Origin of the sequence: Aliirhizobium cellulosilyticum, assembly GCF_014198105.1 — a bacterium.
Taxonomy (GTDB): domain Bacteria; phylum Pseudomonadota; class Alphaproteobacteria; order Rhizobiales; family Rhizobiaceae; genus Neorhizobium; species Neorhizobium cellulosilyticum.
The window spans coordinates 1763171-1817170 of sequence record NZ_JACIGW010000001.1 but is presented as its reverse complement, the minus strand read 5'-3'; the positions used below and the strand labels follow the sequence as shown (position 1 = coordinate 1817170).

60 protein-coding genes, 3 tRNA genes and 1 pseudogene (1 of these 64 running past the window's edge) are annotated in these 54000 nt (G+C 57.7%); 21 read left to right on the top strand and 43 right to left on the bottom strand.

Going from position 1 to position 54000, the window contains the following annotated elements; genetic code table 11:
- Positions 1-621: the 3' portion of a glycerol dehydrogenase gene (locus GGE33_RS08810; protein WP_183822187.1), read on the top strand. The gene continues 471 nt to the left of window position 1, outside the view; 621 of the gene's 1092 nt are visible here — the last part of the coding sequence; its start codon lies off the left edge, out of view; its stop codon occupies positions 619-621.
- Positions 622-710: 89 nt separating this feature from the next.
- On the opposite strand, the gene GGE33_RS08805 is transcribed toward GGE33_RS08810, so the two are convergent.
- From GGE33_RS08805 to GGE33_RS08775, 7 genes are all read right to left on the bottom strand, one after another.
- Complete coding sequence (locus tag GGE33_RS08805) at positions 711-989, bottom strand: helix-turn-helix domain-containing protein (protein ID WP_183822469.1); 279 nt, start codon at positions 987-989, stop codon at positions 711-713.
- A 37-nt stretch (positions 990-1026) separates the two neighbouring features.
- Positions 1027-1302 carry a BrnT family toxin gene (locus tag GGE33_RS08800; RefSeq protein ID WP_183822185.1) on the bottom strand — a complete coding sequence of 92 codons (276 nt, stop codon included), beginning with the start codon at positions 1300-1302 and terminating at the stop codon, positions 1027-1029.
- Between the two features lie 51 nt (positions 1303-1353).
- Positions 1354-1932: a Swt1 family HEPN domain-containing protein gene (locus GGE33_RS08795; RefSeq protein ID WP_183822184.1), complete on the bottom strand. Its 579-nt coding sequence runs from the start codon at positions 1930-1932 to the stop codon at positions 1354-1356.
- Complete coding sequence (locus GGE33_RS08790; protein WP_183822182.1) at positions 1922-2539, bottom strand: DUF5343 domain-containing protein; 618 nt, start codon at positions 2537-2539, stop codon at positions 1922-1924. The genes GGE33_RS08795 and GGE33_RS08790 overlap by 11 nt, the downstream gene beginning before the upstream one ends.
- 113 nt (positions 2540-2652) lie before the next feature.
- On the bottom strand, positions 2653-6465 hold the full coding sequence (locus GGE33_RS08785) for a vitamin B12-dependent ribonucleotide reductase (protein ID WP_183822180.1): 3813 nt from the start codon (positions 6463-6465) through the stop codon (positions 2653-2655).
- Between the two features lie 749 nt (positions 6466-7214).
- Positions 7215-7712 carry a xanthine phosphoribosyltransferase gene (gpt, locus tag GGE33_RS08780; RefSeq protein ID WP_148146364.1) on the bottom strand — a complete coding sequence of 166 codons (498 nt, stop codon included), beginning with the start codon at positions 7710-7712 and terminating at the stop codon, positions 7215-7217.
- A gap of 113 nt (positions 7713-7825) precedes the next feature.
- Positions 7826-9067 (bottom strand): MFS transporter, encoded by a 1242-nt coding sequence (locus tag GGE33_RS08775; RefSeq protein WP_183822177.1) that lies wholly within the window; start codon positions 9065-9067, stop codon positions 7826-7828.
- 88 nt (positions 9068-9155) lie between these two features.
- Here GGE33_RS08775 and GGE33_RS08770 point away from each other — a divergent pair, with 88 nt between their 5' ends.
- Complete coding sequence (locus GGE33_RS08770; RefSeq protein ID WP_148146366.1) at positions 9156-10079, top strand: LysR family transcriptional regulator; 924 nt, start codon at positions 9156-9158, stop codon at positions 10077-10079.
- Between the two features lie 100 nt (positions 10080-10179).
- Positions 10180-10773 (top strand): sugar O-acetyltransferase, encoded by a 594-nt coding sequence (locus tag GGE33_RS08765; protein ID WP_183822175.1) that lies wholly within the window; start codon positions 10180-10182, stop codon positions 10771-10773.
- Positions 10774-10827: 54 nt separating this feature from the next.
- On the opposite strand, the gene GGE33_RS08760 is transcribed toward GGE33_RS08765, so the two are convergent.
- Both GGE33_RS08760 and GGE33_RS08755 read right to left on the bottom strand, forming a co-directional pair.
- The gene (locus tag GGE33_RS08760; protein WP_183822173.1) at positions 10828-11667 is read right to left on the bottom strand and encodes a universal stress protein; all 840 of its coding nucleotides are present in this window, start codon (positions 11665-11667) and stop codon (positions 10828-10830) included.
- 89 nt (positions 11668-11756) lie between these two features.
- Positions 11757-12542 (bottom strand): competence/damage-inducible protein A, encoded by a 786-nt coding sequence (locus GGE33_RS08755; RefSeq protein WP_183822171.1) that lies wholly within the window; start codon positions 12540-12542, stop codon positions 11757-11759.
- 296 nt (positions 12543-12838) lie between these two features.
- Here GGE33_RS08755 and wrbA point away from each other — a divergent pair, with 296 nt between their 5' ends.
- The gene (wrbA, locus tag GGE33_RS08750; RefSeq protein ID WP_148146370.1) at positions 12839-13438 is read left to right on the top strand and encodes an NAD(P)H:quinone oxidoreductase type IV; all 600 of its coding nucleotides are present in this window, start codon (positions 12839-12841) and stop codon (positions 13436-13438) included.
- Positions 13439-13616: 178 nt separating this feature from the next.
- On the opposite strand, the gene GGE33_RS08745 is transcribed toward wrbA, so the two are convergent.
- Positions 13617-13701: transfer RNA gene (locus GGE33_RS08745), tRNA-Leu, on the bottom strand.
- Positions 13702-13893: 192 nt separating this feature from the next.
- The gene (locus GGE33_RS08740) at positions 13894-14316 is read right to left on the bottom strand and encodes a DUF3597 domain-containing protein (protein WP_183822169.1); all 423 of its coding nucleotides are present in this window, start codon (positions 14314-14316) and stop codon (positions 13894-13896) included.
- 182 nt (positions 14317-14498) lie between these two features.
- Here GGE33_RS08740 and GGE33_RS08735 point away from each other — a divergent pair, with 182 nt between their 5' ends.
- From GGE33_RS08735 to GGE33_RS08710, 5 genes and pseudogenes are all read left to right on the top strand, one after another.
- The gene (locus tag GGE33_RS08735) at positions 14499-15398 is read left to right on the top strand and encodes an alpha/beta hydrolase (protein ID WP_183822167.1); all 900 of its coding nucleotides are present in this window, start codon (positions 14499-14501) and stop codon (positions 15396-15398) included.
- Positions 15399-15541: 143 nt separating this feature from the next.
- The gene (ilvA, locus tag GGE33_RS08730) at positions 15542-16789 is read left to right on the top strand and encodes a threonine ammonia-lyase (protein WP_246435761.1); all 1248 of its coding nucleotides are present in this window, start codon (positions 15542-15544) and stop codon (positions 16787-16789) included.
- Between the two features lie 81 nt (positions 16790-16870).
- Positions 16871-17191: an HlyU family transcriptional regulator gene (locus GGE33_RS08725; RefSeq protein ID WP_183822163.1), complete on the top strand. Its 321-nt coding sequence runs from the start codon at positions 16871-16873 to the stop codon at positions 17189-17191.
- A 96-nt stretch (positions 17192-17287) separates the two neighbouring features.
- Positions 17288-17600, top strand: a pseudogene (locus GGE33_RS27945) (diguanylate cyclase domain-containing protein).
- A 233-nt stretch (positions 17601-17833) separates the two neighbouring features.
- Entirely contained in the window at positions 17834-19090 is a 1257-nt protein-coding gene (locus GGE33_RS08710) for a GGDEF domain-containing protein (RefSeq protein WP_148146375.1), read from the top strand.
- Positions 19091-19104: 14 nt separating this feature from the next.
- Here the strand turns inward: GGE33_RS08710 and GGE33_RS08705 are convergent, their stop codons facing one another.
- On the bottom strand, positions 19105-19722 hold the full coding sequence (locus GGE33_RS08705; RefSeq protein ID WP_148146376.1) for an FMN-dependent NADH-azoreductase: 618 nt from the start codon (positions 19720-19722) through the stop codon (positions 19105-19107).
- Positions 19723-19876: 154 nt separating this feature from the next.
- Between GGE33_RS08705 and GGE33_RS08700 the strand changes: the two genes are divergently transcribed.
- Positions 19877-20860: a LysR family transcriptional regulator gene (locus tag GGE33_RS08700; protein ID WP_183822159.1), complete on the top strand. Its 984-nt coding sequence runs from the start codon at positions 19877-19879 to the stop codon at positions 20858-20860.
- Between the two features lie 202 nt (positions 20861-21062).
- Positions 21063-21671: a DUF2087 domain-containing protein gene (locus tag GGE33_RS08695; protein ID WP_183822157.1), complete on the top strand. Its 609-nt coding sequence runs from the start codon at positions 21063-21065 to the stop codon at positions 21669-21671.
- 3 nt (positions 21672-21674) lie between these two features.
- Here the strand turns inward: GGE33_RS08695 and GGE33_RS08690 are convergent, their stop codons facing one another.
- The 3 genes from GGE33_RS08690 to GGE33_RS08680 all read right to left on the bottom strand — a co-directional run bounded on the left by GGE33_RS08690 (position 21675) and on the right by GGE33_RS08680 (position 25022).
- Positions 21675-22511 carry a PhzF family phenazine biosynthesis protein gene (locus tag GGE33_RS08690; RefSeq protein ID WP_183822155.1) on the bottom strand — a complete coding sequence of 279 codons (837 nt, stop codon included), beginning with the start codon at positions 22509-22511 and terminating at the stop codon, positions 21675-21677.
- A gap of 88 nt (positions 22512-22599) precedes the next feature.
- Complete coding sequence (locus GGE33_RS08685; RefSeq protein ID WP_183822153.1) at positions 22600-24588, bottom strand: bifunctional 2',3'-cyclic-nucleotide 2'-phosphodiesterase/3'-nucleotidase; 1989 nt, start codon at positions 24586-24588, stop codon at positions 22600-22602.
- A gap of 95 nt (positions 24589-24683) precedes the next feature.
- Positions 24684-25022, bottom strand: coding sequence for a PilZ domain-containing protein (locus tag GGE33_RS08680; RefSeq protein WP_148146381.1), 339 nt, complete (start codon positions 25020-25022; stop codon positions 24684-24686).
- 220 nt (positions 25023-25242) lie between these two features.
- Here GGE33_RS08680 and GGE33_RS08675 point away from each other — a divergent pair, with 220 nt between their 5' ends.
- Positions 25243-26076 carry a DMT family transporter gene (locus GGE33_RS08675; RefSeq protein ID WP_183822150.1) on the top strand — a complete coding sequence of 278 codons (834 nt, stop codon included), beginning with the start codon at positions 25243-25245 and terminating at the stop codon, positions 26074-26076.
- Between the two features lie 15 nt (positions 26077-26091).
- Here GGE33_RS08675 and GGE33_RS08670 read toward each other — a convergent pair whose 3' ends face one another.
- Both GGE33_RS08670 and GGE33_RS08665 read right to left on the bottom strand, forming a co-directional pair.
- Complete coding sequence (locus GGE33_RS08670) at positions 26092-26844, bottom strand: pYEATS domain-containing protein (protein WP_183822148.1); 753 nt, start codon at positions 26842-26844, stop codon at positions 26092-26094.
- Positions 26845-26908: 64 nt separating this feature from the next.
- A complete protein-coding gene (locus GGE33_RS08665; RefSeq protein ID WP_148146384.1) occupies positions 26909-27370 on the bottom strand; it encodes an Lrp/AsnC family transcriptional regulator in 462 nt (153 codons plus the stop codon).
- A gap of 157 nt (positions 27371-27527) precedes the next feature.
- On the opposite strand from GGE33_RS08665, the gene ald reads away from it, so the two are divergent.
- Positions 27528-28646, top strand: coding sequence for an alanine dehydrogenase (gene ald, locus GGE33_RS08660; RefSeq protein WP_183822146.1), 1119 nt, complete (start codon positions 27528-27530; stop codon positions 28644-28646).
- Positions 28647-28807: 161 nt separating this feature from the next.
- Positions 28808-29518: a PadR family transcriptional regulator gene (locus GGE33_RS08655; protein WP_183822144.1), complete on the top strand. Its 711-nt coding sequence runs from the start codon at positions 28808-28810 to the stop codon at positions 29516-29518.
- Between the two features lie 87 nt (positions 29519-29605).
- On the opposite strand, the gene GGE33_RS08650 is transcribed toward GGE33_RS08655, so the two are convergent.
- The 5 genes from GGE33_RS08650 to GGE33_RS08630 form a co-directional block, all read right to left on the bottom strand.
- The gene (locus GGE33_RS08650; RefSeq protein WP_183822142.1) at positions 29606-30076 is read right to left on the bottom strand and encodes a DUF1203 domain-containing protein; all 471 of its coding nucleotides are present in this window, start codon (positions 30074-30076) and stop codon (positions 29606-29608) included.
- 81 nt (positions 30077-30157) lie between these two features.
- The gene (locus tag GGE33_RS08645) at positions 30158-30715 is read right to left on the bottom strand and encodes a GNAT family N-acetyltransferase (RefSeq protein WP_183822139.1); all 558 of its coding nucleotides are present in this window, start codon (positions 30713-30715) and stop codon (positions 30158-30160) included.
- Between the two features lie 15 nt (positions 30716-30730).
- Entirely contained in the window at positions 30731-31606 is an 876-nt protein-coding gene (sseA, locus tag GGE33_RS08640) for a 3-mercaptopyruvate sulfurtransferase (RefSeq protein ID WP_183822137.1), read from the bottom strand.
- Positions 31607-31627: 21 nt separating this feature from the next.
- The gene (locus GGE33_RS08635; RefSeq protein ID WP_183822135.1) at positions 31628-32365 is read right to left on the bottom strand and encodes an alanyl-tRNA editing protein; all 738 of its coding nucleotides are present in this window, start codon (positions 32363-32365) and stop codon (positions 31628-31630) included.
- Between the two features lie 22 nt (positions 32366-32387).
- Positions 32388-33425, bottom strand: coding sequence for a cysteine synthase A (locus tag GGE33_RS08630; RefSeq protein ID WP_183822133.1), 1038 nt, complete (start codon positions 33423-33425; stop codon positions 32388-32390).
- Between the two features lie 235 nt (positions 33426-33660).
- Here GGE33_RS08630 and GGE33_RS08625 point away from each other — a divergent pair, with 235 nt between their 5' ends.
- Positions 33661-34305 (top strand): ChrR family anti-sigma-E factor, encoded by a 645-nt coding sequence (locus GGE33_RS08625; protein WP_148146392.1) that lies wholly within the window; start codon positions 33661-33663, stop codon positions 34303-34305.
- An 88-nt stretch (positions 34306-34393) separates the two neighbouring features.
- Here the strand turns inward: GGE33_RS08625 and GGE33_RS08620 are convergent, their stop codons facing one another.
- Both GGE33_RS08620 and GGE33_RS08615 read right to left on the bottom strand, forming a co-directional pair.
- Positions 34394-34636 carry a DUF982 domain-containing protein gene (locus GGE33_RS08620; protein WP_183822132.1) on the bottom strand — a complete coding sequence of 81 codons (243 nt, stop codon included), beginning with the start codon at positions 34634-34636 and terminating at the stop codon, positions 34394-34396.
- Between the two features lie 172 nt (positions 34637-34808).
- Positions 34809-35132 carry a hypothetical protein gene (locus GGE33_RS08615; RefSeq protein WP_183822457.1) on the bottom strand — a complete coding sequence of 108 codons (324 nt, stop codon included), beginning with the start codon at positions 35130-35132 and terminating at the stop codon, positions 34809-34811.
- Positions 35133-35285: 153 nt separating this feature from the next.
- On the opposite strand from GGE33_RS08615, the gene GGE33_RS08610 reads away from it, so the two are divergent.
- Positions 35286-35360: transfer RNA gene (locus GGE33_RS08610), tRNA-Asn, on the top strand.
- Positions 35361-35507: 147 nt separating this feature from the next.
- Here GGE33_RS08610 and GGE33_RS08605 read toward each other — a convergent pair.
- From GGE33_RS08605 to GGE33_RS08595, 3 genes are all read right to left on the bottom strand, one after another.
- Positions 35508-35584 (bottom strand) — tRNA-Arg (locus GGE33_RS08605).
- Complete coding sequence (locus tag GGE33_RS08600) at positions 35575-35772, bottom strand: hypothetical protein (protein WP_183822130.1); 198 nt, start codon at positions 35770-35772, stop codon at positions 35575-35577. The genes GGE33_RS08605 and GGE33_RS08600 overlap by 10 nt, the downstream gene beginning before the upstream one ends.
- Positions 35769-36179 (bottom strand): hypothetical protein, encoded by a 411-nt coding sequence (locus GGE33_RS08595; RefSeq protein ID WP_183822128.1) that lies wholly within the window; start codon positions 36177-36179, stop codon positions 35769-35771. Before GGE33_RS08595 ends, GGE33_RS08600 begins: the two co-directional genes overlap by 4 nt.
- A gap of 69 nt (positions 36180-36248) precedes the next feature.
- Between GGE33_RS08595 and GGE33_RS08590 the strand changes: the two genes are divergently transcribed.
- From GGE33_RS08590 to GGE33_RS27470, 3 genes are read left to right on the top strand one after another with little or no spacing between them, the layout of a single operon-like run.
- On the top strand, positions 36249-36512 hold the full coding sequence (locus tag GGE33_RS08590) for a helix-turn-helix domain-containing protein (RefSeq protein WP_183822126.1): 264 nt from the start codon (positions 36249-36251) through the stop codon (positions 36510-36512).
- Positions 36509-37045, top strand: coding sequence for a hypothetical protein (locus GGE33_RS08585; protein WP_183822124.1), 537 nt, complete (start codon positions 36509-36511; stop codon positions 37043-37045). The genes GGE33_RS08590 and GGE33_RS08585 overlap by 4 nt, the downstream gene beginning before the upstream one ends.
- A complete protein-coding gene (locus GGE33_RS27470; RefSeq protein ID WP_246435759.1) occupies positions 37042-37596 on the top strand; it encodes a helix-turn-helix transcriptional regulator in 555 nt (184 codons plus the stop codon). Before GGE33_RS08585 ends, GGE33_RS27470 begins: the two co-directional genes overlap by 4 nt.
- A 19-nt stretch (positions 37597-37615) precedes the next feature.
- On the opposite strand, the gene GGE33_RS08575 is transcribed toward GGE33_RS27470, so the two are convergent.
- The 11 genes from GGE33_RS08575 to GGE33_RS08525 all read right to left on the bottom strand — a co-directional run bounded on the left by GGE33_RS08575 (position 37616) and on the right by GGE33_RS08525 (position 47244).
- Positions 37616-38344 carry a DUF6236 family protein gene (locus GGE33_RS08575; RefSeq protein WP_183822122.1) on the bottom strand — a complete coding sequence of 243 codons (729 nt, stop codon included), beginning with the start codon at positions 38342-38344 and terminating at the stop codon, positions 37616-37618.
- A 321-nt stretch (positions 38345-38665) separates the two neighbouring features.
- Positions 38666-38869: a hypothetical protein gene (locus GGE33_RS08570; protein ID WP_183822120.1), complete on the bottom strand. Its 204-nt coding sequence runs from the start codon at positions 38867-38869 to the stop codon at positions 38666-38668.
- A 16-nt stretch (positions 38870-38885) separates the two neighbouring features.
- On the bottom strand, positions 38886-41321 hold the full coding sequence (locus tag GGE33_RS08565) for a hypothetical protein (protein WP_183822118.1): 2436 nt from the start codon (positions 41319-41321) through the stop codon (positions 38886-38888).
- 69 nt (positions 41322-41390) lie between these two features.
- Entirely contained in the window at positions 41391-41924 is a 534-nt protein-coding gene (locus GGE33_RS08560; protein WP_183822116.1) for a hypothetical protein, read from the bottom strand.
- A complete protein-coding gene (locus GGE33_RS08555; protein WP_183822114.1) occupies positions 41921-42130 on the bottom strand; it encodes a hypothetical protein in 210 nt (69 codons plus the stop codon). The genes GGE33_RS08560 and GGE33_RS08555 overlap by 4 nt, the downstream gene beginning before the upstream one ends.
- Positions 42127-42906, bottom strand: coding sequence for a hypothetical protein (locus GGE33_RS08550; protein ID WP_183822112.1), 780 nt, complete (start codon positions 42904-42906; stop codon positions 42127-42129). The genes GGE33_RS08555 and GGE33_RS08550 overlap by 4 nt, the downstream gene beginning before the upstream one ends.
- A complete protein-coding gene (locus GGE33_RS08545; RefSeq protein ID WP_183822110.1) occupies positions 42903-44849 on the bottom strand; it encodes a phage tail length tape measure family protein in 1947 nt (648 codons plus the stop codon). The genes GGE33_RS08550 and GGE33_RS08545 overlap by 4 nt, the downstream gene beginning before the upstream one ends.
- 343 nt (positions 44850-45192) lie before the next feature.
- On the bottom strand, positions 45193-45687 hold the full coding sequence (locus tag GGE33_RS08540; RefSeq protein WP_183822108.1) for an HK97 family phage prohead protease: 495 nt from the start codon (positions 45685-45687) through the stop codon (positions 45193-45195).
- Between the two features lie 164 nt (positions 45688-45851).
- A complete protein-coding gene (locus tag GGE33_RS08535; protein WP_183822106.1) occupies positions 45852-46415 on the bottom strand; it encodes a hypothetical protein in 564 nt (187 codons plus the stop codon).
- On the bottom strand, positions 46412-46936 hold the full coding sequence (locus tag GGE33_RS08530; RefSeq protein WP_183822104.1) for a hypothetical protein: 525 nt from the start codon (positions 46934-46936) through the stop codon (positions 46412-46414). Before GGE33_RS08530 ends, GGE33_RS08535 begins: the two co-directional genes overlap by 4 nt.
- Complete coding sequence (locus GGE33_RS08525) at positions 46933-47244, bottom strand: hypothetical protein (protein WP_183822102.1); 312 nt, start codon at positions 47242-47244, stop codon at positions 46933-46935. The genes GGE33_RS08530 and GGE33_RS08525 overlap by 4 nt, the downstream gene beginning before the upstream one ends.
- A 1187-nt stretch (positions 47245-48431) precedes the next feature.
- Here GGE33_RS08525 and GGE33_RS08520 point away from each other — a divergent pair.
- Entirely contained in the window at positions 48432-48974 is a 543-nt protein-coding gene (locus GGE33_RS08520; RefSeq protein WP_183822100.1) for a hypothetical protein, read from the top strand.
- 156 nt (positions 48975-49130) lie between these two features.
- Here GGE33_RS08520 and GGE33_RS08515 read toward each other — a convergent pair whose 3' ends face one another.
- From GGE33_RS08515 to GGE33_RS08500, 4 genes are all read right to left on the bottom strand, one after another.
- A complete protein-coding gene (locus GGE33_RS08515; RefSeq protein WP_183822097.1) occupies positions 49131-50711 on the bottom strand; it encodes an AAA family ATPase in 1581 nt (526 codons plus the stop codon).
- Positions 50689-50955, bottom strand: coding sequence for a hypothetical protein (locus tag GGE33_RS08510; protein ID WP_183822096.1), 267 nt, complete (start codon positions 50953-50955; stop codon positions 50689-50691). The genes GGE33_RS08515 and GGE33_RS08510 overlap by 23 nt, the downstream gene beginning before the upstream one ends.
- 74 nt (positions 50956-51029) lie before the next feature.
- Complete coding sequence (locus GGE33_RS08505) at positions 51030-51236, bottom strand: helix-turn-helix transcriptional regulator (protein WP_183822094.1); 207 nt, start codon at positions 51234-51236, stop codon at positions 51030-51032.
- A gap of 161 nt (positions 51237-51397) precedes the next feature.
- Complete coding sequence (locus tag GGE33_RS08500; RefSeq protein ID WP_183822092.1) at positions 51398-52621, bottom strand: tyrosine-type recombinase/integrase; 1224 nt, start codon at positions 52619-52621, stop codon at positions 51398-51400.
- A 425-nt stretch (positions 52622-53046) separates the two neighbouring features.
- Here GGE33_RS08500 and GGE33_RS08495 point away from each other — a divergent pair, with 425 nt between their 5' ends.
- Positions 53047-53220, top strand: a complete 174-nt coding sequence (locus GGE33_RS08495; protein WP_183822090.1) for a hypothetical protein — start codon at positions 53047-53049, stop codon at positions 53218-53220.
- A gap of 67 nt (positions 53221-53287) precedes the next feature.
- Here the strand turns inward: GGE33_RS08495 and GGE33_RS08490 are convergent, their stop codons facing one another.
- A complete protein-coding gene (locus GGE33_RS08490) occupies positions 53288-53929 on the bottom strand; it encodes an exopolysaccharide biosynthesis protein (RefSeq protein WP_148146394.1) in 642 nt (213 codons plus the stop codon).
- Positions 53930-54000: the final 71 nt, after the last annotated feature.

Here is a 54000-nt window from a genome sequence, read left to right as displayed (position 1 = left end):
GCCCAGGCGCCGGTTCGCCTCTTCGCATCGGGCATCGCCGATGGTCTCGCAACCTACGTCGAGGCGCTCGCCGTCCAGCGCTCCAATTCCAAAACCATGGTCGGCGGTTCCGCCACCATCGCCGGCATGGCAATTGCCGAAGCCTGCGAAAAGACGCTGCTGACCTACGGCCTCAGCGCCTATCAGGCGGTGGAAAAGAAGCTGGTAACGCCGGCCGTCGAAGCGGTCGTCGAAGCCTCAACGCTTCTCTCCGGCCTTGGTTTCGAGAATGGCGGTCTGGCTGCCGCCCACGCCATCCATAACGGCTTTACGGCGCTCAATGGTGATATTCATCACCTCACCCACGGCGAAAAGGTCGCCTACGGCACGCTCGCCCACATGATCCTCGAACAACGCCCCGACGACGAGATCGCCGGCTATATCGACTTCTACCGCTCGATAAAAATGCCGGTGACGCTGGCCGAACTGCACCTGGAAGGCGTGTCCCGCGAAGACCTGATCAAGGTCGGCCAGCTTGCCAACAGCAAGGACGACACGCTGCAGAACCTGCGTGCCGACTTCACGGCTGAGGAAGTGGCGGATGCGATCTTTGCGGTGGACGCGCTGGCGAAGGTTGTTTGATAGATAAATGCGTCGGGCATCTTCTGGTGCCCGGCTTCTCCTGCCGCAGCGCGACCTGCTGGCGCTTTCGTGAACGGGCGGATGGACGACTAAGCCACCAGCGCCTTGGCCGTCCCTTCAGGATCGACGGCGATCACCTTGAGATAGGCGCGCGCCGGCTGATCCGGCTCCGAACGCCCCTGTTCCCAATCCAGCAATGTGCCGAGCGGGATCCTGTAGCGCGCCGAAAACTCTTCCTGCGTCAGACCAAGCGCCCGACGAATGACCTTCACCCGCGGCATGCGGGGAGCCGTGCGAAGCTGCTCCTCGGTCATCGGCGGATTGTCGGCATCGGCCAACGCATTGTCTTCCGCTTCCTCGTCGGTCATGGCGTCGAGGTGAGACCAGTCGGTTTTGTTGTCTCTCTCAGTGGGCATTGTCGTATTCCCGTCGTTCGGCGCGGGTCGATTTTCGCGCGGAGATAAGGCGAATTGCCTCTTCGCGCTCGGTATAGATCACTGTCAGAAACCGGCCGTTGCCAAGCCCGACAATACGTCGCCGGATTTCACCGTAATCCATTGATCGTTCCTCTAGGTCGAGGGCGAATGGATCGTTGAAAACGGCCGAAGCATCAGCAAAGGTGATTCCGTGCTTCGCGAAGTTGGTCGCAGCCTTTAGTTCATCCCATTCGAAATTTATCATGGGTGACTACGGGGTTCCAGTAGGTTGTGTGTTGAAGCTATCGGTTGCTAATCATAGTCCTACAACTCGGTTCCAATCCCCGATATACATATACAATCTTTGAAACTCGCTGGGCAGAAGCATTCGGTTGTGAGCTATGAAGTTTTGCACTTTTTCCATCTCATCCATTCTTTGTTTAAGCCAGTGTTGAGATGGAAGGATGGGGAAATATTCCCATTTGTTGATGATAATTTGCGCGAGATGACCAAAATCTACAAAGCCCAGCAGATCTGTATTCTCTCCTTCAAGCCAAGAGTCTTGGATGGCTGTCTCACACCGAGATTCTGCATGGGATTTTATCTTAGGCGGTAGTTTCTCGATCCGGTCTAAACCGTCTTTCTCTGAAAGAGTATCGCGAATGAAATCCCGCACCGAATTTTCGAAGCAAAACAAAACGGCATAAAGTCTCGCCATTTCGAGCGCTTGATTTCGGAGAGAAACATTAAATGGCGATAGAGCGGCCGCGAGCAATTTCTCTTCAACGTCGCTCTGATCTGCTCCAACTTGAATCCCTGCTGACTGGAAATTAGAAGCCTCCGCTTCAAACATTAGCCCTCGGAAGAGAAAATCTCTTAGTTCTTTAGTGGTCATAGAGATGCTCTCTCAATGACTTGAAAATGGCGTTGTAAACTTCGACGTCCTTTGTTGCCGGTAAGTGAATCTGGATGTTGTAGTGAAGGCCAGGTGGGGCTTTGGGGCTTCCATGGTGAATCGGGGGCGTCGTTCGATCTTCCGTAACCGCAACTGGTTGCGGAGCCGCTTCGCGTTTGTCGATCGTGCCATCTTTGAAATCAGCTAGCTCACATAAGGCCAAGAAAGTCTTTGTCATCAAGCTGGCGACGTTGTCTGTTGTATTGTGATAGCTTTTAAATTTTCCGAGAATAGCGCCCCTGTCTGCAGCGGACGGAATTTCTTTTATAAGGAAGATATCCGCGTATGCCTCTCTAAGAGCTTCTGCCATCACCTTCTTGGATCGAGAATGATCCCGATAACTGTGATAACGAGAAGTTGGTTTTCCATCAGGGGAGAGGAAGCCGAGAGCTTTTAACAACGGTATGTATGCTCGGTCATTCGATGAGCTGAACCCCCAGTCTTTAAGAAGTTGCGTCGTAAACTGTTCAGGTGCCTGACCACCTTTTAATTTGTCAAAGAAATCTTGAACTCGCCCTGACCCTACAAGGTACGTATTAGTGAGCATAACAACATGACCTTTTAAGCGTTAATCCCGGCGGCGAACTCAATCACCGCGGGGATCAGCTTATCTAAACTTGGGTTGCCGGAAAGTGGCGACGCCACTTATCCCTGCAATTATCAAGAGCAACCGCTCGTAGCACCACACGTGTCGCACTTCTCACACGTGCCGTTGCGCACCATCGTGAAGTTCTGGCACTCGGAGCACATGTTGCCGGTATAACCCTGCATGATCGACTTCATGCGGCGGTCGGCTTCGACCTTTTTGGCTTCGGTCTTGGCAGCGGCTGCGTCGGCTTCGGCCTTGTCGGAGAAGAGCGCTGTTGCGACCTGCTTTTCTTCCGATACGACCTCTGCGTTCACCTCTTCCGCGATCTCTTCGGCCAGTTCCTTGGCGCGCTCCTCATAATCGCGCTTGAAGGAAACGACTTCCGAGGTCGAGATGGCCATTGCTGGCTCGAGCTTGCGGGCCGTGTTGCCGGCGATCGAGGTGACGCTGGCCGAAGCGCGGGCAGGGGCGGCGGTGGCTGCACCCTTGGCTTCGGAGCCACCCATTGCACCACCCTGGATCAGGGTCGGCTTGTAGCCGCGGGTCCAGCCGGTCGAGACGAGCTGCGTCTTGCCTTCCTGAATTCCCTTGCCGAGTGCCGTGTTGGAAAAGTCCGACGTATCGACATGCGCAAGGTCATGACGGCCGAGATAGGAAACGGCAAGTTCGCGGAACACGTAGTCGAGGATCGACGTGGCGTTCTTGATCGCGTCGTTGCCCGTGACGATGCCGGCCGGCTCGAACTTGGTGAAGGTGAAGGCCTCCACATATTCTTCCAGCGGCACGCCGTACTGCAGACCCAGCGAGATGGCGATGGCAAAGTTGTTCATCATCGCACGGAAGGCAGCACCTTCCTTGTGCATGTCGATGAAGATCTCGCCGATCCGGCCGTCACCGAATTCGCCGGTGCGCAGATAGACCTTGTGTCCGCCGACATTGGCCTTCTGGGTGTAACCCTGACGACGGTTCGGCAGCTTTTCGCGCTCGCGGGTGACGCGCTCGATGACGCGTTCCACGATCTTTTCGGTGATCTGAACGGCCTGGGCAGCAATCGGCTGCTGCATCAGCTCTTCGACAGCCTCTTCCGCATCGTCCTCGTCGATCAGCGACGCATTGAGCGGCTGGCTGAGCTTGGAGCCGTCGCGATAGAGAGCGTTGGCCTTGAGCGCCAGCTTCCAGGACAGCATGTAGGCTGCGCCGCAATCCTCGACGGTCGCATCGTTCGGCATGTTGATCGTCTTGGAGATCGCACCCGAGATGAACGGCTGGGCAGCCGCCATCATGCGGATATGGCTTTCGACCGAGAGATAACGCTTGCCGATCTTGCCGCAGGGGTTGGCGCAATCGAAGACGGCCAGATGCTCGTCCTTGAGGAACGGCGCACCTTCCAGCGTCATCGCACCGCAGACGTGGATATTGGCAGCTTCGATGTCCTTCTTCGAGAAGCCGATATGCTCGAGCAGGTTGAAGCTCATGTCAGCGAGCTGCTCGTCGGTAACTTTCAGCGTGTTCTTGAGGAAGTCGGTGCCGAGCGTCCACTGGTTGAAGACGAACTTGATGTCGAAGGCAGCCTTGGTGGCGCCGTTGATCGCTTCGATCTTCTCGTCCGAAAAGCCCTTGGCCTTCAGTGTGCCGGGGTTGATGCCTGGAGCCTGGTTCAGATTGCCGTGACCGATCGCATAGGCTTCGATTTCGGCGATCTGGCTTTCGGTGTAACCGAGCGTGCGCAGGGCTTCCGGAACCGCACCGTTGATGATCTTGAAGTAACCGCCGCCGGCGAGCTTCTTGAACTTCACGAGCGCAAAGTCGGGCTCGATGCCGGTCGTGTCGCAGTCCATCACGAGGCCGATCGTGCCGGTCGGCGCGATAACGGTCGTCTGGGCGTTGCGGTAACCGTGCTTTTCACCAAGTTCCAGCGCCTTGTCCCAGGCGGCCTTGGCGTGAGCCGACAGCGTCTGGTCCGGGTTTTCCGAATGGTAGAGCGGAACCGGATCGACGGAGAGCTGCTCGTAGCCGGTCGTCTCGCCGTAGGCTGCGCGGCGATGGTTGCGGATGACCCGCAGCATGCTTTCGCGGTTCGGCGCGAAATTCGGGAACGGGCCAAGCTCGCCGGCCATTTCTGCCGAGGTCGCATAGGAAATACCGGTCATGATCGCGGTCAGCGAACCTGCGATCGCACGGCCTTCCTTCGAGTCGTACGGAATGCCCGACGACATCAGGAAGCCACCGATATTTGCATAGCCGAGGCCGAGCGTGCGGTACTGGTAGGAGAGTTCGGCGATTTCCTTCGACGGGAACTGCGCCATCATGACGGACACTTCGAGCACGACGGTCCACAGGCGAACCGCATGTTCGTAGTCTGCGATCGCGATGTTCTTCGTTGCCTTATCCTTGAACTGGAGAAGGTTGAGCGAAGCAAGGTTGCAGGCCGTGTCGTCGAGGAACATGTATTCCGAGCACGGGTTGGAGCCGCGGATCGGGCCGCCGGCCGGCGAAGTGTGCCAGTCGTTCATCGTCGTGTTGAAGTGGATGCCCGGATCGGCAGATGCCCATGCGGCATAGGAAATCTGTTCCCACAGATCCTTGGCCTTCAAGGTCTTCATGACCTTGCCGTCCTTGCGGGCGGTCAGGTTCCACTCGCCATCGTTTTCGACAGCCTTGAGGAAGTCGTCCTTCAGGGAGACGGAGTTGTTCGAGTTCTGGCCCGACACAGTAAGGTAGGCTTCCGAATCCCAGTCCGTGTCATAGGTCTTGAACTGCAGATCCTTGTAACCCTGCTGGGCGAACTGGATGACACGCTTGACGTAGTTTTCCGGAACCAGGTCCTTCTTGGCAGCGCGGATTTCGCGCTTCAGGGCCGGGTTCTTCAGCGGATCGTAGCAATCGTCGTCACTGCCTTCGCAGTTGACGCAGGCCTTCATGATCGCCTTCAGGTGCTTGGCGACGATCTTCGAACCGGTGACAAGGGCAGCAACCTTCTGCTCTTCCTTGACCTTCCAGTTGATGTATTCCTCGATATCCGGATGGTCGATATCGACGACGACCATCTTGGCCGCGCGACGGGTCGTACCGCCGGACTTGATCGCGCCGGCTGCCCGGTCACCGATCTTCAGGAAGCTCATCAGGCCGGAAGAACGGCCGCCGCCGGAAAGTTTTTCGCCTTCGCCGCGCAGATGGGAGAAGTTGGAGCCGGTGCCGGAACCATACTTGAACAGACGCGCTTCGCGAACCCACAGGTCCATGATGCCGCCTTCGTTGACCAGGTCGTCGCCGACGGACTGGATGAAGCAGGCATGCGGCTGCGGATGCTCATAGGACGACTTTGACTTCGTCAGCTTGCCGGTGAAGGGGTCGACATAGAAATGGCCCTGGCCGGGGCCATCTATGCCATAGGCCCAATGCAGGCCGGTGTTGAACCACTGGGGGGAGTTCGGGGCAACGCGCTGGGTGGCGAGCATGTAAGCAAGCTCGTCCATGAAGGCGGCCGCATCGTCTTCGGACGAGAAATAACCGCCCTTCCAGCCCCAATAGGTCCAGGTGCCGGCAAGACGCGAAAAGACCTGGCGGGCATCGGTTTCAGAACCGTAGCGCTCGCCTTCGGGAATGTCCTTCATCGCCTTCTCATCGGCAACCGAACGCCACAGGAAGGACGGGACGTCGTTTTCTTCAACGCGCTTCAGGATCTTCGGAACGCCGGCCTTGCGGAAATATTTCTGCGCCAAAACGTCGGTCGCGACCTGGGAGAACTGCGACGGCACGTCGATATCGGCAAGACGGAAGACGATGGAACCGTCCGGATTGCGGATCTCGCTGGTCGCCTTGCGGAACTCGATAGTTCCGTAGGCGCCTGTCTCAGGCTTCGTGAAACGACGTTCGATGCGCATTGCCTCTAGTCCCTCATCCTTTGTCGCCATATAGGCGCACGGGTTCGATGCGGCTGCTCTCCATCATGGGCAGCCGGCTGAAATTTCATCCAGACTCATTGGATGTCTATCTGTATATTGTGCTGGATAATGGCTGCCAACACTAAATATAGTATTAACAACATGTTTATGCCAGCCCAATCGCCGTCTTGGCGATGATTTTCAAAGCGCACGGAAATCCGTCGCCCGGCTGTCTGTCAGAACAAGCCCTGCGCTCGATTGTTTCCATAAAACTCGAAAAAGAACCGGCCTCGTTACTCCCGGTCCAGTCGCCGCCGCAACATGCGTTTATTCATGGCCGCGCATCCTGATTCGGTCAAGCCGTAGCCGGTAGGAGTTTCTAAACCACAAGATATTGTGGCTGATGCCTGTGGATAACGGGGAATAAAAAACAGCTAGGATTCTCAAGTGCTTGGCGACCGGAGCTGAAGCTTGCGCGAGGCTTGCGAAATTCGATTGTGGCACGATCGGGGCAGATCGGCGGCTCTGGAAGCCCTTTCTGAACGGGCATTTTAGCACTTGGCCATACCATATTGAGACATATGGGTAACACGGCCCTCTAAATGTAGAAAAGTCCGCCATCCTGTGGATGACGGACCAGCTATTGACATCAAAACGACAGGGCAGGGTATGCGTCAGCGCATATCCTGCGGCTCGTGGTTGAAATGGAATGGGGCCACTATCTGTTGTGGTCCTCAAGTCTTGGAAATCTAGCCCCGGTGTCCCTTGGCGATCGGCTCCTGATAGGTGAAGCCCATGTCCCAGGGAAAATAGATCCAGGTGTCCTGGGAAACCTCGGTGACGAAGGTGTCGATCGTCGGCACGCCGGTCGGCTTGGCATAGACGCAGGCAAAATGTGCCTTTGGCAACATCTCGCGCACTTCCTTTGCCGTCTTGCCCGTATCGGTCAGGTCGTCGACAACGAGAATGCCTTCGCCGCCGTTTTCCAAAAGCTCGGGCGAAATGCCTTTCAAAAGCACGGTTTCGCCCTGGTCGACATAGTCATGGCGCGTGGCGATACAGACCGTATCGATGAGACGAATATTGAGTTCGCGCGAGATGATCGCCGCCGGCACCAGGCCGCCGCGGGTGATACAGACGATTGCCTTGAACTCCTGGCCAAGGCCGGAGAGGCGCCAGGAAAGCGCACGGGTATCGCGGTGGAATTGGTCCCAGGAAACGGGAAATGCTTTTTCAGGAAGAGACATGAATTTGCTGCCAGAACGAGAGTTTCTTTGGCTCTCGCTAATAGCGGCAAGCGAGGGGAAAAGGCAAGCGGTCGGACTTTATGTCGGTTGCGCGCCTCTTCCCCTTACCAGTTTCAGGCTTGTCTGTGCGGGGTGAAGGTGAGGGCGACGATAAGGCCAATGATGGCGCAGGCCGAGGTCAGCCCGGCAACCGCTCCCCATCCGCCATGTATCCAGAACCATCCGCCGGCCCAGCCGGTAAAGCTGGCGCCGATATAATAGAACAGCAGGTAGAGCGCCGAGGCATGGCTCTTGGCGGCGCCCGAACTTGCGCCGACGCCGCTGCTCGCTGCCGAATGGCCGATGAAAAAGCCGATCGTGATCAGCGAGATGCCGAGGATGGTGAGGGTTAGGCTGGAGGTCAGCGTCACCACCACGCCGGCAAGAATGGTGGCGAACGTGACGATCAGCGTTGTCCTTCGACCGAACCGGTCCACCATCCGCCCGCCGGACGATGAAGAAACGATCCCCAGCGCATAGGTGAGGAAAATCATGCTGATCGCCGTCGGCCCGAGATGATAGGGCGCACCGGCCAGCCGGAAGGTGGAGTAATTGAACACGGTGGTGAACACGCTCGTCAGCATCGTGCCGATCAAATAGAGTCGCAAAAGCGCAGGGTTGGAAAGATGCTGCCGCCACAGATGAAGATGCCGCCCCACAGGCATGGATTGCGGCCGGAAATTTCGTGACGGCGGCAAAAGCAGAAAGAAGCCCATTGCCGCGGCGACACAGGCTACTCCCAGCGCATACATGGCGATCTGCCAGGAGGTAAAGGCCGACATCAAGCCCATCCCCACCCGTCCGACCATCGCCCCGAAAGCGGTGCCGCCGATATAAAGTCCCATCGCCCGGCCGAGGCTCGCAGGTTCGATCTCTTCTGCGAGATAAGCCATCGCCACCGCGGGCACGCCGCCAAGCACGAAACCCTCGACAGCCCGCGCTGCGAGCAGCCAGCCCCAACCACCGGCGCTTGCTGCGACAAGGTTGCATACTGCGGCCAGCATCATCGACGTGAACATCAGCGTCTTGCGGCTGACGATCTGGGCAAATGCGCCTGACAGAAGGATCGCGAAGGCAAGCGCACCGGTCGTCAGTGATAGCGCCAGCGAGGCCGTTGCAGCGTTGACGCCAAAGTCTTGCGGAAATTCCGGCAGAAGCGGCTGGACGCAGTAGATCAGCGAGAAACTGGCAAAACCGGCAAGGAAAAGCGCCCAGCTGGCGCTACGAAAGGCAGCGCTGTCGCCTTTTATCCAGGTTGTTTCGAATTCCGTCGGTGTCGCCTGAATAGCAGCTTCAAGTGTGGCGGGCTGGGGCATGGGGTATCCTTTGCAGACGCATATAGCGCCATGCCGACATTGCCGCTAATATATGGATGAGGCATTCTCCATATCTGGAATTAATATCATGGAGCTCAGACACGTCCGTTATTTCCTGGCAATTGCCGAGGAGGGAAGTTTTACCCGCGCGGCAGAGCGCCTTGGTATCGCACAGCCGCCGCTCAGCCAGCAGATCAAGGTGCTGGAGCAGGAGGCTGGCGTCCGGCTCTTCCGCCGCCTGTCACATGGGGTAGAGCTCACGCCCGCTGGCCGCGCCTTCCGGGCTGCGGTCGGTAACGTTCCGCATGAGATCGCCGAAGGCGTACGGCTTGCGCGCAAGGCTGCTGCGGGTGAAAGCGGCGAGATTCGCATCGGCTTTACCGGGACCGCAGCCTTGAGCCCAGCCGTGCCTGTCTGTATCGCGCAGTTTCGAAATACCTATCCGGATGTCGAGATTAATGTCACGGAGGCCAATTCCATGGCGCTTGCCGCGGCACTGATCGAAGACCGGCTGGATGTCGCCATTCTGCGTCCCTCGAATTCCGATCCCAATCTTCTGGCCGAGGAGGTTCTGACCGACGAGCCGCTTCTCGCTGCGCTGCCGGCCACCCATCCCTTGGCGGTCTCTGGAGAGATTATCGATCTTGCCAAATTGTGCGATGATCCGTTCATCCTGACGCCCCGCAGCGTTGGCGTCAGTCTTCATGATGCGATCCTGCGGGCCTGTGCGAAATCCGGCTTCACGCCCAAGTCGGGGCCGGCAGCACCCCATATCGCTTCGATACTCTCACTGGTCGCAGCAGGCCTCGGCGTATCGCTTGTTCCGGCATCCATTGCTCGCGTGGATTTGCGCGGTACGGTATTTCGGCATCTGGGTGACACCGCCGAACGTGTTGCGATCGCACTCGCCTATCGCAGGGCAACGACATCGCCTGTTGTTAGAAACTTCTGCTCCGTCGCACGAAAGGCGCGCATGGATAGGCGCTTTGAACTGCAGGCGCAAAAAGAATGAGGTCCTCGCGTCTGTTTTCTTCATCTGACTTTCATCCCGCAAACACCCTGTCGCCGCATTTGGTTGCAATGCCGACCGGGCAGATATGAATGAGGAAAACATGGACGAACTGGAAAAAGCGGCTCGCGGATTGCTTTATGATGCAAATTACGATTCTGCCGTTCTGGAAAAACGCAAGGCGGCCAAGCGTATCCTGCATCGGCTGAATGCACTCTCGCCGGATGAGAGGCAAGAACATGCCGAGCTGATCCGCGGGTTATTGGGACGCATCGGCAGGAATTTCGTCTTCGACGGTTCGTTTCACTGCGATTACGGCTTTAATATCGAAATAGGCGACGATTTCTATGCCAACGTCAACCTTGTCATTCTGGACGGCGCGAAGGTCACTATCGGTGATAACGTCTTCATTGCTCCCAATGTCGGCATCTACACCGCGGGTCATCCGCTAGACCCAGAGCGCCGCAACGCCGGCCTCGAATATGCTCTTCCGGTCACGATCGGGAACAACGTCTGGATCGGCGGGGGAGTTTCGATCATGCCGGGCGTGACCATCGGCGATGGTGCGGTGATCGGCGGCGGCGCGGTCGTCACGCGCGATATTCCGGCGAATGTCGTTGCAGCAGGAAACCCGGCACGCGTTATCCGGGAAATCACGATCGAAGACGCAAAGCGCGAGAGTTTCGGCCGCAAGTAGCCGTTCCGCGTATTGGGCAAGCGGCAGCACCTTCTGGCTGCTGCCGCTCGACCTTTATCGTGAAAGCAATGTCAGCGCCGTCATCGAATCGAGCAGGCTGCGCGTTACCCCGCCGAAGAACATTTCCCACCAGCGCGAATGCCCGTATCCGCCCATGACAAGCAGATCGATGCTTTTGTCTGCAAGGCGGTTTTCGATCGCTGCAGCCGGCGAATTGCCGCCGCTGTCCTGCGTCGTCAATGTTACGTTTATGCCGTGGCGGGCAAGTGTTGCGGCAAGCTCGGAACCTGCAAATTCCTTTTCCCTATCGCCGCGCTCAGGAGGATCGATCACCAGAACCTCTACCGAAGAGGCCTGCTTGAGGATCGGGAGCGAATCGAAGGTGGCACGGGCAGCCTCCCGTGAACCGTTCCAGGCGATCAGCACACGTTCGATCGGTTTTGGCTGCTTCAGCGTATAGGGCACTAGCAACATCGGCCTGCCGCTTTCGAACAGGAATGTCTCCAGGTCGGCGCGATGATCGGCCTGGGACGGGCTGCTCTGGTTGGCAACGATCAGGTCCGCAGTCCGTGCGACCTCCTGTACGGAGCTTGATGCATAACCGGCCGCCAGCATGTAGCTGCGCCATTCGGCCGAAAGTCCCTCGCGCTTGGTCTTCTGGCGGAAGATCTGCTCAATTGCCTGAGTTTCCTTCTGGGCGCTTTCCTGCAGGATCTCGATTGCGGTCGGGTCGGGGATTTCCATCGGCGCGATCAGCGGAACGGCGGTTAGCGTCTCGGCATGAACCCCCACCAGATGCGCGGAAAACTGTTCGGCGATCGCAACCGCAAAATCGGTGATCTGTGGCGCGTTTCGCTGCGTGTCGAGAACAGCAAGAACAGTCTTGTAGGACATGGACATCTCCTCATTACAGGCTTCGTTTCGAGCCCTGTTTCAATAAGGTGGTGCTGCCGAGGCGCGGGTCAACGGGCGCCGCCCTTTGGTTATGCGTCCGCAGTCGGATTGGCCGAAATCCCTTTTCGATCGAGGCCGGCAATCATCTCCGAGACTGCTTCTGCAGCGGCATCCATAGCCTCGGCATCACGGCCGCGCACGACGATCTCGGTCGAGAATTTTTTTCCGTCGAAACGCGGGTAGGAGCCGATGCTGGTTTCCGGATGCGCCTTCTGGATATCAGCAAGCAAGGTGCCGATATCGCCTTCGCCATAGGGGCAGGAGACGGCACGCGACAGCATTTTTGCGCCGCTGCGCAAGGTCGGCAGAACGTTGTCGACCATCGCCTGGAAAACCTGCGGCACGCCTGCCATCACATAGACATTGCCGATGATGAAGCCGGGGGCCGTGGAAACGGGGTTGGCGATATGTTTCGCACCTTCCGGCATCCGCGCCATGCGCTGGCGGGCAGGGGTGAATTCCATCTCGCGCCGCTTGTACATCTCACCAAGCAGGGTCATCGCCTCTGAGTCATAGATGCACTCGACGCCAAATGCCTTGGAAACCGAATCCGCGGTAATGTCGTCATGGGTGGGGCCGATGCCGCCGGATGTGAAGACGTAGTCATAGCGTGCCCTGAGCGCATTGAGCGCCTCGACAATCGCTTCTTCTTCGTCCGCAACAATGCGAACCTCTTTGAGGTCGATGGCGGAGAGTGTGAGCATATCGGCCAGATGTCCGATATTCTTGTCCTTGGTTCGCCCCGAAAGCAGCTCGTCGCCTATGGCAAGCATGGCAGCGGTTACAATGGTGGAGGAGGCGGAGTGATCGGACATGAGGAGCTCGCTTTCTGTGATGGCTGGACGTTAATCCGCCTGCCGGGGAATGCAATCCCGCCGACGCTTACCTGATAATACGCAAATCGAACAAGATATGCCGCCATCGTTCGAAAATAGTAGACAGTGCGTCGTGGCATCGCCGTCTGGCGGCGCATACCCGGCTCGGATAGCTTTCGGCCACACGCTTGTAACAAGGCAGATCAATGATCATCGAGTTCTTGAAAAAGCTGTTGGGCGGAGCACCTACTGTAAGCTCAGCAACAGCGTCCACTCCCGCAGAGGAAACGAAGAAAATGACGAAGGTTCTGGTTCTTTACTATTCTTCCTATGGTCACATCGAAACGATGGCCTACGCTGTCGCCGAAGGCGCGAAGTCGGCCGGTGCCGAAGTCACCGTAAAGCGCGTTCCGGAACTGGTCCCGGAAGAAGTCGCAAAGTCCTCGCATTTCAAGCTCGACCAGCCTGCACCGATCGCCACCGTTGCTGAACTTGAAGAATATGATGCCATCATCGTTGGCGCCGGCACACGCTTCGGCACTGTCGCCTCGCAGATGCGCAATTTCTGGGACCAGACGGGTGGCCTGTGGTTTACCGGCAAGCTGGTCGGCAAGGTTGGATCTGTCTTCACGTCGTCCGCCACCCAGCACGGCGGTCAGGAATCCACCATCCTCGGCTTCATTCCGACCCTGCTTCACCACGGCATGGCCGTTGTCGGCCTTCCCTATGCCTTCCAGGGCCAGATGGGTGTTGAAGCAGTCAAGGGCGGCTCGCCCTACGGTGCCTCCACCATCACCGACGGCGACGGGTCTCGCCAGCCTTCGGATGTCGAACTGGAAGCCGCAAAGTTCCAGGGTGCCCATGTTGCAAAGATCGCAGCCAAGCTTTCAGCCTGATCTCGATTAGCCGTCGGAATTCACCTGAAAGGGAGTGGCCTTGGCCGCTCTCTTTTTGCATTCTGGGCACAGTTTTGGGCACAGATGACGAATTGGTGCCCATGATTGAAGGCGCGCCGTCTTCGATGTGAAGTTCGCGTATCTGATTTGTTTTATTTATATCAATGACTTGGGTGATTGGTGCGGACGGCGGGGATCGAACCCGCATGACCGAGGCCGAGAGATTTTAAGTCTCTTGCGTCTACCAGTTTCGCCACGTCCGCTTGGGTCTTGCTTTTCAGGTAGATAGACGATTCCGTCAAGCTCAGCTTTGCAAAACAAGTTCCGGAGTTTTGCAAAGCTGAGCTTTTGTACCGGATCGTTGCGGCCGTCCACAGCAAGGCCTAGTCATACGTGAAGAAAAAGGCCGGCACCGCGGTGCCAGCCTCATCACAATTACATCTCCGCAGCCTTTGTCAGTCGAGAAGATCCGCAGGCACCTTGCCGCCGTTTTCCGACAGCTTTTTCATCAATGCCTTGTGAAGCCACATGTTCATCTTGGCCGAATCCCCTGTGTCGCCGGTGTAGCCCAGTTCGGCTGCAAGTTCTTTGCGCTCGCTGAGGCTCGCATCCATGCCAAGAGCCTTCATAAGGTCGACGATCGAGTGGCGCCAGTCGAGCTTTTGGCCGCTCTTCTTGACCGCAGCGTCAAGGATGGGCGCGACGTCGACGGGCGCAGACGGACTTGCTGCCGGAGCGGCGGACGCCGCTGCGGGGGCAGGGGACGACGTGGCAGCAGTCGGCGCGGCGCCCGTTGCGGCGGGAGCCGCAGCTGGATTTTCAGCTGCCGCCGCCGGGGAGCCGAAGATCGCATTCTTAATCTTGCTGAAGATGCTCATGGGTCTTCTCCTCGAGGTTAGATGGTAAGGAACTAGGGCGTCCAGTGCTGGAGGAAATGGGGCCGATGTCTAAACGAAGCGAATTGTGGTGGTGAGAAATATTGTCGGGGAGGTGCAGGATCGCTTCAGGTTGACGCTTTAATGTCCGGGGCTATGTCCTCCTCCATAACGAGGAGGAGAATATGGTCGGGAAAGTATTGCTCTTTTTGATGATAATCTTCACCGGCTCGGTGGCGCATGCGGAAGGTACGGTAAAGGAAGGCCAGGTCATGGCCAGCCGCATTCTCGGAAAGAACGTCGAGTACTCGCTGTATCTGCCACCGGGTTACGGTCGTGACGAGAGGCGTTATCCGGTCATCTACCTTATGCATGGTGGCGGCGACGGCCAAAATCAGGATTGGTATCGTTTCGGCAACGCCAATCTGGTTTTTGACAGGCTGATCGAATCAGGTGAAGTGCCGCCCTTCATCGCCGTCACGCCGGAAGGCCGCCGGGATGACGACAACAAATTCAACACCTATTACATGAACGATGCCGACGGCCAGTATTTGTGGCAGGACATGTTCGTGAAAGAGTTCGTTCCGCATATCGAAAAGACCTTTCCCGTCATTCCAGGTAAGAAGTCCCGCGGCATTCTCGGCCTGTCGATGGGCGGATATGCAGCAATTGCTTTTTCCATGAAATATCCGGATCTTTTCGCCGGTGCCGCTGCATTGAGTGCGGCCTTCCGCACCGACCAGCAGATCGTCGAAATGGATCAGGCAGGATATGATCGGCGCTATGGCAAAGCCTGGGGTGTCGGATTGGCCGGACGCGATCGCCTCAATCAACCTTATTACGCCAACAGCGTTCTCGATCTTGTCGACAAGGTCCCGGCTGACGATCTAAAGAAGACCGAGCTCTATATAGACTGCGGTTCCTATGACGATTTTTTCGTCGGCAATGCCGAGCTGACAATGAAACTCCGGAAGCTGAAAGTGCCGCATCATTTCATGGCCCGCGAGGGTGGTCATGACTGGACCTATTGGCGCACCGGGCTGCCGCAGGCGACCGTTTTTCTGGGTAAGGTTTTTCGTCAATAACAGGCCGCTAGACATTATTTGTTCGTCTCTGCCGGAATGCTGAAGTTGGCGGAGAACTGAAAGCTGATTAAACGGGCTTGGTCTTCATCCACAAGCTATGGCATAGCGATGAAAATCTTGACGAGCCGTGGATGGTTTATGTGATGAAGACAGGTGTGGATGATGCCAAGGCGGCGATGCGGACGATCTTTCCGGAGACTCCGCTTCAGTTGAACGAGCATCTCAGCCGCCGTTACGGCGCAGATATCTGGTTGAAGCGTGAGGACCTGTCGCCGGTCCGTTCCTACAAGATCCGCGGCGCCTTCAATTTTCTGCGCAAGGCGATCACTGCTGGCGCGAGCGACAAGACGTTCGTCTGCGCTTCGGCCGGCAACCATGCGCAGGGGTTTGCCTTCGTCTGCCGCCATTTTGAAGTGCCGGGCATTGTCTTCATGCCGGTCACGACGCCGCAGCAGAAGATAGACAAGACCCGCATCTTCGGCGGCGAATTCATCACCATCAAGCTTGTCGGCGACATCTTCGACCAATGCTACGCTGCCGCCCGTGCCCATGTGGAGGAAATCGGCGGCATGATGGTGCCACCCTTCGACGATCTAGACATAATCGAGGGGCAGGCGACCGTTGCTGCGGAAATTTCGACCCAGCTACCCGATGGCGTGTTGCCGGACTTGGTCATCCTTCCTGTTGGCGGCGGCGGTCTTGCTTCCGGCGTCACTGGCTACCTCAAGGATGCGGTCGCCGCTGAAGGTTTTCTCTTCACCGAGCCGACAGGCGCGCCGAGCCTGAAGAAAAGCCTCGAGGCCGGATCGCCCATAACGCTTCCGAAGGTCGACAACTTCGTCGATGGTGCCGCGGTCGCGCGCATCGGTGATCTCAATTTTGAAGCGTTGAAAGGTTTTTCGTCGTCGCAGGTGATGCTGGTTCCCGAAAATGCGATCTGCGTCACGATGACCGACATGCTGAATGTCGAAGGTGTCGTGCTGGAACCGGCAGGTGGTCTTTCGATCACCGCCCTGTCGCTTCTTCCGCGTGAAAAGATCGCCGGAAAGACCATCGTCTGCATCGTCTCGGGCGGCAATTTCGATTTCGAGCGGCTACCCGATGTGAAGGAGCGGGCCATGCGTTATGCGGGCCTGAAGAAATATTTCATCCTGCGTTTGCCCCAGCGTCCCGGGGCTTTGCGCGATTTCCTCAACCTTCTGGGCCCGGATGATGACATCGCCCGTTTCGAATATCTGAAGAAATCGGCTCGCAATTTCGGCTCGATCCTTATCGGTATCGAAACGACGGCGTCGGAAAACTTCGCCGGCCTTTATGAACGTTTTGAAGGGGCAGGGCTCGGGTACGAGGACATCACCGAAAACGAAATCCTCGCCAACCTGATCATTTGATGGGCTGGCGCTTCCGGCCTGAAACGGTTACAGGCGGTTGGGTGCGTTTCGGCGCCGGGAGCAATGTGGTAGGCAAAAATCATGGCATCTTTTTTCTCTTCTCTCCTCTCAGCCTTTTCAGGCAAGGATAAGCCGGCCCAGGCTGCCAAAGGCGTGGAACCTGTTGCTTACAAGGATTGCCTGATCTATCCGGCACCGATCGCCGAAGGCGGACAATACCGCCTCGCTGGCCGGATCGAGAAGGACGTAAACGGCGAAACGCTGGTTCGCCATGTCATTCGGGCCGATATGTTCTCGTCGATGGACGACGCTGTGACTTTCACGGTCCGCAAGGCTGAACAGATCATCGACCAGAACGGCTCGTCGCTGTTTTCGGACGGTCAAAGCACCCGTTCCGCCTGATCCGCCACTGATCGGACGTTCCATTTTCAGTTCCTTTGGGGACGAGAAGGCTATCCTTGTTTCTGAGATCATGCGGCTCAAAAACGATGCCGCCATCTGGCGCTGCACGATCGGCCGACCGGCTTGCCCAGTCGAGTCCTGCTCACTGAAAGCCTCAACGAAATCGTGGTGCATGCCGGCAACGGCCACGCTTTCAGCATCGCCATGATAGATCTCGATCGTTTCAATTCATGGCCATCAGGCTGGCGATGCGGTCATCCGCGAGGTCTCTGTTAGGCTGAAGGCTAAGACCGGGCCGCAGGATATGATCGCTCGCCTTGAGGGAGAAGACTGCGCAGCAATTCTGGCAAGCGTGTCGACGGAACAGGATCTGGAAACGTTCAGCGCTCTGCCCGGAGCATACGGCTGACAATGATACGTCAGTCGGTTGTGCCGATATCGCGCTCTATTGAGATGATCCCTAGATTGCTGGTCCATTGAAACACATGCCAAGACGATTGCCGGAAGTTGCAGGTCTCGACTTCAATGAGGGCGCGATTGTCCGTCTTATCAGATAACTTGCGCTGGACCCGCCGGGATTTGAGGAAAACTTAACTGAGACGATCCTAAAAGAGCTTGTTCTCAATGGCGCAAGGAGCGCCCATGCAATGGCTTAATCTCGGCCTGTTTCTGATTGAAGCGGTCGTCTATTTCTCCGTCATGACGGCGTTCCTGCATTTTCGGCGTTCGCTTGGCCTGGGTGTGTTTTTGGCCGCGCTCGGTGTGATGCACTTCATGGAGACCTACCTGGCGGCGGTCTTTTACGTCGAGCTTCCATTCGGAACGGTATCGCCAGGTTCCTCCATCTTTTTTGCCGGCAAGCTGATGATGATCCTGATGCTTTATATCAAGGAAGACGCAGCAACGGTGCGGCAGCCCATCTACGGACTGTTTCTCGGCAATCTCCTGACGGTCGGCATCGCCCAAATATTGCAGCTGCACGCGGCTGTAACGCTGCCGGGCGGACGCGCTGCCGATATGGCCTTTCTCGATGAGATGGGTTGGCTCATGGTCTGGGGCACGACGATCCTCTATGTCGATGCGATTGCCATCATCCTGCTTTACGAGCGGTTGGGGCGTTTCGTCGACAATGTGGTCGTGCGCTTCGCCATCAGCGGCGCCGTTATGCTGACGTTTGATCAGGTAGCTTTTTTCTCTGTACTCCACATCTTGCTTGGTGTGCCGTTGCCTGTCTTCTTCGGTGGCTGGTATGCGAAGTTACTCGCGGTGCTTATCTATTCGAGCCTCTTTGCAGTCTATCTCAGGATCGATCAAAACGACCGATGGTTCGCGTCGTCACGGCAGATCAAGGACATTTTTCACGACCTCACATTTCGCGAGCGTTATCAGGCTCTGCTGGCAAAGGCTGGTGTGGACGGACTGACCGGTCTTTTGGATCGCGGCCGTTATGAGGTGGACGGACCTGAACTGGTGCGAAAAAGCCTCGCAATGCGCCAGTCGATCAGCATGGTCATTGTCGATGCCGATCATTTCAAGGAGGTCAATGATCGATTCGGCCATCAGCGTGGTGATACGGTTTTGCGGGATTTGGCAGCTTGTCTGAGCAGGAGCGCTCGCTCAAGTGATCATTTGTCCCGTTTCGGCGGCGAGGAATTCGTGATCCTTTTGTCGGACACCGACCATGAAAAGGCTCTGGAAGTCGCAGAGCGCCTTCGGGTGGATATTGCCGCCAACATCACGCGCCCCGATGGCGCGCCGCTTACGGTTTCGATCGGCGTTGCGACTGCGCCGGAGGATGGCCGAACGCTGGATCTCATCTTGAGCCGGGCCGACGAACGGCTCTATCAGGCAAAAAATAACGGCCGTGATAGGGTTCACGGCCGTCTTGGAAAGTTCTGAACGTATTCAGGAAATTAGGCAGCGAGAGCCAGCTGCTCAGTCCGTTCCTGGGCCGAAGCAATTGCCTTTTCGAAGGCTTCCGGACCGAAAGCCGTGCCTTCGACATAGATGACTTCGACATCGGTCATTCCCATGAAGCCGAGGACGGTCTTCAGGTAAGGAACGGCATGGTTCATCGCCATGGCAGGGCCTTCGGAATAGATGCCTGCGGCCGACAGGACGACATAGACCTTCTTGCCGGTGGCAAGACCCTGCGGGCCTTCGGCCGTGTAGCGGAAGGTGAGGCCGGCGCGGGCAACGTTGTCGATCCAGCTCTTCAGCTGCGAGTAGATGTTGAAGTTGATCAGGCCAGTTGCCAGCACGACAGTGTCGGCGGCCAGCAGTTCGGCAGTGAGCTTGTCCGACAGTTCGGCGGCAGCCGCTTCCTCGGAATTACGCTGGTCAGCCGGCTTGCGGATAGCCGAGGTCGTTACGGTGTCGAGATGGGAAATCGGATTCTGACCAAGGTCGTGACTGACAACAGTTGCGCCAGCGTTCTTCGCCTTCAGCTTATCGACGAATTCGTTGGCGATCTTGGTCGAGAGGGATTCGTCGCCGCGCGGGCTAGAGGTGACGAGAAGAATGGAAGACATGGTGCCAATTCCTTGATTTGTCTTGGAGGTCTTCTTGCGACCTCGATATATGGGGCGAGACTGGAGGCTCGTGTAGCTGACAAATAGGTCTGGACCGACATCGATAAAACGGGGATAATATCGAAGGTTCTTATCGAATATCTGGATAGCTCTCATGGATGCAAATCCGACCCTCGACCAGTTGCAGGTCTTCATCGCCGTTGCGGAAACGGGAAGCTTTTCGGCCGCGGCCCGCTCGCTCAACCGGGCGCAATCCGTGGTCAGCTACACGATCGGCAATCTGGAAGCCCAGCTTGAAGTCACGCTTTTCGAGCGCAGCGGTGCACGCCAGCCAAAACTCACCGAAGCGGGTAGGGCGATGCTGGCCGATGCTCGCCGGATTGTTGCCGACCTGCAGGTCATGCGCTCGCGCGCCAAGGGTATCCGGCAGGGGCTTGAGGCGGAAATCACGCTGGCGATCAGCGTCATGGTTCCGGCCGACGCGCTTGTTGCCGAACTCAAGGAATTCAGGATCGAATTCCCGACCGTCGCGCTCAACCTAAATGTCGGCGAACTCGGCATGGTGATGAACCTTGTCATGAACGGCAAGGCGGATATCGGCATTGGCGGGGCGCTGTTGAAACAGGACGATTCGCTTATCGCGGAAAAGATCGGCCACGCTTTCCTGCTACCGGTCGCTGCCGCCGACCACCCGCTGGCCAAGCTCGGGCGACCGCTGACGCTTGCCGATGTTCGTGAGGAGACGCAGCTCGTCGTCACCGACGCATCGGGCATCACTGCCGGTCGCGATTTCAACGTTCTCTCCTACAAGATCTGGCGGGTCAGCGACATCGCCACCAAGCATCATCTCGTCAAGGGTGGGCTCGGCTGGGGCGGCTTGCCGGCGTCGCTGGTGCGTGATGATGTGCGTGACGGCAATCTCGTCGTTCTCGATATCGAAGCCTACGAGCAGGGCGAATACCCGCTTTATGCGCTGCGCAGGACGGCAAGCCCGCCCGGTCCTGCCGGCCAATGGCTGATCGAGAGCTTCGCCCGCAGGCTTTCGACCTGCCCGAACAAGCAGCATTTCACCACCCTGCTCCGCGCCGATATCGACAAGCCCATCGATGTGCCTGCCTATCCCGAGGCGGCGGAGTAGGCCGGCGCAATCCGTGCGATTGACCGCGTCGGGCTGATCTTGATATAGATCGCATCACGGTCAGCAGTTCACCGAGGCGTCGCCGTCCCTTATGGGAAGCTAAACCTGCACATTCAGATATCAGCACTTATCCTGTGCCGAAGTCGACAAGACGGTGACCAGCGACATACCAGACGGACCGGCACGCTTTAAAGGATAAGCCATGCCCAGAACCATCTTTCCGATGGCCGTGTCAGATATGTCGGCCTTCGCCAAATCCCTGCGAGACCAGATCGACAGGCTCGATCACAAGCCGACCCATGTGGAGATGCTCAATCTCCTGAGCCGCGCCGCGGGTTTCCGCAATTACCAGCATTTTCGCGCAACGGCCGATAGCGCCGATCCCGCCGAGATGAGCCACACCACGGCCGAGCCGGAACCGCAGGCAAATGAACGTCGTGTCATGCACACGCTTCGCGTCTTCGACCGGGACGGGCGTATCATCCGCTGGCCGGGAAAACGCTCGCAGCAGGAGCTTTGCCTCTGGTTCCTCTGGTCGAAGATCCCGCGCGGAAGAATGTTTTCCGAACGGGAGATCAGCGTATTCCTGAACGGACAGCACCTTTTCGAGGATGCCGCATTGCTAAGAAGAGATCTCTTCGATCTCGGCCTCGTCACCCGCAATCGTGACGGGAGCGATTATCGCCGCATCGAGAAAAAGCCGCCACCGGAACTAGGGCTTCTCCTGCGCAAGGTCGCAACCTTGCTGGTGAAAACCCCGACCCGGCAGGGACCGGCGGCCGGCTTGCCGCAAACGGCAAGCCCGGCCTGACCGTCATAGCGTCAGCGTGCCCGAAATGCATGTCGCGACCTCGCCGCCGACCCAGATGTCGTCGCCGGCCTTGTCGACATGCACCCGGCCGGCGCGGCCGAGCACCGTGCCTTGCGCAGCGACATAGCTTTCCGGCGCAATTCCGGAGCCGATCAGCCATTGTGCAAGCCCGGCATTCAGGCTTCCCGTCACCGGGTCCTCGTAGCCGTTACGGGTAAAGGCGCGCACTTCGAACTGCGCGTCTTCACCATCCGATTGCGGATCGAAACGGCCGACCAGCCCGACCCGCACACCTGCAAGAATAGAATAGTCCGGCCTGACCGCCAGCACATCTGCGCGCGCAGGCAGGCGCACGCCGATCCAGTCCGGGCCGTTCTCGACCCAGTTGGCGTCCTCGATCATCGAGACCGGGATGCCGAGCCCCTTGGCTATCCTCTCGATCAATGCCGGCTCCACCGGGCCGCTTCGCACGAGCGGTGGTGCGGCAAAGGCAAGCCTCTGGCCATCGCGGCGGATCCGCACCAGCCCGGCGCCGCATTCCTGAACGATCTCGCCCTGAGGCGCATTCGCCGCCTGGCTCAGCCACACATGTGCACTACCGAGCGTCGGATGTCCTGCAAACGGCAGCTCCTGTGTCGGCGTAAAGATCCGCACACGGTAATGCGCCTCCGCCGTTGTCGGCTCCAAAAGAAAGGTCGTTTCGCTGAGATTGGTCCAGTTGGCAAAGGCCTGCATATGCGCGTCATCGAGCGCATCTGCGCCGATGACGACCGCAAGCGGGTTGCCGCGCATCGGCTGGCTGGAAAAGACATCGACCTGCTGGAAGGAAAAGCTTGGCATAGGGATCACTGCATCCGGTTGAAACGAAAACGGCAGCCTTTCAGCTGCCGTTTGATTCCGCAAATGATTTGCCAGGTGGCTGATCGCCTCACAGCACCAGCCGGAACTTCGCAAAACCGTTTTCACCGTCGCCGGCATCCTCGATTTTTGCCCCTTTGATCTCGCCGGCGAAATGGCGCCCCTTCGGTCCGCTCTCGAACACCGCCGTCGTTCCCGGCAACGGCTTGAAGGACCAGTTGCCGTCGGCCGTCGGGTTGATCGTCCCCTGTTCTACGATATAGCGCACGATCACGTCACGGTTGGTATCGGGCGCGACGAAGATCACCTTATCACCGGCAATTTCCGGGAACTTGCCGCCACCACCAGCACGATAATTATTTGTCACGACGACGAATTTCTTAAGTGGATCAATCGGTTTCCCGTCAAACTTCAAGTCAGTTATGCGGTGTGCATCTTCATTGATCAGCTTGCCGTCCTTGTCAAAGCGCACCTGCTGCGACAGGTCGATCTGGTAGGTCACGCCATCGATGACATCGTAATTGTAGGAAGGGAAACCGTCGTTCAGCAGCGCCGCATCCTTGGCTCCCGCCTTGACCTGATTGAACATGCCCGCCGACATTTCCAGCCAGTTTTTCACCTGCGCGCCGGTAATCAGTACCGCCTGAACCGTGTTCGGATAGAGATAGAGGTCGGCGACGTTCTTGATCGCGATATCACCGGTCGGCACGTCGGTATAATATTCGGCACCGCCACGTCCGCCGGCCTTGAATGGTGCCGCAGCCGAAAGCACCGGATAGTCCTTGTACTGGCCATCCTTCAGCATCTGCTTGATATACCAGCTCTGCGCATTCGAGACGATCTGCACCGAAGGATCGTCGGCCACCAGCGCGAAATAGGAATAGAGCGGTGCCGAGGTCTTGCCGACAGGTCTGCGCACATAGGCGAGCGTCGCCTCATGTTCGGCCTTGGCCGCGGCCAGAACCTCCGGCTTGTCTTTGACATCGGCGACCACCTTGCGGTTCTCGTCGCGATGGTAGATCGGCCGTGCTTCCGACGTGGACGAGATTATCTTCCAGCTGTTGCCATCCTTTTCCAGCAGCAGGTCGATCAGGCCCATATGCGAGCCCCAGAAGCCGGCCATCACTGCGGGCTTGCCCATCAACGTGCCCTTCTTGGCATCCGCGCCGGCAATCCCGTCAAAATCCTTCGGCCCGGGGAAAACCAGGTGCTGGTGCCCGGTGAAGATCGCATCGATCCCTTCGATGCCGGCGAGATAGAGTGAGGCATTTTCCATCCGCTCGCTCTGGCCGGAACCGTCGATGCCGGAATGTGAAAGCGCGATCACGATATCAGCACCTTCCTCCTTCATCTGCGGCACCCAGGCCTTGGCTGCATCGACGATGTCGCGCGTCTGCGCCTTGCCTTCGAGGTTCTTGGCATCCCAGACCATGATCTGTGGCGGCACGAAACCGATGAACCCGACCTTGATCGGCGAGGTGGCTCCTGACCCGTCACGGATCTGCTTTTCGAGGATCACATAGGGCTTGAAGAAAAGTTCATCCTTCTTGGCATCGGATGCCAACATGCCTTTGGTTAGATTCGCACAAACGTATGGAAAGCCCGATCCGGCGAGCACCTTGTTGAGGAAGTCTAGGCCATAATTAAACTCGTGGTTTCCAAGTGTCCCGACGTCATAACCAAGCACGTTCATCGCGCTGATTACGGGATGCTTGTCACCCTCCTTCATGCCACGCTCATAAGCAATGTAATCGCCAAGCGGATTGCCCTGCAGGAAGTCGCCATTGTCGATCAGCATCGAATTGCCGGCCTCGGCGCGGATCGCGTCGACGATCGAGGCGGTGCGGGCGAGACCCAGCGTGTCGTTCGGCTTGTCGGCGTAATAATCGTAAGGGAAGACGTGGACATGGATATCCGTCGTTTCCATGATCCGAAGATGTGCCTGGTTGGCCTGCGCTCGCGCGGCGAAAGGATGCAGCGCGACCAGTGCGGAAGAGGCGGCAATCCCACCGAGAACCGAACGGCGCGAGAGCTGAAAGGATAAAGTGGAGGACGGCATGATATCTCCCTATTCGTCATCGAAAGGCGTAACACTAGGCGCATTCGCATGAGCCTGCATCACCAAAATGACAGGGGGAATAATCCTTCTCTGGCCTACCGCTTCAGCACGGGCTGGATGTCCTGATGGAAGAAGCGGAAATAGGCTGCGACCTGTGCTGCTGCGTTCGTATTGGGGCGAAACTGGATGCCGAGGCGTCCATTATGGCTCCACTTCACCATACCCTCCAGAACACCCAGCTCCTCACTGTCAATCCTGACGGGGCTTCCGATGGAGGCATTGAGTGGTGCGCCGAGGTCTAGCGCCAGACCGGTCGCCGAAATATCGACGACGCGAGCATTGACCGATTGCCCGTAATATTTCAGCGTTCCGGGAATGCGTGCCTTGCGCCGAGGAGCAGAGCGCACCTTCATGTTGAGATTGTTCACTGCCATGTCCTGATACCTCCTGACCTTTTATCCCGATTATATCTGGCATGAATTGAAACGCCTTTAGTTTGCGTCATAAAATTGTAACAGATCGGGTAACCGCCGCTTTACATCCGCCTGCGTCTGGCGCGAATGGAGGAGGGAGAGAAGCTGATTCTCTCGCCGCGGAGGATCTGCATTTGCCTCGATATTTTGGCCATACTGCCACGACCGGAATGGATGCCGGATGAGCACATCGGTCGTGCTTCTGGCTTTGTTTGCTGCAGTTCTTCATGCCAGCTGGAATGCTTTCCTGCGTTCGGGTGCCGATCGCTTCTGGATGATGACGGTCATGAACCTTGCCATCACGGTTGCCGCCATTCCGGTTGTGCTCATCTTTCCCGTGCCGGTCGCGGATGCATGGCCCTATATCATCGGCTCTTCGCTGTTTCAGGTCGCCTACGGCCTTCTGCTCGTCGCCGCATACAGGCATGGTGAACTCGGGCAGGTTTATCCGATCATCCGTGGCAGTGCACCGCTTCTGGTCACGGTTGGCACTTTCTTCCTGATGGGCGAAGTGCTCCAGCCCTTGGCTATGCTCGGCGTTCTGTGCATCGTGCTCGGCATCATGACGCTGGCGCTCGGCAAGGCGAGGGCATCCGGCACGTCCATGCTGTTTGCACTTGCGACCGGCGTGGCGATCGCGGGTTATTCGACCTTTGATGCCATCGGCATCCGGGTGGCAGGAGAACGAGTAGCCTATATTGCCTGGGTGTTCATTCTTCCGGGCATTCTTCTTTCCGCGGCCTACACGGCTATACGTGGGCCTCTGCATATCGATATCCGCTCACCGGAAACCCGCAAGGCGATCGGCGGCGGCCTGGTCTCGCTTCTCTCTTACGGCACTGTTCTGGTTGCTTATTCATTGGCACCGGCCGGTCCGGTATCGGCACTCAGGGAGACCAGCGTGGTGTTCGCTGCTCTCATCGGATGGAAGTTCCTGGGGGAGCGCCTGACGCCGAGGCGAATCCTTGCATGCATCGTGGTTGCCGCCGGCGCCATCCTTATTGGGGTTTCGTGACGCCGCGACCCATCTTTAACGGGATTTCCAGCTCATAGGTGCAACCACATTGGGGCTGGTTGCCAGATCAAGTTCAAGAGGAATGCGTTTTTCGCCTGCAAGTGCCCCCACGGTGAAGGCTCCCCAGGCTCTGATGACCAGCTTGGCTTCACCCTTGGTCACCGGAACGCGGTATTGATTGGGCTGGAAACTATCATGCAGGAAGAAATCGACCACTCCCGTAAGTATGGTGTCCTTTGTCGCCCGAACGGTGATCGAGACCTTCTGCCAATCGCCGCCGACATCAGATTTCTCGACTATGGCGGCAATCTGCAGCCCCTTATTGGTTTCCTGACCTCCGAAACGCTGTTTCTGCGGATCATTGGCAACGGTGATCGCCGGCAATTCGGGCTTGTCGGTGGTGGAAATACTCTGAGCCTCAAAGCCGCTTTCGAGACTGGAGGAAAATTGCCGTAGCTGTCGAAGCTCCTCGAATATCTGCGAGATCTTCTGGTTCAACTGTTCATCGAGCTCGATCGCAACGTTTTTCGTCCGCTCGATACGCTGGCCATTTTCTTCCACTTTCTCGGCCAGGGAGGCTACGAGACCATCTTTGCCGACACTAATGCTCGCAAGTTTTGGAGCAAGCAACGCTATGATCGCCATGGCAAGATATGTGGCGATCTTTGCACTGTCACTGCTTTGATACCCGATCACCTCTCCGATGACGAGCAATATGGAAATAATGCTGACGATACCCGCGCCTAATTCCAGTGAACTTCGCTTCATCTACCCCTCCCTTGAATGGCGCTTCAAGATTGGGTGTATTTTGGATTTATGCAACCCTAAATAATCATAGGCCGACATTGGGTCTATCGATGATTTCACGGAGCGCGAAACTTGAATTGATCTTCACCACATGCGGTAGAGCCGAGAGCCAGTCGCGATGAATACGCTCGTAGTCTTCAAGATCCTTGGCCGCGACGCGCAGGATGTAGTCATATTCCCCGGACATCAGATAGCAGACGAGCACATTGGGGCACAATTTCACCGCGGCTTCGAATTCGGTCAGCGTTTTGGCGAACTGGCCCGATAGCGAGATGTGGACGATGACCATCATCTTGTAGTCGAGCGCGGCATTGGAAAGGCGTGCGTGATAGCCGCTGATCGTGCCGTTTTTTTCCAGAATGTCGAGGCGGCGCGAACAGGCGGATGGTGAAAGCCCGACACGTTCGGCCAGTTCCGCGTTGGATATTCGCCCGTGATCCTGCAATGTCCGCATGATCGCACGATCGATGGCATCAAAGCTGCTCATTGCGGTTTCTTCCGAAAAATGACGATCTGGCGCAATAATCCCCGAAAATCAGGGTTGCAGCAATCACTCTTCGCAAGGACATTCCGTCGCTTTTCTGATGTGCTCGTCGGGCAAAAAATCAACTGGCGATAGCCAATATAAAAGAGAGGAATGCTGTATGCGTGTCGGGTGCCCGAAGGAAATCAAGAACCATGAATATCGTGTCGGTCTCACGCCCGGTGCCGTGCGTGAATATGTGGCGCATGGCCATGATGTGATCGTGGAAACGAAGGCTGGTGCCGGTATTGGCGCGGATGACGCCGCCTATCAGGCGGCTGGCGCAAAAATCGTCGCTTCGGCCAAGGATGTCTTCGAAAAATCCGACATGGTGGTCAAGGTCAAGGAGCCGCAGCCGGCAGAGTGGGCACAGTTGCGTGAGGGCCAGATCCTCTACACCTATCTTCACCTTGCTCCCGATCCGGAACAGACCAAGGGCCTGCTCGCCTCCGGCGTAACCGGCGTCGCTTATGAAACGGTCACCGATGAGCGCGGCGGCCTTCCGCTTCTGGCGCCGATGTCGGAAGTCGCCGGTCGGCTGGCAATTCAGGCCGGTGCAACGGCCCTCCAGAAAGCCAATGGCGGTCGTGGTATCCTGCTCGGCGGCGTGCCCGGCGTTGCGCCTGCCAAGGTCACCGTTATCGGAGGCGGCGTCGTCGGGCTTCATGCTGCCCGGATGGCGGCAGGCCTCGGAGCCGATGTAACCATTCTCGATCGCTCGCTGCCGCGCCTGCGCCAGCTCGACGATATTTTCGCCGGCCGCGTCCATACCCGTTATTCGACCATCGATGCGCTCGAAGAAGAAACCTTCTCGGCCGATCTTGTCATCGGTGCAGTGCTCATCCCTGGCGCTGCAGCCCCGAAACTTGTCACGCGCGAAATGCTGTCCGGTATGAAGCAGGGCGCGGTCATGGTTGACGTTGCGATCGATCAGGGCGGTTGCTTCGAGACATCCCATACCACTACCCATTCCGACCCAACCTATGAGGTTGATGGCATCGTGCATTATTGCGTCGCCAACATGCCGGGCGCGGTACCGATCACGTCCGCACATGCGCTGAACAACGCCACGCTTCAGCATGGCCTCGCTCTCGCCGATCGGGGCTTACGCGCCATCGCCGAAGACAGGCATCTGCGCAACGGCTTAAACGTGCACAAGGGACGGGTCACCAACAGGGCCGTTGCCGAAGCACTCGGTTACGAAGCCTTCGCCCCTGAAAGCCTGCTGAACGTCGCCTGATCTGCCTCAATTCTGCCAGTCTGAACGCCGGGTGCAGCAGCGCCCGGCGTTTTTTTGCACGTAAAATCAATTCGATATTATTTAGATATATCGAAAGGCTTGCGTTGTGAGTTTATTGGGCTATCTTTAGATATATCGAAAGACAGTCTAAGGAGACGGAAATGTTTGGACACAGGTTTGATGGCCGCGATCGGTGCGGCGAACACGGGGGCCGGGGAGGCAGCAAGGGCTTCGAGGAAATCTTTGCCGCGCGCGGCGGCCCATTCGGTCGCGGCTTTGGCGGTCCCGGCCGTGGTGGGCGAGGTGGCCCGGGCGGCGGTCATGGCTTCGGTGATGAAGGTGACGGTCGTATCGGCCGCTTCCTGATGCAGGGCGATCTTCGCCTCCTTGTCTTGGCGCTGATCGAAAAGGAACCGCGCCATGGCTATGAGATCATCAAGCATATCGAGGACATGACCTACGGCTTTTACGCGCCAAGCCCAGGCGTCATCTATCCGACGCTGACCTATCTCGAGGAGGCCGGTTATGTGGTCTCTGAAGCCGATGGCAACAAGAAGCGTTACGCCATCACCGAAGAGGGCAGGGCCCATCTCGAAGAAAACCGCAGCTTTGCCTCCACCATTCTCGGCAGGCTTTCCGAGCTCGCCGAACGCATCAAGCAGCGGCAGGAACGCAACGAACATCACCAGCGCCGCGAACACGGCCCGGAACTGCCGCGCAGCGTCGACGCGGCGCTCCTCAACCTGCGCGAAGTCATCGCCGCCAAGCTGGCGACGGACGAAAGGAAAGCCGGTGATTTCGTCAAGCTTCTGCTGCAAATGGCCGAAGATCTCGATCGTGACGGGAACAAGGATACCGGTGGCTTGAGCTGACCTTTAGGCACCAATCCAGAGAACAAGTTGTTGCTCTCTGGATAACCTTCGCTTGCGGGGAAAAGTGCTGAAGGACAGGCTGGTGAATTAAGCTCTATCGATCCGGCACTGATAACAGTTGTTGCGGGCCGAGCGCACATGCACATAGGCAATTTCGTCGCGTTCCAACAGGCTTGCCGCGCGTTCGGCAATGGTGTCGGTCGGCGTTACCGCGCCGCTGCCGTAAACGATACGGTCGTTGAAGCCGTAGCCGCGAACGATATAGTCCGGGCTAGAAAGGATCGGCGGCAAACCCTCTTCGCAGGCATAACGTGGGCAGGGGTTCGCATGCAGGAAGATCGGGCCTGTCTCGGCATAAGGCTGCAGCGAGGGAAAGGGCCGATAGGCAAGCACAAGCAGGCCTTCTCCTTCGTCTATGTTCTGCAGGCAGTGGCGGCAGGGATGGCCCGGACCATCCGAAACCATCGTTTCGGGCCTGTTTTCATAGGCATCGGCGCCGCCGTTCCAGAGGGCCTCGGCCTCTTTCGTCGGCATGGCTTGAAAGCGAATTGTAGACATTGGCCTCTCCTTGAATTGGAAAAGCCATGTGATGGCGGTGCTCGGCCAAAACCGCCACCCGTTTCTTGCCGGCCTTGGCCCTTATCCGTCCAGCGCCTTGAGAAGCTCCGCATCCGTAATCGGCACGATCGCCTCTTCGCTGGTGCCTACCGGCGAAAAACCCATCATCTGGTAAAGCTGGATTGCCCGCGGATGGTCGAGATTGTTGGTGGTGACCGTCACCTTCGACGGATTGTCCTGCCAGGCGGCATAAAGCGCCTGCAGCAGAAACCACTTGCCGATGCCAAGTCCCATAGCCCGTTCGAACAGGCCGAAATAGGAAAGCTCGACAACGTCTTCCGGCTGTTTGGCAAGCTCGAAGAAACCCGAGGGCGCGCCGTCGACATAAAGCACGCTGATTGAAACCGGCTTGCCATGGATGATAGCGGCCAGTTCCTCGTCGCTCAGCCGCAGCCGCTCATACCATTGCCATCGCTTCCCCACTTGCCGGTAGAGATAGCGGTAGAAATGCAGCGGGATTTCCGGCGAACGCATGATCGCTGTTTGCACATTGACCGGCACCGGCAGACTGCTGCGAGGTGCCGCCGTCATTTCGAGCCGAGTGACACGGACTTTCAGCGGGAGCGGTTTCTTTGCCATGAAAACTGTTCCGGCCTATCGCGCATCTGCCGGTCCGGTCACAACCGGAGCATCGTCTCGCCCGCCCCATTCTGTCCAGGACCCGTCATAAAGCGCATTGTCCTCGTGACCGAGCGATTCCAGCGCCAGCGTAATGATCGCGGCGGTGATACCCGATCCGCAGGTGGTGACGACCGGCTGGCCGAAGTCGATCCCCGCATCCTCGATCGCCTGACGCAGCTCCGGCAGGCTGCGCAGCTTGCCGTTGACGGAAAATGTGCCGGAAGGAAGGCTGCGGGCGCCCGGCATGTGGCCGGAGCGCAAGCCCGGGCGCGTTTCAAGCTCTGTCGCGGCAAACCGGCCGGCACTGCGCGCATCTGCGATCTGCCGCTTGCCGTCGACGACGATCGACAGCATTTCGCGAAAATTGATCACCTTGTCGAGGCGCAGATCGGTCTTGAATGTGGTGGTCGAAGGCGCCGGGGTCTCTGTCTCCAGCGGCCGCCCTTCGGCCTTCCAGCCGTCCAGCCCACCATCGAGCACGAAGACGTTTTCAGCCCCCATGATCCGGAACAACCACCATCCGCGCGGCGCGGAAAAGATGCCGGGGCCATCGTAAACCACGATCCGGTCTGTCTCCCTGATGCCCATCTTGCCGACAGCCTCGGCAAATAACTCCGGGGCAGGGACCATGTGCGGAAGGCCGGTCGAATGATCGGCGACCTTGTCGTGATCGAAGCGGATGGCGCCGGGAATATGGCCGGCAAGATATTCGGCATCTGCGTTGCGGCCCTGCGCCGGCAGATAGAAGGAGGCATCGATAACCTTCAGGTCGCTCGCCCCCAGTTCGTTTGCCAGCCAGTCCGACGAGACCACGAAACGGCTCGTCTTTCTCTCAATCGCGTCGCTCATGCCATTTCTCCCTTGGCCTTTTCAGGCCTGTATTTCGGGCTCGCCGAACCTGATCCGGAAGCGGCGGTTCTCCTTGCCCTTCTTTTCTATTCTGGCGATATGGATCGCCCCGACCTCGCTTGTTCTGGCGACATGTGTTCCGCCGCAAGGCTGGCTGTCAATGGTGGAGTTTTCGCCGATACAGACCAGACTGACTCGCCCGAGGCCGACCGGCGGGCGGACATTCTTCGACTTCACGATGCCCGGATTGGCGGCCAGTTCCTCGTCGGTGATCCATTGCAGGTAAACCGGGTGATCCGCATCGACGAGTTCCATCAGCCTTGCCGTGACGTCGTCCTTGTCGATCGTGTCGGTCATGTCGAAATCGACCCGCGATTCCTCCTCGCCGACGGCAGCCCCGGTAATCGGATACTGGCAGACGACCGAAAGCAGATGGCAGGCGGTGTGCATGCGCATCAGGTTGAAACGGCGCGGCCAGTCGATCGACAGCGTAACCGTCTCGCCGACCAGAAGCTGGGCCTGGCCTTCGACCGGAACGTGAATGACGATATCTTTTGTCGCCCCATGTCGGGTCTGGCCGAGCAGAATGCGGCTTCCGTCCGCCCGGTCGAGAAAACCGGTGTCGCCCGGCTGGCCGCCGGAGGTCGCGTAAAAACAGGTTCGATCGAACTCGATCCCGCCATCGTCATGCGCGGATGTCACGACGGCCTCTGTCGTGGTCAGATAAAAGTCGTCGCGATAAAGCAGTTGGGAAGACATGGGATGCTCGCAGATGTCGTGATCAGGCCGTCTCGAAGGGCACGGATATCTGCCGCTTCTGCGTCAGCCATTTCGGCAGCGGCAGGCCTTTCGACTTCAGGAAGTCAGGGTTGAACAGCTTGGACTGATAACGGTTGCCATAGTCGCAGAGCACCGTGACGATCGTATGTCCCGGTCCGAGGTCCTGGGCAAGCCGGATAGCGCCGGCAATGTTGATCCCGGAGGAACCGCCGAGGCAAAGACCTTCTGTCTCGACCAGATCGAAAATATAGGGCAGGGCTTCCGCGTCCGGGATGCGATAGGAGAAGTCCGGGGTGAACCCTTCGAGATTGGCGGTGATCCGGCCTTGGCCGATGCCTTCGGTGATCGAATTGCCTTCCGACTTCAGCTCGCCATGGGCGTAATATTCATAGAGTGCCGCACCTTCGGGATCGGCAATGCCGATCTTGATGTCGGCATTCTTGGCTTTCAGGCCCATGGCCGTGCCGACCAGCGTGCCGCCTGAGCCGACCGAGCAGATGAACCCGTCCACCTTGCCGCCGGTCTGTTCCCAGATTTCTGGTGCCGTGGTTTCAATATGGGCCTGACGGTTGGCGACATTGTCGAACTGGTTTGCCCAAATCGCACCTGCGGGCTCTGTCTTGGCGAGCTGCTCTGCAAGCCGGCCCGAGACCTTCACGTAATTGTTGGGGTTGCGATAGGGAACCGCCGGAACCTCGACCAGTTCCGCGCCGAGCAGCCGCAGGGCATCCTTCTTCTCCTGGCTCTGGGTCTCGGGAATGACGATAACCGTCCGATATCCGAGCGCCTTGGCAACCAGCGTCAGGCCGATGCCGGTATTGCCGGCCGTGCCCTCGACGATCACACCGCCTGGTTTCAGCAAGCCCCTCCGCTCGGCATCGCGGATGATGAACAGGGCAGCCCTGTCCTTCACCGATTGGCCCGGATTGAGAAATTCTGCCTTGCCGAGGATCTCGCAGCCGGTCTTTTCCGACGCATCCTTCAATCGGATGAGCGGGGTGTTGCCGATGATGTCGATGACGTTGGGATAGGAAACCATGATGAAGCGCCTTTTTTGGCTGATTTAATCAGCGTCTTTTCCACGGACAAGCGTTTGCGTGCAAGAAAATCCGTTCTCGACCTCTCGGTTGATAGGAAAAGCTCTGCTGCCTCGCGACAGGTTACGCAAAACCGCGTCGGAAAGCATGCGCGCGATTTTGTGATCCGATTAGACGTACCCCTAAAATCTACCATCTTTACGTTGTGCCGATAGGCCTCTAAATTTGACAACAGACATGTTGCTGAACCTGGAACGGCTAGATCTGCTTGTTGCTCACTACGTCGCCGGTTGCCTGCCGGAGCCGGCGCATATCCTCGTGGGCTCTCATCTGGAGATGCAGCCGTCATCGGGACGGTTGGCAGGCGAACTGGAAATTCTTGCCGGACAAAGCCTGGAAGATGCCGAGCCGAGCGAGTTGTCGTCGTCCGAAAGCCGGTTGAAAGCGATCCTGCAATCGAGGCCGGAAATCGACGTGCCGCCTGCAATGGCAAGGCAAGGCGATTCGCTGCCGCATTATCTGCGTTCCTACGCTGGAAGAAATCTCGACGATGTTCCGTGGAAGACCAAGCTTCCGGGCCTCAAGCAACATGTGATCGAGAAGTCGTCGGGGATGGAGGCAAGTCTTTTATGGGCAAGGCCCGGCCGCGCATTGCCGCATCATCACCATAAAGGACTCGAGCTGACACTTGTCTTGCAGGGGCAGTTTTACGATCATCGAGGTGCGTTTTCGCAGGGTGATGTTTCCGTTGCCGACGAGACCATCATTCATCGACCCGTCGCGGCGTCCGATAGTCCTTGCCTGTGCTTTTCGGTTCTGCTGGCGCCCATCACCTTGAGCGGGCCGACCTTCAGGATGCTGGGCGATATCTTGGGCATGTAATGCTAAGCTGATGCATGGCCGCAGCCAAAAAATGCGGCCACCCGACGGGTGACCGCAATCTGACCTCGTAAAAGTCAGTAAGGCAATCTCAATTGACGTGAAGCTGTGCCTCGCTCACCGCGTTTTCGAACTCCTGCCGGGCCTCCTCGGGCGTGCGACGCCCGTCGAGAGCTGCGCGGCAGCAGCTTCTTGCCTTGACGAAATGTGGCCCTCGCAGATCCGGCCAGCGATCGGTCAGCACCATCAAAGCCTCCGAAGGGCTGCTGATCATCTCTGTCCCATGATTTCCGAATGCGACTTGAACCGGCTTTTGCCAATTTTCATGCGGCATGAACGATCCTCCCAGTGCTCAGCCCCGAACAATAGTGAACCTACACCCAGCGCCCTGTTGCGGCTACGATTTTTTTCCCGTTTAGGCTGCGCTCGTTAGGCCAAGTTGCCGCATAAGCCCGCATGCTTGGAAAACACCTGCTCCACTAGCCGCATTGGAGAAGTTGCAGCGGTCATGGATTATTCGACCGACGCGTGCTCTGCTTCATATCGGCGTCGGCTTTTGAGCCTCGTTTGCGCCGCGACCACCAGATCACCAAACGGCGGCGCCTGCGCCGAATAAACGCGATGTCGTTCGACAGCACGATGAAGCCGAGCGGCAGCATCCAGAAACCGAGTACCGGGAGAAATCCGAGCGTCCCTCCCACCATCAAGGCAGAGCCTAGGCCAATGCGTCCGACGCGTGATCTCGGCATAGGAATACGCCATGTGCCGAGCGCCAGTTTGCCGCTACGAGGATCTATGCCGAAATGCCGTTTATGCGGTGTCGATGCCATCCAGTCGAAAAACCCTTTGATTTCATGAGATATCTGCCTGTGAGATGGGGACAGGTTGGGGATTAAACAAGGAATTTCATTTTTTTGTAAAAAAGCGCTTGGCAAATCGGAAAAGCATGCGTATTACCCGCCGCACACGCCGCGACGCGGTGTTCCCTGGTAGCTCAGCGGTAGAGCATTCGACTGTTAATCGACAGGTCGCCGGTTCGAATCCGGCCCGGGGAGCCAGTTTCAAAGATAAGAGCCTGTTTTCATTGGATAAATGGAAGCAGGCTTTTTCTTTCCCACTTTCCCTCCCCACTTTTGAACGGCGAAAATAAAAGACCGCCCAATCTGGTGAGGATCGAGCGGCTTGGCCGGTGGTGACAGCGAAAATGGCGACCCCTGCAGGAATCGAACCTGCGACAACCTGCTTAGAAGGCAGGTGCTCTATCCAGCTGAGCTAAGGGGTCATTTTGTTCGAGGGCTGGCTCACGAGAACATGCAGCTCGTCGAATGCCTCCGACACACGGTAGGCCTGCCAGCTCTCAATCTCGGTGTCGCTGCCAGCTTCCTCGGCGTATGCGACAAGGGCGGACATGATACGGATTTCGATGCCTAGTGCCCTAACTGCCGCCTGGAGTTTGTCGGTCGCGTTCATCGGCTGGCCTCCACGAACACATGCCCGTCGTTCCGTGGATCGGAGTAATAGAGGAGGCCTGCGTGTTCACGCGTCACGCCGCTTGTGGCCTCGATGTATCGAGTGATCTGGATGAGAAGGCGTTCAAGGTTGCGATAGAGGTTCACGCCTTCAAGGTCGTCGACGTAGTTTGCGACGAGAGTGTCCGCATGCGAGCGCGCTACACCCAACTGATAGAGTGCTGCTTCGGGTGTGGTGGAGGTGTAATATGACGCCTCCGTTTCGAGCTGGGAAATTCGTTCAGCGGAAATCTCTCTTTCAGTGTCGCGATGATTCTGATCCGCATGCTGCCACTGGTGCATGGCGCTTACCGCGACTGCTGCTATAGCCTCTGCCGTTAGCCCGTTGGTAACCATGTCTCGCTTCATTTCGGAGCGCTCCGTTGCATGTGTCCGATAGGTTTGATACTAATAGTATCAATATCACGGAGCGATTATGTGTCAATACTAAAAGTATCAATTCGTCAGGTGAAGGCGGCGCGCGCGCTCCTTGGCTGGTCACAGGCCGACCTAGCAAAAGCATCAGATATTTCGGAACCGACGATCAAGCGGCTTGAGGCCGGTGATGGTGATCTGGGCGGAAGACCTGATACGATCCAGAAGATAGTCGATGCGCTAGCGCTTGCGGGTGCGGAGTTCTTCGATGGGGAATACTCGTCGACAGGCGGCCCCGGCGTCCGCCTTCGCGATCGGCATCCATGAACGACGCCCTGGCTAACCTCCCGCTCTTCGCCACCGACCGCGAAATAGCCATTGCCGTGGTTGGGAAAGAGAGGGCGTCCTATTACACGAAGGCTGTCATCCCGATGCTAGAGCGGCAGGGATTTCCTCTTCGCGATCCGCTTCACGATGGCCGCCCAGTGCCTCTGGTAGCAAGGTTCTACTCCCAATATTGGGGGATCGGATCGGGGACCGCGATTGGCGGACCCGACGGCAAGGAGGACTGGAGCGCGTGGGATAACACCAAACGGCGTAGCGCGAAAAAGAAGCCGCAACTCGGCCTCGATACCCGTAGCCAGAACGCGCTGGTGTTTATGGCAGAGCATCCCGACGTGCGGTCGCACCTAGCTGTTCCCAATGCCAGTACTCACACAATGAATGTGCTGGTTGAGAAGGGCGCCCTGAGGCCTGGCAAGAAAGACCAGGACGGCGATCCGACCTGGGTGGTTACAGAGGCCGGCAAAGATGAGGCAAGACGTCTGGCGGAGTATTATGGCGGAAAGTCTCGGCCATGACTGACGGCCCCCGCCTAATTGGTCGCAAGGAAGCTGCTGCTTACCTCGGCATCGCCGAATCCCCGTTTTCCATGTGGGTGGCGACGCATAAGATGCCGCCTGCCATCGCTGGAACTCGCAAGTGGGATAGGCGCGCCATTGACGCCAAGCTTGACGAAATCAGCGGGCTTGCCACCGCCGAAAAAGACGATCCCTACGAGAAGTGGATGCGCGAAAATGGCGGCGGAAAACGTAGTCGGTCGTCTTCTGCGCACGGCACCGACATCGCCGTCTGGCGTGCCGACAAGGAAAAACGCAGAGCAAAATACAAGCCGCAGCTGGGCTTGAGCGGCAAGATCGAAACCGCGCTGATTTTCATGGCGACACATCCAGAGTGCGACACAGCTGCCTCGATACCAGGGGCAGGGCAGGTGCTTCTCGACGAGCTCATCGCCGCCGGTGCCGCCAGATTGGTCGGCACAGAAAAGAATGCCTTCCGATATTCACTAACCGAGGAAGGCGTTGCAGAGGCCGCCCGCATCAAGAAATGGCGGGCGCTTTCGCCAGATTAAGCGCGCAGGCCTCTTCACCTTATGGTTTAAAGACCTCGTCATGATAGAGCCCCACATATCGAAATGGGGTATCGTTTTTCTTCTTCTGCCCGATGCCCGCAATCTTTCCGATTGTGATGCTTCCGCCGGCCACAAGACTATTGCCCAGCGCAACTGGCCACGTCGCTCCGATTGCTAACGATCCAGCCGCTGCAGCAACGCCGGCAACGAGATTGAAGTCAGAAGCTAAATCCATAAGGCGAAACGGAATCCTGGATTCATGAATTGCGTCCACCTGATCCTTTGCACCGGAGGCTAAGCGCTTTAACGCCGTGTGCTCTGCCAGTGGACGATCAGGGGCATTCACGACAGACTGATAGACATCGTCGATATGAGCCATGAGGGCTTCACGTTCTGCAGAGCGTCTATCGCGAAAGGTAAGTATGTCATCGAGCGGAACGTCTTGGTTTGGAATGGGCAACGCGGACATTAGTGCGACACGCAGAATTCGTCCGTCCTTCACGTCCATCTTATCTTCGGGATCTAATATTCCGTACACCGCCCAAGGCGATATATCGTGCTCTTCAAGCCTATCAAAAAGCTCCAAGCTAGTTTCTCTGAATACGTCCGGACCAGTTCCTCCGAAATGATCGACGAAGTGGTTGGAGAATATTCCCGCCGTTTCAAGAAATTCGTATTCCCTCGGAAGCCCGACGACAAAGTTTGATTGCGTGGGGTTCGCGAGTTTATCCCAATAAAGAAGCCACATGCGAAGTAACTGATCGTCGTGTCGACCCATAGCGAACTGAGTACCAGGACCGATTTGCACACTTGGTGTTACAACTAAGCCCCGCATATTTCCCCCGAATCATTGAACTTTCGATGTCAGCGCAGTCGCAGTCTGATTCTATCGGCAACCAAGATCAAGATCACAAACGGCAACCACATCCAATTCATCGAACCCGTCCAGCACAGAGCGGCGAGGGCGCCGACTAATGCAGATGGACCGTGCCAAATTGTAGTTGTTTCCAAAGAGCCCCTCCAAAAAAATGGGCGTCGGCTTCGGCCGGCGCCCTCGATGTATTATTGATCAGAGCACTGATGCAGCCTCAACCGTTGTGACTTGCCGAAAATCCAGCGCTTCGAAAAGCCCGTCGATATCGACCAGTGAGATCTTCTCGCCATCACGGGAGGGCGTGACGCCAGAAACTTCGTACTCAGCACCAAGCGTTAGATTCCCCGAACTAGGGCTCGGGGTGATCGATCCGCACATAACTTTGTCGCCGATTTGCATAGTCTGATCCTTCCTTTTACCAAACCGTTCCGCTGCTGGTGGGGTCGAAGAACGTGTTACCGGAGGCGTTACCCGACCCGGTCACGCCGGGCGTTCTAGAGGTGCTGTTCAGCATCCCGTTGACGCCGTATCTGCCATTGTTGTTGATCTGCACGGAGTCACCGCGGAAGTGGGAGTTCCCAATGATGGAAACGCCATCGAGAGTGTTGTCATGGAACTTACCGCGATAGGCGCGGACCATACTCAGCTCGGCACTGGCAGCACCGCTTTGTGAGTTGCCGTAGACATCGCAATCGTCTGCGAAGATCGTGCCGCCCACCAGAGAATAGAGGCCATTCTCATTGTATCGGGAGACAATTCTCTGGGCGCTGGTATGCCCCATTCCGCACTCGAAACCGGTCTTCAGATTGTACTCTGAAACCGTGTCATCGACATGCATCTTACCGTTTTCATTTCCCCAGCCGATGTCGTTGTTTCGAAAAGCACACGACGTTGCACCGGCGATGAAGTTGGCTCCAGCTTTTGCATAGCCTCCAGCACCGAGATTATATCCGACATGAACAACACCCGGGCAGTTGAAGTCACCGCCGAATGCCCAGACACCACGCCCGCTATTGCCGCAAGACATGACCTCCGCCGAAACAAAAATCTCCGAATTGTCAGTGAGTGAAACAGCATCCCCGCCGCAGGCCCCGACAAAGATCGCGGTCGCGTAGAATTGCGATTGGCGTCGCCCGGCCAGGAGAGACAGGCAGTTCGAGCCACGAAGGTCCCCCAGGAATGTACGCGCACCCTGCCCAAGAACGCCAGAGGCAAACCCGTTTATGCTGACGCCGGAGAGACGTAACTGATCTTTCACATAGTGTCGGTCCTCGTCGATCCAGCCAACGGTTATGCCAGACGTGTTGACGAACGCGCCGCTGGTATAAGGCCCGGTCAGTCCAACGTCGGTGATGTTGATGCGAGCAAACTGGTTTTGCACGTAGATCGGGGTACGCGAACCTGCGTAGGTGATGATCGACTTATTCAGCCGCCAAGAGCCCGTGAAACTCACCGATCCGACAATAGTCGGCATCTTCGCGGTGATCGTCCCGTGGTAGGAGATTGAGACCGTGACAACATTGCCTACAATGCTTGTGATCTTGTTCGCGCCTGCGAGGAGGCATTGGCTGGTTCGCTTGTCGACGACGGTCGTGGGGACAAGCGAGAGCAACTGCCCAACAGCGATCCCGACCGGTAGCGATGGAAATGTGATCGCTGCTGTGTGGTTTCCAGCCGTGCCCGCAAAGGTGATGCTTGCGGCTGTCAAGGTGCCGCTACCGTTCTCACCGCGAAGGTTCAGGTTGAGCGGCAACGCGCTCACGAAGCCATAGTAGTTGGTCGCTGGGTAGAAGCCTGTGCCACATAAAACCTCGATCACACCGGGTCCATAGCATCTGCCAGCGAGCGTCATGATCGTATCGAAATTTGCCGCGGTGGCGTTAACTCTGAAGATGCCTTCGGGGATGTAGATCTGCGTGCCTATCGCCGCGGCCGCAACGAATGATGCAGCATTGTCGGTAGCTCCATTGTCAGCTACTCCACCAAACCAACGGATATCGACGCCACCGTCGAAATCACGAACCCACGACCCGGCGCTGGCTGAAACGTCGTCAGCCTCGAGATATACGGCGCCTTCGGTGTCCGATGCGACGCGGGCGGTGAAATCACCAACCGTCCAACGAAACTGGCCTTTTCGCCCGCCCTCGTTGTGAAAAGCCAGCGTCGAGACCGAAGCGTTGAGAGCTCTGACCTGAGCCCGCGTCGCAACGTTTTTGATGTTGACGCTGGCGGCAGCCGCCTGAGCCTCCGCAGCAGCTGCCTCCGCAGCGGCGACGATCGCACTAGAGGCTTGATCGCTCACTAGCCTAAACGTTGCCCCGGAGACGATGCCAAGCACGACCATGCCTGCGACTATTCCGCCCGTCGCAGGATCGTTGCCGGTGTTGGTTTTCAACACGAGCGGCCCACCGCCGTTGAAGCTAACTACAACCGGGGATCCTGTATTGGTCTGTGCAACCTGCAGCCACACGAGCGCAGACTGCGAAACCGGGATGGCCGTCGTCGCCATGATTGCGTTAGGCGTTCCTGCTCCAACGTCAGAGGCTACGATAAAGCTGAACGGTAGGTCAGATCGACGCGTCCACGAACCAGAGCCCGAAGCGCCGACCTTGCCATAGACTCCGTTATTTGCGGCGACGGAGTCGCCGAAAACCCAAGCCATAGAGTTGGCCGGCTTGGAAAGATCTGCATTGAGGAGCGCCAGCGAAGAGTAGATCAGGCCGCCATTCGACGTGAATGCAGCGATGATCTGCTCGATCCACGTACCCCAGCTGCGGATCTGCGACTTCTGGGGCTGCGTGGGCATGCTGGATGGGCCATCGGCCCAAATCGTATTTGCCAATTCTGGCATGAAATCTCCCATACGGAAGCGCTCCGGCGCGCGGCCAGTGCGAATGATTGGATGAGTTGGGGTGAGCGCTTAGGCGCTGATGGGGCCGGCGGTGTAGGTCTCTATGACGTGCTCGCCGATCTGGGTGACGTTCATGAAGCCGCCGACGTCGGGTGAATTCGCCTGACTTTTGAGGAGATCGGGCATCAGTACGATTGGATCAGCGGAGAAGGCGTCGGCGACTTCCTTGGGAACGGTTGGCGTGATCAGGACGTGCTGAATGTCCATGACCTTGCCGCCGGTGTTCGCGGCCGAAATGATGAAGGCCGCCGGACCTTTTGCGGACCAACCTGCAACGACGATTTCCACCTCGTCCAGGCCTAGCTGGGGATACGTGCCAGCTAGGAAGGCCCGGCAGCTATCGTAGTCGAATGCGCCGACGGAGATCGCGCCGACTACTTTCGAGATGGCATCCATCCTGCCGCGTGTGGCAACCGCCAGCCGCATATGCGGGCAAGGCATTACCTTGGCGACGTGAAAGTCAGGATTACCTGCTGCGCGCGCCAAGGTGTCGCTGACAATGACGGCGTATTCCGGGGTAAGGATAACGTTGATGGCCGTCATCGGACGATGATTCCTCCGGTAAGGGCTGTCACGGTGATCGCCGAAGCAACAGACGCGACGGTGATGCCGGTAGCGCCGATCGTGACGTTTCCGATGATGGCCGTGAACAACGGTGTGAAAATCGGATCGAATACGACTTGGCTGTAGAGGCTGCTGGTATGGCCGAGGCCATACCGTTGCAGCATCATGCGATGATGGATGCTCACGCCGCACCTCGCAGCGCCCGACGAGCCTTGCGGTTCATGAGCGGCACGACCGTCTTGTGGTCGACTGACGGGTCGATCATCTGGCCGACCTTGTCATCCCAGACATGAATGCGCTCGATCCGCGCGCCGTCCTTGTCGACCGTCGCCATGTCGATGTGCCCGCCGATCTGGTAGCGAGGCTTCGCATCAGTGTCCTTCAGGTACATCGGGAGGCCGGGGATCTCACGCATGCGTGAAAGAACAGCCTTGCCGAAGTACCGTGCGTAGCTTTCCACGGTTTCGCCTGGTACGAGAGGTCGAGCGATGGTGACTAGATCCATCACTTCCATCTTCGCTCCGCGCATGGTGCACTCACGATCGATGTTTGGTTCGAATGCTCTGACGGTAACGTCATCGCGCAGTTCGTCCATCGTCTGGAAGCCAAGGCGGAAGCCGCCCTTGGTTTCACTCCACGCCGAGATCAAAATCGCGACGTTCTGCACCTCGTGCTGCTGGTGCTCGGCATACACAAGCGCCGTCTCCCGAAGGAAGGCAGGCAAGAAGTTGTCGACGAACTCGTCGATTCCCCAGCGGTCGGCCTGCTTGATCAGAAAGTCTTTCATCTTGTCGCCCAGTACCTGGTGACCGACCGCCGTGATGGCAATCGGGGCGACCTGGCCGCAGGCAATCTTTTGCGTAAAGTTTCCGACGACGCCGTTGGTGTCGTAGCCGGCGCCGTCTGCAAAGAGGTAAGCCGCCGATTGGTCAGGTGCGGTCAGATAGACGAATGCGCTCATGCGCGGCTCCACTTCATTGTGAAATTGACTTGCGGCCCCAGGATCGGCCGTTGAATGCTGTCGGCAAGCGCCTTGCCAATGCCGCCCCCGTTCTGAAGAACGCCGTTCGAGAAGTCCGAGGCGAACGATTTGATATCGTCACGGAAGGATTCATCCCGAAGTGACTTGCGGATCTGGCCTGCTTCGGGGCTGTTGAGGTCGGTGGAAAGACCATACTGTTTGAGTGTCGTCACCACCTGCTGGTCGGTCGACGACATCGAACTAAAGCGTCGCTGTTCCAGGAGATCCTGTTGCAGTTTGGCTTTCGCAAGCTGGTCGGCATATCGGCCGTAAATCTCAACCTTCTTTTCGACCTCGGCGCGCTGTGCGTCATTTAGGGAACGTCCCTTGTCCTCGGCCTGCTGCAACAGGTCGAGTTTAAAACGGGCCGCATCAGCTTCATTCCCGAATTTGCCTAGAAGGGCAGCCTCGAGCTGCATCTGGGCGATACGGTCGTCCGCGGACTTGATCAGGTCGCGGTATGCATTGGCGGCACGCTGGGCTGCAGTCTCGGACTTTTTATCGGCACCGGCAGCACCTGGCAGGCCTTCCAGCTCGACGAGCGGCCGACGAGTCGGGACGCCTGGGTTGACCGGCTGGAACTGCTCGCTGGTGTATAACTTTCCGCCTTCGGACCACGTTTCGCCAAGAGTGCCGAGCGGTGGAAGCTCCATTCGAAATGCGGCCGCCTTGCCTGTGGCGGTCTCAATTTTGCCGGCGAGGATATCGAACTGGTCGCCGTAACCTTTAAGTGCCTTGCTACCGGTGGCTTCGATGATTGTCGCCAAGGCTTGCGTCGCTCGGCCGAATGCGTCCGAAGGATCCTTGCCGTCTTCCAGCGACTTCCGCATGTCTGCGATAGCCTGCTCATAAGCAATGGCCGATGTGGCCGCCTCCGGCGATGTCGCGTCTCGGAGAGCGCGCGAGACCTCTGGGGAAATCTTCACGAGTTGATCGAGCGCCGCGGCCTGATCCTGGTAAAGGCGAGTCGTCGCAGCAGACTGCGCGTCCTGTAGCTGCCCGGCGTCCCGTGCCCGTACAAGCTCATCGGAGTAAGCTTTCAAGGCTGGATAGGCGTCACCCCATCGCTGAGCGACGGTTTCGATGAGCGTTACTTGCGCTTCGAGTTGAACCTTCAGTTTTTCGGCCTGGTCATCACCGGAGGTGAAATACTGGATCAAAGCAGCTGAGCCGGCAACAAGGCCGATGGTGACGAGAGACAGCGGGCTAACAATCGAGGCGAATGCCCCCGCGAGTGCTCGACCGGAAGACTGCCCTTCGCCTCGCATCTGCGACAGGACGGCAGAAAGCTGAGTGCCCTGTTGCAGCGCGATGGTCATCGGGTTCATGCCGCCGAACGCGGTAACGCCGATATCCTGAAACTGTGCGGCGATATTGCCGGTCTGGAACGACCCAGAGCCGGCGCCACGAACCGAAGGCGTCGCGGGCGTCTCAACAAGTGCCCTGTTTCTGCCTTTGATCGCTGCAGTTGCCGCCAACGCGGCCTGTCGTTCCCGGCTGATGGCCGCGGCCATCTCGTTAGATGAGATGGCACCGAGCGCATGGGCACGACGGATATCTGCAACTGCCGATTTGTAACCGTTTATGGTATTGAACAGCGGTGAGTAGCGAGCACGCAACCGTTCGAGCTCGGCGCCTTGATCAGCGAGCGCACCTGTCCACTCTTTCGCCGCCTTGGTAGCGACGCCCGTCATAGCGTTGATGCGGTTCTGCAGAGAGCTGGTTAGGGAGTTGTCGACTGTCTTTCCGACGTTATCGAACTGCTTTTTTACGCTGCCTGCGAGGCCGCCGAGATCTCTCTCAATGCGCTGAATCGACCGGCGCAAAGTGGCCTGGTCGGTGGAGATACTGATGATCAGGTCATCGGTGTTATCAGTGGCCATAGGGCCTCCTAGACCCATTAGGGGTCAACATTTGAATTGTGGGAATGTACGCGAATGAGGCCGAGCGGTAGTCGAGCCGGCACTCGGCCCGACCTCTGACCGCCCCTAGAGGCCCTTCGCCGCCCGCGCCGACTCTTGGTGAGGACGGCATAGGCTGACCAGCTGATCCGCGTCGAAGAACAATGCCGGATCGCCGTCGTGCCGAGAGAGGTGGCTTACGGCAGTGGCAACCTCGACGATCTCATCTTCAATGCAGACCTGACAAAGCGGATGTGCCTCGATGTGCCGGCGTCGGAGCCTGCGCCAGGTGTTGGTTTGGTAAAGTGCGCGGATGGATTCGATGTCAGGTGATGCCACGCGATTTCATCTTCGCTTGTGCGCGCTGGGCGGCGGCGGATCGCCGGTCGACAACCTCGGCGCTCGTCGATTTCCCGTAAGCGCCCCAGAGAACGATGCTGACCTCCGCCAAAAAAGCGCGAGTGATCAGCCGCTTTGGGAGCTTACCGCTGTCGTCCCATTCCTCCTCGATCGAGGAAAAGCCGACTGACACTTCATTGACGAGGCCAGACCGCACGCTCGCCAACGCCTCTTGGCCCATAGGCGACTTCTCGTCGGGTGCGAAGGTGTAGAAAAGGCCAATATTGTCAGACCGGAGTTTTAGGCTGCCATTCGAGACCCTCGCTAGAGGTTTGGTGCTGTCGTGCCCCCAAAGAACTGCAACGTCGGGATGATCAACTAGGCTCCGATCAAACGCGCCGCGGGCGAAGCGCTCTTCGAAAAGTCCGGCAATGACTGCCGGCCGCCCCCATTGCACCGCATACCCGCTTACATCAGCCACTCGCGCGCTCCGCTAAAGCCTTCTCACGCTTGGAGATGGCAAGGCGCCGCGCGATTGCTTTCGCGCTCTCAGAGCGCCCTGTGTGGCGCTGTTCGCCCGGTAGTTTCACGGATCGGAGGGCGGGGCGGCCGTTGTCGGCTGGACGGATGTCATACTCGCGGCGTTCAGACATAACCAGCCTCCGCGGCTTCTCGCCTGAAGCGGTGGATGTGTCCGTCGTTCCGCTCGCCGAGGAAGTTTGCGCGGACGGCAGGTAAGTATGTGATTTGCACGCCCTCGTTCTCCAGACCGTCGAGCAGGGCATCGGCATGGAGGCGGGCGGCGTGAACCGCGTCGAGCGCTTCGACCAAAGCCGAGATCCGCTTTCCGTATTCGGCACGGACGACAGCACATGCTGCTACGCTCGCCTGTGCTTGGCGGTCACGCATACGGCGTCGTATGATCTCGATAGCGGCATCTACGTCAGCGGCATGCTTGCGCAGTTCAGCGAGCTTTGCTGGTCGGCTAGCAAGGGTCTGGTCGACGGTCTCGCCGAGAAGAGCGGCAACGCCTGCCTGTATCCTTGGGGCAGGGCGAGCGATAATATCGGCTGCGAGCTCATCGATCTCAGCGTTTGTGCGGCTGGCCTCGGTTGCAAGCTCGGCGAGTTTGGCTTCCATGGCCGCGTAATCGGCGTCTGCTTCGGCTAGGGTCGGCACGCGGAATGGGGTGGATTTATTGAATTTCATGCGAATAGATCCTTGATGACGTCGGCCATAGCTGCGCCGTTGATGACGATGGATTTTCGATGCCCGGAGTACTGCCAGTGGCCGGGCAGAGCGCCAAGTTTGAGGAAGCGGTGGATACCGCCGCCGTCGAAGTGGATTGCAACTTCCGGCCAGCTTGAAACGAATTCGAAGCGGAGCCTGCGAAGGTCGGCATCGTCGTACATCTCGGCGATAGCCAGCAGCTCGTCGCCGGCGGTTTTGCAGTAGCCAGCGGGTGCTCCGGTCACGTCAGCCCCGTCTGGGGTCAGGCCGATGTACGTCTCGACCGACCTTGCAGACAGGTGGAGGGGAGCGTCGGCCGCATAGGCGACCACAAGCGCGACAACGTCCGCAAGGTTCAGCTGCGGAGCCGTGCGCGGTGCGCCGGTCGGAATGAGGCTGGCCTGTTGCAGGCGCTGCGAAACCGCAACTAGACGGCCGCGGCGGAAGCCAATGCGGCGCTCGAGAGCGGCAATGGCGTCGGCGAGGGTTACGGTCTTCATGCAGCCACCCATGCGGCCTTGTCGCCAGTGTCGACGTAGATGTCGACGTCGGTGTTCGCTGGCACGAAAACGCGCGGGCTCATCGACGGATTCGGTGTCTTGCCGATCGCAAAGTAGGCATCGGCGGAAGAGCGCAGCCGGAATATAGGCTGGCCGAGGGCGTCACCGACAGCCGGTGCGGTATTGGTCGTCGCTACGCCGGTAGCCGGCGATTCCGACCAGGCTATTTTGCCGAGGATGGGTTGCTGCTTATCGGGCTGACTGGAGCCAGGATAGCCGGCAACGATATGCACGCCAGATAGCGGCATTGGGTTCTCCATACTTTTTGGAATGTTGAATGACAGGGCAATAAAAAAGACGCCGGCTTTCGCCGACGCCCTTTCAACCACCCACTGGAAACGGAACCCCGCCGCGCGCCGTGTCGGCGGCAGGGTCGATCGACCTTGTCGGCAGACAAGGGATCTAGTCGCTGCGGTTACATCCGCCGTCAACGAAAAGGTTGCCGTCGGGCGCTACGATGGTAGGCGCAACGCTTTCACCCTGTGAGGGCAAGGTGGACGGCTTCGGCATGGGCGTGCCGAATGGGAAAACTGAAATGGGCTCTCACCCATTGGTGACCTGAGTGCGCGTGGTGCGACGGCGCGCAGATCTCTCCATAGGAGTACGCAAGAACGCGGCACGAAAAGGCACATGGGTATGCTGATTTTTCAGCGTACCCCATTATTACCGCTCAGCAGGCCGTTTGAGTTCGTACTCATCCATAAAGATACGCTGTAGCGTGGCACGATTTTTCGCGCCCTTCACATATACAGGTGACAACTTCGCGTTTTGCACACCTTTCGGCCAAACAAACTAGCTCCCCGGAATACGGGAGCAAGCTAGGTGTGGCGGATTAGCAACTATTACGTTCGTCCCCTCATAGATCCACACCACGGCTGATGCAGTAAGTGGACCCTTCATATGTACACACCATGGCCATTGCTGTTTCTGCCAACTAAGCGGTAGAAATATCATTGATTGCGGCACTAAGCGCGAATTTTTCCACTTTGAGGCCAAAAACCTCAATGATTTCTCGCGCGCTTGCGCACGCGGGAGGGAAAAAACTGTATTAGCACTCGTTGTTTTGGACACCGCCGGTAGGCGAAGATTCGTCTGTGGAGAAATGATCGCCCCCTCCTAGTCGTATCTGATTGACACACAGTATTCTCCATCTGGGTTAGTACAGGTGGGGCATGACCGATTCGACAGATAAGAAGTGGATGATGGATAGGCAGCAAAGCGCTGCGGCCGTCTATCACGATCTAAAAGAGAGCCAGAGGGTAACGTTCACACTCTCCGCAGAGTATGGTCGTTGGCTTCTGGCCAGTCTGTTTCTTATGCATGGAAGCGCGCTATTCGGCCTCTTTACGTTCTTAGGAGACGTAGCTGACAAACCTGAGCTGCTCAATGGGTACGCGGCTGCAGTGTGGTGGTTTGTCGCTGGCTACTTTTGGCCATGCTGACTGGGTTCATCACTTGGGTGAACTGGTCAATGCACAGCAATAACTACGATCACAATGCCAATGTTGCTATGCTTTGGGACCCTCAGGTCTGGATTGGTAAAAGCCCGCACACTACCGGCCTGAATGTCACCCACTGGGCCGCCATAACAACGGGGTTCGCTTCTGCATTCTGCACGTTGGGCGGCGCAGACGCTATCGTCAATCGAGGAGCAATTGTGAGCAGTATCTTGAACGCAGGCGGCGCTACTTGGCTAGCCGTGGCATCTGATGTTTTCGTGTCAATCGGTTTGCTCCTCACTGCGATAGGGGCCGGAATAACAGCCAAGGCTGTCATTCTTACCGATAACGATGCAATCACCATAGGCGTTGCCCGCTATGCGGCAGCAACCAAAGAAGAAAATTTGAAGCTTCCGGCAGTTCGTAATCTTCTGAACTCGTCGAAGGCGGCTAGACGTGGCTTACTCGCAATCGTGTGGGGTACCGGGTTGCAGCTCAGCGCGATTTTCGTGAAGCCGATCATCTGGCTCATTGGCTGAACAACATCATACAGGGGCGTGGAAGCGCCGTGCCGGCTTCCACCGGCACCGGGGTGGTTCCACCCCTGTGGGGGTATAAGGGGGAGGGGTGGAACGGTTGGTGGAAGGTGGTGGAACACTGGTGGAAGCGAGGTGGAACGGTTGGTGGAACCGCCTTTAATTGCCTCCGCCGAAGTCTTCCGACGCCAAAATCAGCCGCTGCCGAGGCCTCGATGGTGGGCCTTCCACCACGATCTTTATATCACCTGACCGCAGCAAGGCATTCATCGCGTCGACGAACCTAGCCTTCGGGACGCCCTCAGCTTCAGGCATCTTCGCCATCATAGCCGGAGCATACGTTGTCCCTGGTACGTGACATACGCTGCGACCCTGCCGATTGAACATTGATAGAAGGTCACGGAAGATGGCCTCGGCGCGTGCCGCCAGCATCATAGATCCGGCGGCCGGCTTGCCGTCGTCGAGCTCGAATGATCCATCTTTCCATCGGATGGTGATCTCGCCGCCGACCTTGCCGTAGTTGATTTTCATCGTCCTCAGCACGCGCAGGTCCGCGTCAGCTCCCTTATCGTCAGGCCTCGTCATGTAGAGGCGACTACGCGAACTGTTGCTCCATCCGGTCGAGCCTGAGGATCCGGTGCCAGTCTGCATACCTTGCACAGATGGGTGAGCAAGAAGGACAACGGCGCAGTCGATCTTGATGGCTAGATGCCGAAGCATCGAGATGAACTGGCGCGCCTGGCCGCGCTTGATCTCATCGCCGCCGAAGAGGTCGGCCACGGTGTCGAGCACGACTAGCTTAGGCTTGAAACCTTCGGCATATTCTTCGACCGACTTCCAAAGCGGGGTCGGTTGCATCACCCCTTTGTTGTCTGGAATGGCTAGTAGGGCATCCATCCCGGCCAAAGGCACGAGCCGGAAGTCCTCAAGGTCGGCGAGAGTCTTTCCGTGCGCGCTGACGATATCGAGAAGTCGCCGGTGGAATTCTTCAGCTTCATCCTCAGCGCCGAGATACAGCGTCCGACCGCCAAGAAAGGTCATACCGAGCGTTTCAGATCCCATGCAACCCGCGGCACCAATTTGTAGCGCGAGGAGTGATTTGCCGACGCCACCATCGCCAGAGATAATCGTGACCTGTCGCATCGGGATGAGGTCAGTTGCATACCATTCGCGCTCTGGGACCTCCTCGCCGTGCCAGTGCACCGGATTAACAACACCGATCTCGCGGACCGCAGGCTCTTGCTTTTGGGGGTTGTTGTCGTTCGCGGCGGTCGGCGGTTTCGCAAGCCGATCGCCGATTTCGGACAATTTTCGCTCCATCGGCGTGAGGTCGGGCATCTCATGACGTGGGTCTGCAGTGGGCAGTACATCAGCTAAAGGAATGTCATCGATGACGGCATCCATGATGGCGTCGACGGCCCTGATGCAGGGCTCACCACCAATCTGCTGAATGATAGGCGTGCCAGCCCGCCAGAGCGTTACGACGGAAACGTCCTCGCCCTTGCCAATAAATCGCTGGAAGCCATCAGTCAGGATCGCTAGGCGGGGAATGTCTGTTTCTTCGAAGTCGGCCCAATCATTGACTTTTTCGACTGTGTCCCGGTTGGTTGTACTCCAATCTGGTTCGCCGTCAGCGAAGGGGATGAGTACCGAGTCGCCGGAGAGCATGTGGCAGAGTTCGCGATGGATTGTCCAAGCTTCTTCGCGGGGATCTGGCTTAGGCTGCGCGGATGCGGTCATAGGCGGTCAGTGCCTCATATTGGTCAAGAGCAAGTCGGGTGATGCGTTCAGCCAGTGGCGTCGCGAAGCTCGCGACACGGCGATATCCAGACTGCGGCGCAAATGTCAGCAAGCGACCGTCGCGCATTCGGAGAAGCCGCAAGCCGTAGAGGCGGCATTCATCGGTAAGCTCGAGGTCAAAGACCGCAATGGCTCTATGGCCGCCGCTCGGTTCGTCTATAGTTTTGAAGTCGGTGATCTGCATTGGTCTCCTTCCACGATGAGATAGCCCGCCGGCGAGGGCCGGCAGGTGGTTGTGTCACTGGTTGGTGATGTTGATCAGGCGGCGCGCGCGTCGATCTTCGCCTGAATCCAAGCGGCGACCTCGGACCGAACGAACGCAATTCGGCGCTCGCCCAATTCGAGCGCCACAGGAAACCGCCCTTCGGCGCGGTAGCGGTTCAGCATGGTGCGGGACATGGACGTAAGGCGGCAAGCCTCGTTCAAGCTGACGAGGGCAGGGGTATTGTCATTTGAAGGTGTCATAGTTCTCCTCTTCCGGCACTCGGCCAGATCAATCACGTAAAAAGGTGAAGGCCGGCATTGCCGGATTAGAGGTTGGATCTGCCTAGCAGATCATGGCGGGGTTCCCGCCGGTTGCAGGTCGCTCAGCGACAATCAATATATAGGCGATATGGTCGTAAAAGTCACGCCGCATTTCTGTGGAGCGGTTCACCATCAATGGCTGCCGGCTCGGTCATGCAGTGGTTTGCCCATTGCTGCATTAACTGACGGCGACGCTCCAGCGCATCCGACCTTGCGTAGGACTGCTCGACCTTATCGCCAACAGCATGAGCGAGGGCGGCCTCGGCAATCTCTCGCGGTGCATGTGCTACCTCGGTTGCCCAGTCGCGGAAAGTCGACCTGAAGCCATGGACCGTGAACACTCCGCCGCCCGCAGTGTCCAGCGCCTTCGCCAGTGAGGCATCCGACAGAGGCTTCTTGTGCCGGACACCAGGGAAGACGTAGTCGTTGACCGACTGTTCCTCCATCTTTTTCAGGAGCGCAGTTGCCTCGTCCGACAGCGGCACGCGGTGTATCTTGCCGCCCTTCATGCGGATTGCTGGAATAGTCCAAACCTTCGCATCAAGATCGAATTCCGGCCAGACCGCGCCTCGCGTTTCGCCGCTGCGAACGCCGGTGAGTATCGTCAATTCCAGCGCGCGAGCGCTGACGCCGCTTACCTTGGCCAGCTTCTTCATGAAGGCGGGCACGTCGGCGTGAGGCATGGCCGCGTGATGGTTGCGTGCGACAAGCTCGTTAGGCTTGTGGAGGACATGTTCGAGGTTGCCTTTCCAGGCTGCCGGATTATCACCGGAGCGATGCCCCTCGACCTTGGCCGCGTCAAGAACACGCTCAATCGCCTCGCGCAGCTTCTCCGCGGTTTCCTGTTTTTCGCCCCATAGCGGCTTGATGACCTTCACTACGTCCGCCACGCGGATGCCGCCGATAGCCTTAGAGCGGATATCCTTTGCGTGATTGCCGAGTAGATTACGCCAGCGTGCTTCCGTCTTACCTCCGCGCCAGCGGCCAGCCTTTACGGCCGCATCGATGAAGTCGTCGGCATAGGCTCCGAACGTCATCGCGCTGGGTGAGGCCTCCTCTGCCTCGCGTTTGGCCGCCAGTGGGTCAACGCCCGTGCGAATCAGTTTCCGCGCGTCCTCGCATTTCTCACGTGCTTCAGCGAGGCCGATTGTGTGGAGCGGACCAATACCCATCTCGCGCCGCAGGCCGGCAAAGGTGTAGTTGAACATCCAATAGCGACCGTTACCCTTGGCGACGAGATACAGGCCGCCGCCATCGCGCAGCTTGGTGGCCTTACTAGCAGCGATAGACTTCACAGTAAGAACGTTACGAGTATGGCTCCCCATTAATCTTCCCCACAATTTCCCCGCTATTGGGGTATGCGCTATATATGCGCATCGTGGTCGGAATGGTCAAGTAAGCCATTGAAAGAAAACGGTTTTGGAGTGCGACGGTTGTCGCTATCGAGCAGTAAAGTTACTAAAAATTATCCGGCCCGGGGAGCCAAATTCAAAGAAGCCCTGTTTTCGTGGATATCCATGAAAACAGGGCTTTTTTATTTCATATCCTTTTCCATTATATTTTCTGTGTCGTTGCCGTGCATGGCTAATGATCATTTATTGCACGCCAGCAGATCCGAAGCTTTGTCTTGAAAGACCACGGCGGGCTCTCCCTGCCTTTCAGATGCACAGCGATTCAGCATGGCCTGTTCTGTTCTTGACTTTTCTCGAAAAAAATAATAGAACGTAAGGTGAACATTATGGAGGTGCAGATGAAACGTGCCGAAGATGTCGCTGAACGTGCGCTTGCCATGGTCGCTGCCTCCCGTGCTTTGCGGGAGCGACATGATAAGCAGCGCAAGGAAGTTTACGAGCGGGTACAGATAGCCTCGCTACGCAAGCCGAAAATTCCCAAGGGAATACAGTTGAGATTAGACCTGCAATAGGTTCCGGCCTGGCTGTGCCATACCACGCCGGAATTCTTCTCTGCTCAACGAAGGAGGGCTGATCTGGTCAGCTGAAAAAGGTCGCGAGGCCTTGGCCGGCACTGAAAGCTGCGTAGGCAAGAATGCCAAAATAGACGATCGTAATCACGTTGAATAAATGGCCTACAAGTACGATCGCGCCGTCTCGCTGGAGTATGCCTGCAGAAAGCAGGAGTATGGCTATGCCGGGAAGTGTATTTGAGAACGGTATAAGCCCTAACGGAAACATTAGAAGTACGCCGGCAAGAGTGATGGCAAGTCCGTTCAGTCGGTTGACGGTGGTTCCGGTCGTTAGCGCCCGCAAGCGCGGCTTGAGGAAGCGGTCGAGGCGCGACACGATGTTTGCGCCTTTATCCAGCGCAGGCAGAAGTTTTTTCGTGTCCAGTTCGCGATCCAAAATCTTTGCCGGAAGCCAGGGCATCCGGTTCAGTGTGATTGAAATGCTGATCAGAATGATGGCAGCGCCGAACACCGTGCTGACGCCGGGAATGGAGACCGGAATAAGAAAGGGCAGGGCGGCGACGGCGCAGACGAGCAGTAGTCCCTGTTCTCCAATCCGCTCCATCAGATCCCGCAACGATACAGTTGGTCCCTGAATGCCTTTGATAAGACCTCGGAGAGTTTCGCTGAGGGAGGTGCTGGTATCCTGAAAGTCGAATTTTGCCTGCAAAATAGTACTCCATTGCCGCCGCAGAGGAGGCAATGGATATCAGGAACAGCCAGTCAAGCAAACCCGAAGCT

Excerpts from the sequence above, each read along its gene's own strand:
- GGE33_RS08805 (WP_183822469.1), bottom strand. The coding sequence starts at position 989 with ATGACCGACGAGGAAGCGGAAGACAATGCGTTGGCCGATGCCGACAAT.
- GGE33_RS08800 (WP_183822185.1), bottom strand. The coding sequence starts at position 1,302 with ATGATAAATTTCGAATGGGATGAACTAAAGGCTGCGACCAACTTCGCG.
- GGE33_RS08795 (WP_183822184.1), bottom strand. The coding sequence starts at position 1,932 with ATGACCACTAAAGAACTAAGAGATTTTCTCTTCCGAGGGCTAATGTTT.
- GGE33_RS08790 (WP_183822182.1), bottom strand. The coding sequence starts at position 2,539 with ATGCTCACTAATACGTACCTTGTAGGGTCAGGGCGAGTTCAAGATTTC.
- GGE33_RS08785 (WP_183822180.1), bottom strand. The coding sequence starts at position 6,465 with ATGCGCATCGAACGTCGTTTCACGAAGCCTGAGACAGGCGCCTACGGA.
- gpt (WP_148146364.1), bottom strand. The coding sequence starts at position 7,712 with ATGTCTCTTCCTGAAAAAGCATTTCCCGTTTCCTGGGACCAATTCCAC.
- GGE33_RS08775 (WP_183822177.1), bottom strand. The coding sequence starts at position 9,067 with ATGCCCCAGCCCGCCACACTTGAAGCTGCTATTCAGGCGACACCGACG.
- GGE33_RS08770 (WP_148146366.1), top strand. The coding sequence starts at position 9,156 with ATGGAGCTCAGACACGTCCGTTATTTCCTGGCAATTGCCGAGGAGGGA.
- GGE33_RS08765 (WP_183822175.1), top strand. The coding sequence starts at position 10,180 with ATGGACGAACTGGAAAAAGCGGCTCGCGGATTGCTTTATGATGCAAAT.
- GGE33_RS08760 (WP_183822173.1), bottom strand. The coding sequence starts at position 11,667 with ATGTCCTACAAGACTGTTCTTGCTGTTCTCGACACGCAGCGAAACGCG.
- GGE33_RS08755 (WP_183822171.1), bottom strand. The coding sequence starts at position 12,542 with ATGTCCGATCACTCCGCCTCCTCCACCATTGTAACCGCTGCCATGCTT.
- wrbA (WP_148146370.1), top strand. The coding sequence starts at position 12,839 with ATGACGAAGGTTCTGGTTCTTTACTATTCTTCCTATGGTCACATCGAA.
- GGE33_RS08740 (WP_183822169.1), bottom strand. The coding sequence starts at position 14,316 with ATGAGCATCTTCAGCAAGATTAAGAATGCGATCTTCGGCTCCCCGGCG.
- GGE33_RS08735 (WP_183822167.1), top strand. The coding sequence starts at position 14,499 with ATGGTCGGGAAAGTATTGCTCTTTTTGATGATAATCTTCACCGGCTCG.
- ilvA (WP_246435761.1), top strand. The coding sequence starts at position 15,542 with ATGAAGACAGGTGTGGATGATGCCAAGGCGGCGATGCGGACGATCTTT.
- GGE33_RS08725 (WP_183822163.1), top strand. The coding sequence starts at position 16,871 with ATGGCATCTTTTTTCTCTTCTCTCCTCTCAGCCTTTTCAGGCAAGGAT.
- GGE33_RS08710 (WP_148146375.1), top strand. The coding sequence starts at position 17,834 with ATGCAATGGCTTAATCTCGGCCTGTTTCTGATTGAAGCGGTCGTCTAT.
- GGE33_RS08705 (WP_148146376.1), bottom strand. The coding sequence starts at position 19,722 with ATGTCTTCCATTCTTCTCGTCACCTCTAGCCCGCGCGGCGACGAATCC.
- GGE33_RS08700 (WP_183822159.1), top strand. The coding sequence starts at position 19,877 with ATGGATGCAAATCCGACCCTCGACCAGTTGCAGGTCTTCATCGCCGTT.
- GGE33_RS08695 (WP_183822157.1), top strand. The coding sequence starts at position 21,063 with ATGCCCAGAACCATCTTTCCGATGGCCGTGTCAGATATGTCGGCCTTC.
- GGE33_RS08690 (WP_183822155.1), bottom strand. The coding sequence starts at position 22,511 with ATGCCAAGCTTTTCCTTCCAGCAGGTCGATGTCTTTTCCAGCCAGCCG.
- GGE33_RS08685 (WP_183822153.1), bottom strand. The coding sequence starts at position 24,588 with ATGCCGTCCTCCACTTTATCCTTTCAGCTCTCGCGCCGTTCGGTTCTC.
- GGE33_RS08680 (WP_148146381.1), bottom strand. The coding sequence starts at position 25,022 with ATGGCAGTGAACAATCTCAACATGAAGGTGCGCTCTGCTCCTCGGCGC.
- GGE33_RS08675 (WP_183822150.1), top strand. The coding sequence starts at position 25,243 with ATGAGCACATCGGTCGTGCTTCTGGCTTTGTTTGCTGCAGTTCTTCAT.
- GGE33_RS08670 (WP_183822148.1), bottom strand. The coding sequence starts at position 26,844 with ATGAAGCGAAGTTCACTGGAATTAGGCGCGGGTATCGTCAGCATTATT.
- GGE33_RS08665 (WP_148146384.1), bottom strand. The coding sequence starts at position 27,370 with ATGAGCAGCTTTGATGCCATCGATCGTGCGATCATGCGGACATTGCAG.
- ald (WP_183822146.1), top strand. The coding sequence starts at position 27,528 with ATGCGTGTCGGGTGCCCGAAGGAAATCAAGAACCATGAATATCGTGTC.
- GGE33_RS08655 (WP_183822144.1), top strand. The coding sequence starts at position 28,808 with ATGTTTGGACACAGGTTTGATGGCCGCGATCGGTGCGGCGAACACGGG.
- GGE33_RS08650 (WP_183822142.1), bottom strand. The coding sequence starts at position 30,076 with ATGTCTACAATTCGCTTTCAAGCCATGCCGACGAAAGAGGCCGAGGCC.
- GGE33_RS08645 (WP_183822139.1), bottom strand. The coding sequence starts at position 30,715 with ATGGCAAAGAAACCGCTCCCGCTGAAAGTCCGTGTCACTCGGCTCGAA.
- sseA (WP_183822137.1), bottom strand. The coding sequence starts at position 31,606 with ATGAGCGACGCGATTGAGAGAAAGACGAGCCGTTTCGTGGTCTCGTCG.
- GGE33_RS08635 (WP_183822135.1), bottom strand. The coding sequence starts at position 32,365 with ATGTCTTCCCAACTGCTTTATCGCGACGACTTTTATCTGACCACGACA.
- GGE33_RS08630 (WP_183822133.1), bottom strand. The coding sequence starts at position 33,425 with ATGGTTTCCTATCCCAACGTCATCGACATCATCGGCAACACCCCGCTC.
- GGE33_RS08625 (WP_148146392.1), top strand. The coding sequence starts at position 33,661 with ATGTTGCTGAACCTGGAACGGCTAGATCTGCTTGTTGCTCACTACGTC.
- GGE33_RS08620 (WP_183822132.1), bottom strand. The coding sequence starts at position 34,636 with ATGCCGCATGAAAATTGGCAAAAGCCGGTTCAAGTCGCATTCGGAAAT.
- GGE33_RS08615 (WP_183822457.1), bottom strand. The coding sequence starts at position 35,132 with ATGGCATCGACACCGCATAAACGGCATTTCGGCATAGATCCTCGTAGC.
- GGE33_RS08600 (WP_183822130.1), bottom strand. The coding sequence starts at position 35,772 with ATGAACGCGACCGACAAACTCCAGGCGGCAGTTAGGGCACTAGGCATC.
- GGE33_RS08595 (WP_183822128.1), bottom strand. The coding sequence starts at position 36,179 with ATGAAGCGAGACATGGTTACCAACGGGCTAACGGCAGAGGCTATAGCA.
- GGE33_RS08585 (WP_183822124.1), top strand. The coding sequence starts at position 36,509 with ATGAACGACGCCCTGGCTAACCTCCCGCTCTTCGCCACCGACCGCGAA.
- GGE33_RS27470 (WP_246435759.1), top strand. The coding sequence starts at position 37,042 with ATGACTGACGGCCCCCGCCTAATTGGTCGCAAGGAAGCTGCTGCTTAC.
- GGE33_RS08575 (WP_183822122.1), bottom strand. The coding sequence starts at position 38,344 with ATGTGGCTTCTTTATTGGGATAAACTCGCGAACCCCACGCAATCAAAC.
- GGE33_RS08570 (WP_183822120.1), bottom strand. The coding sequence starts at position 38,869 with ATGCAAATCGGCGACAAAGTTATGTGCGGATCGATCACCCCGAGCCCT.
- GGE33_RS08565 (WP_183822118.1), bottom strand. The coding sequence starts at position 41,321 with ATGCCAGAATTGGCAAATACGATTTGGGCCGATGGCCCATCCAGCATG.
- GGE33_RS08560 (WP_183822116.1), bottom strand. The coding sequence starts at position 41,924 with ATGACGGCCATCAACGTTATCCTTACCCCGGAATACGCCGTCATTGTC.
- GGE33_RS08550 (WP_183822112.1), bottom strand. The coding sequence starts at position 42,906 with ATGAGCGCATTCGTCTATCTGACCGCACCTGACCAATCGGCGGCTTAC.
- GGE33_RS08545 (WP_183822110.1), bottom strand. The coding sequence starts at position 44,849 with ATGGCCACTGATAACACCGATGACCTGATCATCAGTATCTCCACCGAC.
- GGE33_RS08535 (WP_183822106.1), bottom strand. The coding sequence starts at position 46,415 with ATGAAATTCAATAAATCCACCCCATTCCGCGTGCCGACCCTAGCCGAA.
- GGE33_RS08530 (WP_183822104.1), bottom strand. The coding sequence starts at position 46,936 with ATGAAGACCGTAACCCTCGCCGACGCCATTGCCGCTCTCGAGCGCCGC.
- GGE33_RS08525 (WP_183822102.1), bottom strand. The coding sequence starts at position 47,244 with ATGCCGCTATCTGGCGTGCATATCGTTGCCGGCTATCCTGGCTCCAGT.
- GGE33_RS08520 (WP_183822100.1), top strand. The coding sequence starts at position 48,432 with ATGCTGACTGGGTTCATCACTTGGGTGAACTGGTCAATGCACAGCAAT.
- GGE33_RS08515 (WP_183822097.1), bottom strand. The coding sequence starts at position 50,711 with ATGACCGCATCCGCGCAGCCTAAGCCAGATCCCCGCGAAGAAGCTTGG.
- GGE33_RS08510 (WP_183822096.1), bottom strand. The coding sequence starts at position 50,955 with ATGCAGATCACCGACTTCAAAACTATAGACGAACCGAGCGGCGGCCAT.
- GGE33_RS08505 (WP_183822094.1), bottom strand. The coding sequence starts at position 51,236 with ATGACACCTTCAAATGACAATACCCCTGCCCTCGTCAGCTTGAACGAG.
- GGE33_RS08500 (WP_183822092.1), bottom strand. The coding sequence starts at position 52,621 with ATGGGGAGCCATACTCGTAACGTTCTTACTGTGAAGTCTATCGCTGCT.
- GGE33_RS08495 (WP_183822090.1), top strand. The coding sequence starts at position 53,047 with ATGAAACGTGCCGAAGATGTCGCTGAACGTGCGCTTGCCATGGTCGCT.